This is a genomic window from Winogradskyella alexanderae, assembly GCF_020166335.1.
Lineage (GTDB): Bacteria > Bacteroidota > Bacteroidia > Flavobacteriales > Flavobacteriaceae > Winogradskyella > Winogradskyella alexanderae.
In genome coordinates this window covers 288,357-346,027 of record NZ_JAIUJR010000002.1, presented here as the reverse complement: position 1 = coordinate 346,027, position 57,671 = coordinate 288,357, and the positions used below count along the sequence as shown (strand labels likewise).

The 57,671-nt window shown below is 36.3% G+C and carries 50 protein-coding genes and 1 tRNA gene (1 of these 51 only partly in view); 24 read left to right on the top strand and 27 right to left on the bottom strand.

All coding sequences use genetic code 11. The features are described 5' to 3' along the window. Positions 1-1,638 carry the 5' portion of a tetratricopeptide repeat protein gene (locus LBU54_RS05015; RefSeq protein ID WP_224526705.1) on the bottom strand. It extends 453 nt beyond the left edge of the window, so 1,638 of the gene's 2,091 nt are visible here — the first part of the coding sequence; the start codon lies at positions 1,636-1,638; its stop codon lies off the left edge, out of view. Between the two features lie 150 nt (positions 1,639-1,788). Here LBU54_RS05015 and LBU54_RS05010 point away from each other — a divergent pair, with 150 nt between their 5' ends. From LBU54_RS05010 to priA, 7 genes are all read left to right on the top strand, one after another. Beyond that, the gene (locus tag LBU54_RS05010; protein WP_224526703.1) at positions 1,789-2,220 is read left to right on the top strand and encodes a hypothetical protein; all 432 of its coding nucleotides are present in this window, start codon (positions 1,789-1,791) and stop codon (positions 2,218-2,220) included. A 138-nt stretch (positions 2,221-2,358) separates the two neighbouring features. Next, a complete protein-coding gene (locus tag LBU54_RS05005) occupies positions 2,359-2,778 on the top strand; it encodes a hypothetical protein (protein WP_224526702.1) in 420 nt (139 codons plus the stop codon). Positions 2,779-2,812: 34 nt separating this feature from the next. After that, positions 2,813-3,631: a hypothetical protein gene (locus LBU54_RS05000; RefSeq protein ID WP_224526700.1), complete on the top strand. Its 819-nt coding sequence runs from the start codon at positions 2,813-2,815 to the stop codon at positions 3,629-3,631. Between the two features lie 21 nt (positions 3,632-3,652). Then, entirely contained in the window at positions 3,653-4,690 is a 1,038-nt protein-coding gene (locus tag LBU54_RS04995; RefSeq protein WP_224526698.1) for a right-handed parallel beta-helix repeat-containing protein, read from the top strand. 9 nt (positions 4,691-4,699) lie between these two features. Next, positions 4,700-5,887 (top strand): T9SS type A sorting domain-containing protein, encoded by a 1,188-nt coding sequence (locus LBU54_RS04990; protein WP_224526697.1) that lies wholly within the window; start codon positions 4,700-4,702, stop codon positions 5,885-5,887. 90 nt (positions 5,888-5,977) lie between these two features. Then, complete coding sequence (locus tag LBU54_RS04985) at positions 5,978-6,400, top strand: DUF2147 domain-containing protein (RefSeq protein ID WP_224526696.1); 423 nt, start codon at positions 5,978-5,980, stop codon at positions 6,398-6,400. Continuing rightward, positions 6,400-8,853: a replication restart helicase PriA gene (gene priA / locus LBU54_RS04980; protein WP_224526695.1), complete on the top strand. Its 2,454-nt coding sequence runs from the start codon at positions 6,400-6,402 to the stop codon at positions 8,851-8,853. Before LBU54_RS04985 ends, priA begins: the two co-directional genes overlap by 1 nt. Here the strand turns inward: priA and LBU54_RS04975 are convergent, their stop codons facing one another. Beyond that, complete coding sequence (locus tag LBU54_RS04975) at positions 8,854-9,549, bottom strand: LytR/AlgR family response regulator transcription factor (RefSeq protein WP_076620930.1); 696 nt, start codon at positions 9,547-9,549, stop codon at positions 8,854-8,856. It lies immediately after the preceding gene. Between the two features lie 199 nt (positions 9,550-9,748). Here LBU54_RS04975 and rpsF point away from each other — a divergent pair, with 199 nt between their 5' ends. From rpsF to LBU54_RS04950, 5 genes are all read left to right on the top strand, one after another. Next, on the top strand, positions 9,749-10,087 hold the full coding sequence (gene rpsF, locus LBU54_RS04970) for a 30S ribosomal protein S6 (protein WP_076620932.1): 339 nt from the start codon (positions 9,749-9,751) through the stop codon (positions 10,085-10,087). Continuing rightward, entirely contained in the window at positions 10,088-10,387 is a 300-nt protein-coding gene (gene rpsR / locus LBU54_RS04965) for a 30S ribosomal protein S18 (protein WP_224527063.1), read from the top strand. It begins immediately after the preceding gene. Between the two features lie 12 nt (positions 10,388-10,399). Further along, positions 10,400-10,861 carry a 50S ribosomal protein L9 gene (gene rplI / locus LBU54_RS04960; protein WP_224526693.1) on the top strand — a complete coding sequence of 154 codons (462 nt, stop codon included), beginning with the start codon at positions 10,400-10,402 and terminating at the stop codon, positions 10,859-10,861. 64 nt (positions 10,862-10,925) lie between these two features. Next, positions 10,926-11,786, top strand: a complete 861-nt coding sequence (locus LBU54_RS04955) for a glycerophosphodiester phosphodiesterase family protein (protein ID WP_224526691.1) — start codon at positions 10,926-10,928, stop codon at positions 11,784-11,786. Between the two features lie 10 nt (positions 11,787-11,796). After that, positions 11,797-12,270, top strand: a complete 474-nt coding sequence (locus tag LBU54_RS04950) for a DUF6495 family protein (protein WP_224526688.1) — start codon at positions 11,797-11,799, stop codon at positions 12,268-12,270. Between the two features lie 4 nt (positions 12,271-12,274). Here LBU54_RS04950 and LBU54_RS04945 read toward each other — a convergent pair whose 3' ends face one another. Next, positions 12,275-13,516: an ABC transporter permease gene (locus tag LBU54_RS04945; RefSeq protein WP_224526686.1), complete on the bottom strand. Its 1,242-nt coding sequence runs from the start codon at positions 13,514-13,516 to the stop codon at positions 12,275-12,277. 130 nt (positions 13,517-13,646) lie between these two features. Between LBU54_RS04945 and hisS the strand changes: the two genes are divergently transcribed. Next, entirely contained in the window at positions 13,647-15,017 is a 1,371-nt protein-coding gene (gene hisS / locus LBU54_RS04940) for a histidine--tRNA ligase (RefSeq protein ID WP_224526683.1), read from the top strand. Positions 15,018-15,067: 50 nt separating this feature from the next. Here hisS and LBU54_RS04935 read toward each other — a convergent pair whose 3' ends face one another. The 3 genes from LBU54_RS04935 to LBU54_RS04925 form a co-directional block, all read right to left on the bottom strand. Next, positions 15,068-21,982 (bottom strand): choice-of-anchor D domain-containing protein, encoded by a 6,915-nt coding sequence (locus LBU54_RS04935; RefSeq protein WP_224526681.1) that lies wholly within the window; start codon positions 21,980-21,982, stop codon positions 15,068-15,070. Positions 21,983-22,171: 189 nt separating this feature from the next. After that, positions 22,172-28,054, bottom strand: a complete 5,883-nt coding sequence (locus tag LBU54_RS04930) for a choice-of-anchor D domain-containing protein (RefSeq protein ID WP_224526678.1) — start codon at positions 28,052-28,054, stop codon at positions 22,172-22,174. Between the two features lie 223 nt (positions 28,055-28,277). Beyond that, positions 28,278-28,679 carry a DUF2452 domain-containing protein gene (locus tag LBU54_RS04925; protein ID WP_224526675.1) on the bottom strand — a complete coding sequence of 134 codons (402 nt, stop codon included), beginning with the start codon at positions 28,677-28,679 and terminating at the stop codon, positions 28,278-28,280. 218 nt (positions 28,680-28,897) lie between these two features. Here LBU54_RS04925 and LBU54_RS04920 point away from each other — a divergent pair, with 218 nt between their 5' ends. Continuing rightward, positions 28,898-34,966 carry a PKD domain-containing protein gene (locus LBU54_RS04920; protein ID WP_224526674.1) on the top strand — a complete coding sequence of 2,023 codons (6,069 nt, stop codon included), beginning with the start codon at positions 28,898-28,900 and terminating at the stop codon, positions 34,964-34,966. Positions 34,967-34,973: 7 nt separating this feature from the next. Then, positions 34,974-35,975, top strand: coding sequence for a PorP/SprF family type IX secretion system membrane protein (locus LBU54_RS04915; protein ID WP_224526670.1), 1,002 nt, complete (start codon positions 34,974-34,976; stop codon positions 35,973-35,975). Positions 35,976-36,057: 82 nt separating this feature from the next. Here LBU54_RS04915 and LBU54_RS04910 read toward each other — a convergent pair whose 3' ends face one another. Genes LBU54_RS04910 through sqr form a run of 3 tightly spaced genes read right to left on the bottom strand, consistent with a single transcriptional unit; the run spans position 36,058 to position 38,138 of the window. Next, entirely contained in the window at positions 36,058-36,531 is a 474-nt protein-coding gene (locus LBU54_RS04910) for a DsrE/DsrF/DrsH-like family protein (protein WP_224526668.1), read from the bottom strand. Between the two features lie 32 nt (positions 36,532-36,563). Further along, positions 36,564-36,872, bottom strand: a complete 309-nt coding sequence (locus tag LBU54_RS04905) for a TusE/DsrC/DsvC family sulfur relay protein (protein WP_224526665.1) — start codon at positions 36,870-36,872, stop codon at positions 36,564-36,566. 15 nt (positions 36,873-36,887) lie between these two features. Continuing rightward, complete coding sequence (sqr, locus tag LBU54_RS04900) at positions 36,888-38,138, bottom strand: type III sulfide quinone reductase, selenoprotein subtype (RefSeq protein WP_224526662.1); 1,251 nt, start codon at positions 38,136-38,138, stop codon at positions 36,888-36,890. 332 nt (positions 38,139-38,470) lie between these two features. Here sqr and LBU54_RS04895 point away from each other — a divergent pair, with 332 nt between their 5' ends. From LBU54_RS04895 to LBU54_RS04885, 3 genes are all read left to right on the top strand, one after another. Beyond that, entirely contained in the window at positions 38,471-39,913 is a 1,443-nt protein-coding gene (locus LBU54_RS04895; protein ID WP_224526659.1) for an OmpP1/FadL family transporter, read from the top strand. Positions 39,914-40,049: 136 nt separating this feature from the next. Beyond that, complete coding sequence (locus tag LBU54_RS04890) at positions 40,050-40,334, top strand: DUF2188 domain-containing protein (RefSeq protein ID WP_224526656.1); 285 nt, start codon at positions 40,050-40,052, stop codon at positions 40,332-40,334. Between the two features lie 18 nt (positions 40,335-40,352). Continuing rightward, a complete protein-coding gene (locus tag LBU54_RS04885) occupies positions 40,353-40,790 on the top strand; it encodes a hypothetical protein (protein WP_224526653.1) in 438 nt (145 codons plus the stop codon). 6 nt (positions 40,791-40,796) lie between these two features. Here the strand turns inward: LBU54_RS04885 and LBU54_RS04880 are convergent, their stop codons facing one another. Next, positions 40,797-41,162 (bottom strand): arsenate reductase family protein, encoded by a 366-nt coding sequence (locus LBU54_RS04880; RefSeq protein WP_224526651.1) that lies wholly within the window; start codon positions 41,160-41,162, stop codon positions 40,797-40,799. A gap of 182 nt (positions 41,163-41,344) precedes the next feature. Here LBU54_RS04880 and LBU54_RS04875 point away from each other — a divergent pair, with 182 nt between their 5' ends. Next, complete coding sequence (locus LBU54_RS04875; RefSeq protein ID WP_224526648.1) at positions 41,345-41,974, top strand: hypothetical protein; 630 nt, start codon at positions 41,345-41,347, stop codon at positions 41,972-41,974. 101 nt (positions 41,975-42,075) lie between these two features. Here the strand turns inward: LBU54_RS04875 and LBU54_RS04870 are convergent, their stop codons facing one another. From LBU54_RS04870 to LBU54_RS04845, 6 genes are all read right to left on the bottom strand, one after another. Further along, on the bottom strand, positions 42,076-42,645 hold the full coding sequence (locus LBU54_RS04870) for a 2-oxoacid:acceptor oxidoreductase family protein (protein ID WP_224526645.1): 570 nt from the start codon (positions 42,643-42,645) through the stop codon (positions 42,076-42,078). Between the two features lie 2 nt (positions 42,646-42,647). Beyond that, on the bottom strand, positions 42,648-43,424 hold the full coding sequence (locus LBU54_RS04865) for a thiamine pyrophosphate-dependent enzyme (protein ID WP_224526643.1): 777 nt from the start codon (positions 43,422-43,424) through the stop codon (positions 42,648-42,650). Beyond that, on the bottom strand, positions 43,411-44,502 hold the full coding sequence (locus tag LBU54_RS04860) for a 3-methyl-2-oxobutanoate dehydrogenase subunit VorB (RefSeq protein WP_224526641.1): 1,092 nt from the start codon (positions 44,500-44,502) through the stop codon (positions 43,411-43,413). The genes LBU54_RS04865 and LBU54_RS04860 overlap by 14 nt, the downstream gene beginning before the upstream one ends. Positions 44,503-44,526: 24 nt before the next feature. Then, positions 44,527-44,751: a 4Fe-4S dicluster domain-containing protein gene (locus LBU54_RS04855; RefSeq protein WP_224526637.1), complete on the bottom strand. Its 225-nt coding sequence runs from the start codon at positions 44,749-44,751 to the stop codon at positions 44,527-44,529. A 134-nt stretch (positions 44,752-44,885) separates the two neighbouring features. Beyond that, positions 44,886-45,284 carry a CBS domain-containing protein gene (locus LBU54_RS04850; protein ID WP_224526635.1) on the bottom strand — a complete coding sequence of 133 codons (399 nt, stop codon included), beginning with the start codon at positions 45,282-45,284 and terminating at the stop codon, positions 44,886-44,888. Between the two features lie 298 nt (positions 45,285-45,582). Continuing rightward, positions 45,583-45,656: transfer RNA gene (locus LBU54_RS04845), tRNA-Met, on the bottom strand. Between the two features lie 129 nt (positions 45,657-45,785). Between LBU54_RS04845 and LBU54_RS04840 the strand changes: the two genes are divergently transcribed. Together LBU54_RS04840 and LBU54_RS04835 are read left to right on the top strand one after the other, a co-directional pair. After that, on the top strand, positions 45,786-46,178 hold the full coding sequence (locus LBU54_RS04840) for an START-like domain-containing protein (protein ID WP_224526632.1): 393 nt from the start codon (positions 45,786-45,788) through the stop codon (positions 46,176-46,178). Between the two features lie 65 nt (positions 46,179-46,243). After that, on the top strand, positions 46,244-47,092 hold the full coding sequence (locus LBU54_RS04835; protein WP_224526629.1) for an aminotransferase class IV: 849 nt from the start codon (positions 46,244-46,246) through the stop codon (positions 47,090-47,092). On the opposite strand, the gene LBU54_RS04830 is transcribed toward LBU54_RS04835, so the two are convergent. The 5 genes from LBU54_RS04830 to LBU54_RS04810 all read right to left on the bottom strand — a co-directional run bounded on the left by LBU54_RS04830 (position 47,089) and on the right by LBU54_RS04810 (position 51,630). Beyond that, on the bottom strand, positions 47,089-47,640 hold the full coding sequence (locus tag LBU54_RS04830) for a YqgE/AlgH family protein (protein WP_224526627.1): 552 nt from the start codon (positions 47,638-47,640) through the stop codon (positions 47,089-47,091). The genes LBU54_RS04835 and LBU54_RS04830 overlap by 4 nt on opposite strands. Positions 47,641-47,768: 128 nt before the next feature. Further along, the gene (locus tag LBU54_RS04825; protein WP_224526623.1) at positions 47,769-48,041 is read right to left on the bottom strand and encodes an HU family DNA-binding protein; all 273 of its coding nucleotides are present in this window, start codon (positions 48,039-48,041) and stop codon (positions 47,769-47,771) included. A 195-nt stretch (positions 48,042-48,236) separates the two neighbouring features. Beyond that, entirely contained in the window at positions 48,237-49,196 is a 960-nt protein-coding gene (gene fmt / locus LBU54_RS04820; protein WP_224526621.1) for a methionyl-tRNA formyltransferase, read from the bottom strand. Further along, positions 49,193-51,088, bottom strand: coding sequence for a RecQ family ATP-dependent DNA helicase (locus tag LBU54_RS04815; RefSeq protein ID WP_224526618.1), 1,896 nt, complete (start codon positions 51,086-51,088; stop codon positions 49,193-49,195). Before LBU54_RS04815 ends, fmt begins: the two co-directional genes overlap by 4 nt. A gap of 2 nt (positions 51,089-51,090) precedes the next feature. Next, a complete protein-coding gene (locus LBU54_RS04810; protein WP_224526615.1) occupies positions 51,091-51,630 on the bottom strand; it encodes an AAA family ATPase in 540 nt (179 codons plus the stop codon). A gap of 91 nt (positions 51,631-51,721) precedes the next feature. Between LBU54_RS04810 and LBU54_RS04805 the strand changes: the two genes are divergently transcribed. The 3 genes from LBU54_RS04805 to murA all read left to right on the top strand — a co-directional run bounded on the left by LBU54_RS04805 (position 51,722) and on the right by murA (position 54,069). Beyond that, positions 51,722-52,015 (top strand): DUF493 family protein, encoded by a 294-nt coding sequence (locus LBU54_RS04805; RefSeq protein ID WP_224526612.1) that lies wholly within the window; start codon positions 51,722-51,724, stop codon positions 52,013-52,015. Between the two features lie 90 nt (positions 52,016-52,105). Next, positions 52,106-52,747, top strand: a complete 642-nt coding sequence (locus tag LBU54_RS04800; RefSeq protein WP_224526610.1) for a DUF4290 domain-containing protein — start codon at positions 52,106-52,108, stop codon at positions 52,745-52,747. Between the two features lie 5 nt (positions 52,748-52,752). Further along, positions 52,753-54,069 (top strand): UDP-N-acetylglucosamine 1-carboxyvinyltransferase, encoded by a 1,317-nt coding sequence (murA, locus tag LBU54_RS04795; RefSeq protein ID WP_224526607.1) that lies wholly within the window; start codon positions 52,753-52,755, stop codon positions 54,067-54,069. A gap of 30 nt (positions 54,070-54,099) precedes the next feature. Here murA and LBU54_RS04790 read toward each other — a convergent pair whose 3' ends face one another. The 6 genes from LBU54_RS04790 to LBU54_RS04765 form a co-directional block, all read right to left on the bottom strand. Continuing rightward, positions 54,100-54,462, bottom strand: coding sequence for a nuclear transport factor 2 family protein (locus LBU54_RS04790; protein ID WP_224526605.1), 363 nt, complete (start codon positions 54,460-54,462; stop codon positions 54,100-54,102). A gap of 249 nt (positions 54,463-54,711) precedes the next feature. After that, positions 54,712-56,016, bottom strand: a complete 1,305-nt coding sequence (locus tag LBU54_RS04785) for a cryptochrome/photolyase family protein (protein WP_224526603.1) — start codon at positions 56,014-56,016, stop codon at positions 54,712-54,714. 2 nt (positions 56,017-56,018) lie between these two features. Further along, on the bottom strand, positions 56,019-56,480 hold the full coding sequence (locus LBU54_RS04780; protein WP_224526600.1) for an SRPBCC family protein: 462 nt from the start codon (positions 56,478-56,480) through the stop codon (positions 56,019-56,021). Positions 56,481-56,485: 5 nt separating this feature from the next. Beyond that, complete coding sequence (locus tag LBU54_RS04775; protein WP_224526595.1) at positions 56,486-56,950, bottom strand: TspO/MBR family protein; 465 nt, start codon at positions 56,948-56,950, stop codon at positions 56,486-56,488. Positions 56,951-56,952: 2 nt separating this feature from the next. Then, on the bottom strand, positions 56,953-57,123 hold the full coding sequence (locus LBU54_RS04770) for a Lacal_2735 family protein (protein ID WP_224526592.1): 171 nt from the start codon (positions 57,121-57,123) through the stop codon (positions 56,953-56,955). A 5-nt stretch (positions 57,124-57,128) separates the two neighbouring features. After that, complete coding sequence (locus LBU54_RS04765) at positions 57,129-57,668, bottom strand: glutathione peroxidase (protein WP_224526589.1); 540 nt, start codon at positions 57,666-57,668, stop codon at positions 57,129-57,131. Between the last annotated feature and the right edge of the window lie 3 nt (positions 57,669-57,671).

The following is a 57,671-nucleotide window of genomic DNA, read 5'->3' as shown; positions in this document are numbered from 1 at the left end:
TTCTCTAGATTTTTCTAATGTTTCACGCATTAACTTGGCAAACTTGGTTAAATAGTTGGTTGCATTATCGATATCATTATTTGCAATATAGGCGTTAATAGAATTTAATGAATTAAAAATGAAATGTGGATTCATTTGTGACCTCAGCGCCTTAAGTTCTGTATTTGAAACTGTGAGATTAAATTTGGCTTCTTTTGTTTTGGCTTTCTCTTCTTGTTTTCTTTTAAATAAAATAAAGCCAATAACACCCAATAATAGTATGCTTGATCCGCCAATGATTGATGAATTTGTAATCACTTTTTGCTTTTCGATTTCGGCCTGTTTTAAAGCTTGATTTTTTTCAAATTCAGTCTTTAATTGATATGCTTTCTTTTCAAATTCATATTTGGTCTCAAGCCGTATAAATTCTTCCTTTTTCTCTACAGAAATAAAACTGTCTTTCAATTTGATGGCCTTTTCCTTATCCAAATAGGCTTTTCGGTAATTGTTAAGTTTATAATTTACGTCTGCTAGTTGGTGAAGTACACTCGATAGCCTTTCTAAATTATTTATGTTTTCGGCATAGACTAAACTTTGGTCAAGATTTCGTTTCGCTAAAAGTAAATTGGTTTTTGATGCATTACCATGATTAAATTGTCCCAAATAAATCGAGCCAATATTTTCATAAACTATAGCTAGATTGTTTAGGTTATTTAAGTCTTCCCATAACGCTATAGATCTGCTTAAATAGTTTAAAGCTGTATCATAGTTTTTTAAACTAATATGAGCAATACCGGTATTGGTTAATGCGCTAGCTATTCCATAGTCGTTTTTTAACGATTGCATTATGGCAAGAGACTGGTTATAATAGTCTATCGCAAGATTTGGTTGATCCATATTGTCATAAACATTCCCGATATTACTTAAGGTATTACCCTTGGCATATGCATCATTAATCGTGGTCGTAATCTCAAGACTTTTTTTGTAGTAATCAAGTGCGGTTTCATAATTTTCTATCCTTGAATAGAGCAATCCAATATTACTAAAAACTTCAGCATGACGTGGGGATTTTGAATTACCGGTCATTTCATAAATGGTGGACGCACGCATGAAGGTTTCGATTGCCTCAGGATAACGTGTAAGGTACATTTCGTTAGTGCCAATACTATTTAGAACTATGGCCATAAGTATGCTGTCTTGAGTCTTTTCGAAACTAGCGTATGCCAATTCCTGACAATTTAAAGCTTCCTCGTAATCAGATTTATTAAAGTAACTAAGACCCTTATTATAGGAAATCCGACCAACTTGGTCCCAATTATTTAATTTTGTTTGAATCGCAATGGCTTCGTTAAAGTCCAAAATAGCCAAAGAGTCTTCCTTTAAAGTTTGATGATTAAATGCCTTAAATTTATGTCCATAAGCCAATAAATCGTTTCTTTTTAATTGTTTGGCCAAACCTATAGCCTCTTTTGCATATTCTAGTCCTGTATGAGCATCTATGGTATGATATTCATATGATAATTCACTAATTATTTTGAATCTTTCCTCATCTAATTGTTTTGAATTATTAAGAAGATTTGATAGTGAATCGATTTTAGGGTTTTGTCCATAGCAAAGGAGGTTGAAGATTAAAAAAAGACAGCTTGGGTAGAACTTCATAATGAGATTAGTAGCGATTTTGGTCGGTTAATTTTTAATAAAAATACAATTTCTACACGATTATAAACTGAAAGTGCACAGTTATAAATTGTGCCTAGTATTAATAGGATTAATTCAAGTACTTCGATGTGAATTATTAATCCAATTAATATGAAGACTCATAGTTTTAAATTTCAGATGCTCCCGCTTCTACTCGTTGTTTTTCTCATATTTCCAATTTTAGCTCAAGGTCAAGCAAAACGTATGAAACCACCAAAGCGAATATCAAAAGTAAAAAGTGTAGATTTATTTGTAGGTAAGTCTTTTGACATTTACAACAAAGTATATGTCTATGATAGTCTATCTCAGAAGGGATATGAGATTCCAGTAGATTTAGAGGAAGAGTTAATAGAACGGACAGAACGTGATTTGGATAGCTTATGGCAAATAACACCTGATTTATGGGATGATATTTCTGAAGCTCCTTTTATTAAACAGGCTAAGGCTACAATTAACCTCAAAAAAGCATCAAAGGCACTTAAATACTGCCTTAAAACAGCTAAAGCTTATGTTTTAGGTAATGATAAAGAATCATACGATTAAACGTATTACGTTTTATCGATATTAATTGCAGTTTACAAGATACAAGGTTATAAAATTGTAATTATCTGATAATGAAACCATAGACTCGAAAGAAAATTCATATATTACTAACGCTATTAATTAAAATCCCTCTTTAACATGTCTTTTTTTAAATTTGGACCATTCACTTTGTTTGTCTTTTTTATAATTTTTTTGGCACCAAATATTGGTAATTCCCAGAAGAAAAGACTTAAACCTCCAAAGCGAATATCAAAAGTAACAAGTGTAGATCTGTTCGTTGATAAATCCTTTAACTTGTATAACAAAATCTTTGTTTATGACAGTTTAACCCAAGCCGGAATTGATATTCCGTCGGAGCTTGAAGATGAGTTAACAGAAAGAGCAGAACAAGACCTTGACAGTCTCTGGCAATTGGCACCAGATATTGTTGATGATATCTCGGATGCTTCGTTTATGAAACAGGCAAAAGCTACTCTAAATCTCAATAAGGCAAAAAAAGCCTTAAAGTACTGTGGCTTAATTATAAAGAGCTACTTCATCCCTGAAGAAGAAGATTAACAATCAATACATTCACCAAAGTAAATTTTAACCAATGAAAAATAGCATTGCTTTATTTGTGTTTATAATACTCTGCCCTACTAAGTTTAGTGCTCAAGATTATAACGACCAGTTCAAAAATGATATATGTGACTGCTTAGAAGATAAATTCTACAAATTAAAAAGGGCATCTTCGGCTTATGACAAATGTTTTCAAGAAAAGTTGCCTGTTTATGCCAGCCTCATTGATGCTGAAATTAATGAGGAAAATACCAAAGTTAAATTCAGCAAAGGACAGCTAGCAAGACGAGAACTTAAAAAGAGGTATCAGATAGAATTAATGTACAGTTGTGATTTGTATTACAGAGCTAAAGAAGAAGAGTATAGGAAAAAAATGGCAAAAGGAGTTACAGAGGTGAGTTTTGCAGATTTGAAAAGTCTTAATGAAATGGTGGCTATGTATCCAAAGGCTATTAGTTATATGTTCAGGGCTAAAACCCATTTTTACCTTGGTAATCTTAAGCAGGCAGAAGCAGATATTATTGAAAGCTACAAAATAGACACAGGACGATTGAATTCTTTAGAAGAAAAACAGCGTAAAGTATTGTATGCTCTAATATTACAAGAACAGAGACGTTATGCTGAAGCAGGTAAATTATACGATGAAATTTATGAAACATCTAAGGACATTGAAGCTGCTATATACCGAGCAATGGTTAATAGACTTAATGGTGACGATCCGCCAATAAAAACGTCATCTTTAAACAATAAGAATTCTCAAATGAAAAGTGCAAAAACAAACGGGTCTAATAATAAGTCTAATGATGCCAAAGACTCTGACTTGAGAAAACTATTCAAACTCAAAAAAAATTAATTAATTCTAAAAACAAAAAACATGAAAAAAATTACAACCCTCAGTTTGTTATTCCTATTTACCATACTATTTATCAATGCGCAAACAACAATTACTGTAGACAATACTGTGGGCGCAGATGCGAATTACAGCGATTTACAAGCAGCCATAAACGCCGCATCAGCTGGTGATATAATTTATATACATGCATCTGAAATAAATTATGGTAATATTCAAATAGATAAATCGATTAATCTAATTGGCTATGCCCATAGTGATATAGATAAGAATACATTCATAGATGATATTATTTTTTTAGATAATTCTTCTGATACCCGAGTAACTGGTTTAAATATTGATGATGTGGCTTTTAATAATTCCAGTTTGTTAGATAACATCATTTTTGAAAATAATTATTTTGGAGGTAGTAATTCATCTGGTTCTGGTGTATCTGCAAACAATGGTCTGGTAAATAATTTAATTTTTCGCGGAAATGTAATAGATTTTATTGGAACAACTTCTGCGTCGACAACTGCTAATAATTTTAATAATATTATTGTTTCAAATAACATTGTAACAGGGAACATTAATATAAGGTTGCATGAAACTGCAATTATCGAAAACAACATATTTATCGATTTTGCAGGGGCCTCTAATAGAAGTGTAAGTACAGGTAATTTAGAAGTAGAAGATTCTATTTTTTATATTGCTTCTTCCGGAAATCCTGCGGACTTGAATAATGAAGGGGTAATTTACAATAATTGTTTAACGTATAACTCAATTAGCGGAGTGTTACCTTTAAATGGCTCTAACAATATTAATGATACCGATCCTCTATTTGTAAATGTTTCAAACCCTGTTTTTGATCCATTATTTGATTATAGTCTGCAAGCTGGATCACCTGCCCTTATGATGGGTACTGATAACGATGACATCGGTTTATATAGTACCAATACAAACTTTACCTTTAACAATTTTGGTTTTACAGCAGGTATACCAATTGTTACGATAACGGCAATTACATCTCAAATTGCACCGGGAGGAACTTTAGAGGTCACCATTCAGTCTAACTCTAACTAGGCACTAGTTATGAGATTGATTTTAATTCAACTAGTCTTCTGGCTAGGCATGAGTATTGTCGGTGCACAGAATATTACGACAGCAGAGTATTACTTCAACGATAACGACCTTGGTTTAGGCCTAAATACGTCCTTTGTCATTTCCACAGCAAGTCACACAGAAAGTATTGATATCAGTGGTCTTTCCGACGGATTTCATGACCTTCATATACGAGTTTTTGATATAGATGGTAATCAGGGTGCTGGCGCATGGAGCCACTATGATAGAGCCACTTTTTATATTGGAACCTTTTTAACAGGTCATAACATTACGGATGCACGTTATAGAATAGATAATGGTATAAATAATCCTTTAGGTATAGGCACTCCAAGCATGTCAATTAGTGAATCTTACCAAATTGGCATAGGAAGTTTAGCTCCTGGATTTCATAGTCTGTATATCGAGACACAAGATTCTGATGGTACTTGGAGTCATTACGACAGAATTACGTTTTTCGTTTCAGAGTTTCCCTCAGGTCAAGATATCATCGCTTACAGATATCGTGTAGATGATGGTACTACGATTTCAGGTTTAGAAACACTTAGTCCTGGAGCACCATCAATTACCGAAAGCTTTACCGTACCTGTAACTGGTCTAAGTGAAGGATTTCATAGTTTTTATGTAGAGATGCAAGTAGCCGATGGTGCCTGGTCATTATACGATAGGCACATCTTTTTTATTAGTGAATTAACTAATATGCCATCGGATATTGTCGCAGCTGAATATTTCATAGACGAGGATCCTGGTTTTGGAGCTGGTACACCATTTGATCCAACTGTTATGCCCTTATTAGCAGGAACTCCAAATGATATCACAGAAGGCGATCATTTACTTTGTGTTCGGGTACAAAATGTGGATGGTGTTTGGTCATTGTATAATTGTGCAACCTTTAACGTTGATAGTACACTTGGTGCAGACGAGAGTCTATATAAGTCTATAACTGTTAACCCTAACCCATTTAAAGATACTATTGATTTAGAGATGTCCAGACAGGTAGAATTTGAATTGATTTCAGTATTCGACCTAACTGGGAAAATAGTTTTTAAATCTTCGGACAATTTGAGAAGGTTGGATTTGGGTCATTTAGATTCTGGAACATATATTTTAAGTCTACAGTCTCAAATCGAAAAGGCAACATTTAAAATAATCAAAGAATAAACGAACATTTATTATTTGTAGAACCATCTCTAATTGAGATGGTTTTTTTGTTTAAAAGGCGTTATTTTTGAGATATAAAAAATTAATCAAATGAAATTGAAATTAGCGCTTATTTTTGGTTTAATAACAGTACTAAATATTCAAGCTCAAGACATTTTTGGAAAATGGAAAACCATTGATGATGAAACTGGTGAGGAGAAATCTATAGTAAATATCTACGAAGAGAATGGAAAAGTCTACGGTAAGATCGTCGAAATCCTTAATCCAAGCCGCAAAAATGCCTTGTGCGATAAGTGCGAAGATGAAAATAAAAACAAGCCTATACTTGGGATGAAAATCATTGATGGCTTAGAAAAAGACGATGATGTTTACGAAGGTGGCACGATTTTAAATCCTAGTAATGGTAAGGTTTACAAATGCAGATTAAAACTTGGCGATAAGCCAGATACTTTACAAGTAAGAGGCTATATCGCTTTTTTTTATAAGACACAATATTGGCATAAAGCAGATTAGTGGAGATTTTTTTAGATGTCATACTGCCAATCCCGCTTCAAAAAGCGTTTACTTATCATATAACAGAAGCTGAGGCAGACTTTATTAAAGTAGGTATGCGAATCGCTGTACCTTTTGGAAAAAATAAAATTTACACTGCATTAGCCTATCAGATTCATAACAATCCTCCAGTGGCCTACGAACCGAAGACCATTCATCAAATTTTGGATGAAAAACCCATTATTACCGAATCGCAACTGAAACACTGGGAATGGATTGCCGGTTATTACATGTGTAGTTTGGGGGAAGTGATGAGAGCTTCTCTACCAAATGCACTTATCCTTGAGAGCGAAACAATTATATCAAGAAATGAGGATATAACTCCTAAGGATGCTGAACTAAAGGATGATGAATTTTTGATTATTGAAGCGCTACAGTACCAGACCTCCTTGAAAATTCAAGACGTAATTTCTATTTTAGATAAAAAGCGTGTGCTTCCGGTGATTAAGGAAATGGTAGAAAAGGGGCTAGTGCAGTTACATGAAGAACTTTATGAGAAGTACCAACCTAAATTGGTCCGATATGTAAAGTTAGATGAAGTTTTTAGAACCGAGGAGAAATTACAAGAGTTACTTGAATTGTTGAGTAGAGCACCAAAACAACGCGAGGTCGTACTTTCCTTGTTCACGCTTCAGGCAAGAAGCAACAAACCAATCAAGCTTTCTGAATTAACAAAAACAAGTGGTGCTTCTACAGCAATTGTTAAGGCATTAATCGATAAAACTATTTTAAAAGAATATCACATTCAAATTGATAGAGTTCAATTTGAAGGCGAAGCTGATGGTGCAATAAAGGAACTTAGTGTTGAACAAAATGATGCCTTAAATGCAATAGAAAACCATTTTGAGGAAAAATCCGTTACGCTATTGCATGGTGTAACGTCGTCTGGAAAGACAGAGATATACGTCAACCTTATTCAAAAACAGCTAGAACAAGGTAAACAGGTTTTATACCTTTTACCTGAAATAGCCTTAACCACCCAGTTGGTAGAGCGATTGCAGTATTATTTTGGTGAAAAAATTGCAGTGTTTCACTCCAGATATTCCAGCAATGAACGTGTTGAGGTATGGAATAATCTCTTAAGCCAAAAGACTAAAGCACAAATTGTAGTAGGGGCACGTTCTGCGGTTCTTCTGCCATTTTCTGATCTAGGACTTATTGTTGTAGATGAGGAGCATGAACAGTCTTATAAGCAGTTTGATCCAGCGCCAAGGTATCATGCAAGAGATGCCGCAATAGTTTTGGCTAATTTCCATAAGGCAAAGGTCCTGTTGGGATCAGCTACACCGAGTTTAGAAAGTTATTTCAATGCTTCTAGCGGTAAATATGGCCTGGTTGAATTGACAAAGCGCTATAATAATGTTCTGATGCCAGAAATTGAATTGGTAGATTTGGCAGATAAGCACAAGCGTAAACGTATGAAAGGGCATTTTAGCGATCGACTGATTGAAGAGATGACCATTGCCTTGCATGAAAGCCAGCAAATTATTTTGTTCCAGAACAGAAGAGGATTCTCGCCGATTGTTGAATGCCTAACATGTGGTCATTCACCGCAATGCCCAAATTGTGATGTGAGTTTAACCTTTCACCAGTACCGAAATCAATTACGATGTCATTACTGTGGATTTAATACAATTATGATGACCAATTGTGAAGCTTGTGGCAATGCAACCATAGATACCAAAGGTTTTGGTACTGAGCAAATAGAGGAGGAGGTAAAGGTGTTATTTCCAGAGCATCAGGTGGCGCGTATGGATTTGGATACCACGAGAGGAAAATTCGGTTTTGAAAAACTCATAACCAATTTTGACCAAGGTGAAATTGATGTTTTGGTAGGTACACAAATGCTCACCAAAGGATTGGATTTTAGAAATGTGAAGCTCGTTGGGATAATGAATGCAGACAATTTGCTCAATTTTCCAGATTTTAGAGCTCACGAACGTAGCTATCAACTCATGTCTCAGGTTGCAGGTCGAGCTGGACGCACGGATTTAAGAGGAAAGGTATTGATACAAACCTATAATCCGCATCACAAAATATTGCAGCAAGTATCTACCAATGCTTATAATGAGATGTTTACAGAACAGATGAACGACAGGTACAATTACCATTATCCACCAATATTTAGGTTAATAAAAATAACGTTTAAGCATAAGGATTATAATAAGGTAAATGCTGCATCAGACTGGTTCGCAACGTCGTTGCGACAAGTATTCAAGGCAAACGTTTTGGGGCCCGAATTTCCACCGATTTCGAGGATAAGAAATCTATACAATAAAAATATTCTAATTAAAATTCCTCAAAACCAATCTTTAGCAAAAACAAAAGAAGCTATTATGAAAATACATAATAGCTTCAATGCTGTAAAAGATTTCAGGCCTGTGAGAGTAGTGTTGAATATAGACAACTACTAATTACATGTTATTTAATGCATCTACCAATTGTGTCTTTTTATTTCGACTCAATGGGATCTCATAAGCACCAACTTCAACATTTTTACTGTTAAAGCGATCTATTTTGTCTAAATTCACAATATATGATTTGTGAATCCTTAAGAACTTACCTTCCGGTAATTCTTTTTCAAATGCTTTCATTGTAGATAAAACCACTAGGCTATTTTCTTCAGTTACGACTTTTACATAATCGCCTAATGCTTCAATCCACTTAATATCCTTAATATAAACTTTACGTTTTTTAAGGTTACTCTTCACAAAGATGTGTTCACCGTCAGTTTCGTTAAAGTCTAATTTTAATTTGTGCTGTTCAATAGCTTTTTCAACAGCCGTATTAAATCGTTCTTTAGTAATTGGTTTTTGAAGATAGTCGGTAGCGTCGTAATTAAATGCTTTAAAAGCATATTCGGTTTTACCAGTAACAAAAATAATTTGGGGTTTGTTGTTGAGTACATCCAATAACTCAAAACCGTTTAATACAGGCATCTCTATATCTAGAAAGATAAGATCTACTTTATGAGTATTAAGACCGTTTTTTGTCTCTAACGCACTGCTGTACTCTGCAATAAGATTAAGTGAGGAATGGTTCTCAATTAACTTTACTATTGAGAGGCGCTGAATCGCAGAATCATCAACAACTACACAGTTTAAAGTCATAACATTAATATTTTATTAGGTTAAGATATCGACAATAGTACAATAATTTCGGTTAAAAAACAAATTTTACCGACAAACTGTAATATTTAACAAAATATTTTGTGCAAAATAATACGATATTTTACTTGCAAAAACGTTGCCAAAATAAGAAAATATGTGTATTTTTGCACCCGTTTTAATAACAAACAAATAGAATATTATGAATCATTATGAAACTGTTTTCATCTTAAATCCCGTTTTATCTGAAGATCAGATAAAGGAAACAGTTAAGAAATATGAAGATTTTCTTGTTTCTAAAGGTGCTAAGATGATAGCCAAGGAAGATTGGGGCTTAAAAAAGCTGGCTTATCCAATCCAAAACAAAAAAAGTGGTTTTTATCACTTGTTCGAATACCAGGTAGCTGGTGAAGCGATTGAGCCTTTAGAGTTAGAGTTTAGACGTGATGAGCGTTTTATGCGTTACTTAACTGTAAAATTAGACAAGCATGCAATTGCTTGGGCTGAGAAAAGAAGAGAAAGAAACAAACAAAAAGCGTAAATTATGTCATCGATAGAACAACAAGCAAAAGGAAAAAAAGATGGTGAGATTAGATATCTTACACCATTAAATATAGAGACTACAAAAACTAAGAAGTATTGTCGTTTTAAAAAGTCTGGTATTAAATACATAGACTATAAAGACCCGGATTTCTTATTAAGTTTTGTAAACGAACAAGGTAAGTTATTACCAAGACGTTTAACCGGAACTTCTTTAAAGTATCAAAGAAAAGTATCTGTGGCTGTCAAAAGGGCTAGACATTTAGCTTTAATGCCATATGTTGCCGATTTATTAAAATAAAATATCATAACAATGGAACTTATATTAAAACAAGACGTTGAGAATTTAGGATTTAAAGACGATATTGTAACAGTTAAGAACGGTTATGGTAGAAACTATTTAATTCCGCAAGGGCATGCTGTAATGGCAACACCTTCTGCAAAGAAAGTATTGGCAGAAACGCTAAAACAACGGGCCTACAAAGAAAAATCAATTATTGCTGAAGCTGAGAAAACCGCTGAAGCTTTAAAGGCATTAGATATAAAGATCACTGCCAAGGCAGGAACTGGTGCCACGGCTGGAGATAAATTATTTGGTTCAATAACTAATATCGATTTAGCTGAAGCATTAAGAAAAGAAGGCCACGAAATTGATAAAAAGTTTATTTCTATACAAGGTGGCAACATTAAGCGCCTGGGTCAGTATGATGCAGAAATCAGACTACACAGATCTGTAAATGTAGACTTTACTTTCGAAGTGGTTGCAGAGGCTTAATTTTTGTAATTAAAAATAACAGAAACCGTTTAGTTTACTAAGCGGTTTTTTTATACCCAATATAATGAAAAAGGTTATTTATGTACTCTGTATATCACTGCTTATCGTTTCTTGTAAGAGTAACAAAAGTGAGCCGATAGTAAAGTCTAAGCTCGTCGAGGTTTTTAAAGCATCTAACAAGAATTATCCTAACATTAGTGTTCATAGAGGCGGTAAGGACATTTTTAATTATCCAGAAAATTGTTTAGAAACAATTAAATATATAAACGATAGTATTTCTGCCATTTTTGAGATAGATATAGCTCAGACTAAAGACAATAAATTGGTGTTGATGCATGATAACTCAATAAATAGAACAACTACAGGAAGTGGCTTGGTGCGCAAAATGACCATTAATGAGTTATTAGATCATAATTTGGTAGATGATTTTGGGAATGTAACAAACTTCAAAATTCCGCTATTTAAGGATGTTCTAAAATGGGCTCAAAAAAATAATGTGATTCTTACGGTAGATATAAAGCGAAGCGTAAAGCAAAGTGATGTTATTAAAGCAATTAAAATGGCAAATGCAGAAGACGTTTGCGTTTTAATTACATACGATGTTAACCAGGCCAAGTCTGCCTTTAAGCAAGCCCCAGACTTGTTATTGTCCGTTTCGGCACGTAATCATGAAGAATTTGATAGGCTGTTACAAGCCAATATCCCATTGGAGAATATGATCGCCTTTACAGGCACGCGTTTATCGCCGTCATCATTATATAAGCGCCTTCATGACAATGATATTGTTTGTATGCTTGGTACCTTAGGCAACTTAGATAGACAAGCAAAAGCTCGAGGTGACCAATTATATGCTACATGGAAATCTGCAGGTGTAGACATCATAGCTACAGATAGACCCTTCGAAGTAGCAAATGTAATTAATTAAAAAGTTAGAAATGAAATATACCAGACTTACAAAAGAGCAATTTGAAGAATTGCATCAAGAGTTTATAAATTTCTTGGCAACGCAGTCCATTACGGCTGATGAGTGGGAGGATATTAAAAAAAATAAACCCCAAGCAGCAGAGCAGGAATTAGATGTTTTCAGTGATTTAGTTTGGTATGGTGTGTTAAATAAGGTTGAATATTTAGAACATATTTCACCACAGCAAATACATTTGTTTAAATGCAAGGAAAAAAATATGCATCTCATTGCTTTAAAGCTTAAACATAATAAGGCAGATTTGACTACCAAAGATGGCTTTCAATGGCTAAGGGATAATTTACTCTCAGATGATGTTGAGTTTTATAATGCCCAAAAAGACTATTCAGACGATAAACATCTAGATATTTTCAAGCTCATTCAGCAAGGCGCCAATATTACCAGAGGTGATTTGTTTCAATATTTTGAGAAGTTAATAGGACAATAAGTATTTATTCGTACCGAAGTGATTCTATAGGGTCTAATTTTGCAGCTTTTGTTGCTGGATACAAACCAGAAATAACAGCGACTATAAACGCAATACTTGTTGCCCAAATCATAGCAATCCATGGTGTGGAAAACTCTAATTCAAATCCAGAAGCTACACCCCAGCCTATTAAAATACCCAATAGAATACCTAAAATACCACCAAGTTGACCGATAATTATAGTTTCAATAAAAAACTGGAATGCAATCGTTCTGCTTTTTGCTCCTAAAGCTTTGCGTACTCCAATTTCCCTAGTGCGTTCTGAAACAGATACAAGCATAATATTCATTAAGGCAATTGTAGAGCCAAAAATGGTAATAATACTAATAATCCAAGCTGCGATATAAAGTGCAGCGGTATTCTCTGCTACACGATTAAGAAGATCGTCACTTCGCTCAATGCCAAAATCATTCTTTTCAATTGGATTTAAACCTCTAATATTTCTAAAGGTCAAAATGGCATCGTCCTGTGCGGCCTGAAGCATATCCTGCTTGTCAACTTTGATGCTGAGTCCGTAATTGATTCTGGGATTTGTAAATATGGAGCGCGCTTTCTGTATTGGTATGATTGCCCTTAAATCTTGATTGTTGCCAAATGTGGAGCCCTTTTCTTTAAGAACTCCAATCACTCTAAACTTTGAGCCTCTAATACTAATAACCTTATCAATAGGGTTCTCCTCTGGAAAAAGTGCTTTTTGCAAATCGCTTCCAATAACCGTCACTGCGTTACTATTTTCAATATCGAAAACGTTTAGTGTTCTACCGTTTTCAACTTCAAGACCTGAGTTTTCGATATAGTTTTCGTTTGCACCTAGAATGGTAACCTCAGGATCAGTTTTAATATTATCGTATTTAACTTCGGCACCAATTGTTCCTGTAAAGACTACTGCAACTCGAGTAAAAGGATAATTATAATTCTCTTCAAATTCCTTTACGTTTCTGTAGCTGATTACTGGGTTTATTTTTTGGCGCTCTCTGCTGCTTTGGCGTTGAGCTGTAAACTCATAGCGCTGAATGTTAAACGTATTAGAGCCCATTGAGGAGAAATTACTCGATAATGTATTTTCTAGTGCAGAAACACCGCTTAAAATACCTACAAGTGCCATTATACCTATGGCAATTATTAAAACCGTTAAAATGGTACGTAAAAGTTGGCCTTTGATTGAGCCGAAGGCGATCCTAACATTTTCTCGTGCTAATGAAAACATAAAAATTTTCTACTAGTTGGGTTGTTTAAATTATAAGACTACTTAAACAGCATAAAGTTACTATAAAATCAAAATATCTTAGTTTTGCCTCTAAAAATTATAATATTTTTGTGAAAAATTAATTGAGGAGATGGGGCAAAAACCAAGTATTCCAAAAGGTACAAGAGATTTTAATGCAGAAGAGGTAGCTAAGCGAAATTATATTTTTGATACGATTAAAGCGAAGTTTGAAGTTTTTGGATTTCAACCTATTGAAACACCAAGTTTTGAAAACTCTGAAACCTTAATGGGCAAATATGGTGATGAAGGTGATCGATTGATTTTTAAAATTCTTAATTCAGGAGAATATCTTCGTAAATTGTCAGACGAAGAATTTAGTTCGAGATACGAAAAAATTATTACACCCAAGATATCTGAGAAAGCACTTAAATATGATTTGACGGTTCCCTTTGCCAGATATGTTGTGCAACACCAAAATGAAATAGAATTTCCCTTTAAACGCTATCAGATTCAGCCTGTATGGCGCGCTGATAGACCGCAAAAAGGACGATTTAGAGAATTTTACCAGTGTGATGCCGATGTTATTGGCTCACAATCATTATTTCAAGAAGTTGAGTTCATTCAACTGTATGACGCTGTTTTCAATGCCTTACATTTAAAGGGTGTAACTATAAAAATTAATAATCGTAAAGTGCTTTCTGGTGTCGCTGAGGTCATAGGAGCACAAGACAAACTTATCGATTTTACTGTAGCTTTAGATAAGCTTGATAAAATAGGTGAGGTGCGCGTAAAAGAGGAGATGCTGTCTAAAGGGATTCCCAAAGCTGGTCTTGACAAATTACAACCACTTTTTGAATTGGAAGGCGATTTTGGCTCTCAAATAGAACAATTGAAATTAATTTTGAGCGAATCAAAAGAGGGCTTAAATGGAATTGAGGAGTTAGAGTTTGTAAATAATGCTATAACAAGCCTTGGATTAAAATCGGCCAAGCTTCAATTTGATGTAACATTAGCGCGTGGACTCAATTATTATACTGGTGCCATATTTGAAGTAGCTGCTCCAAAAGGTGTTGATATGGGTTCTATTGGTGGTGGCGGTAGATATGACGATTTAACGGGTATTTTTGGTCTTAAAAATATGAGTGGCGTTGGTATTAGTTTTGGCCTGGACCGTATTTACCTAGTCCTTGAGGAATTAAATCTATTTCCTGAAACAATTACCGATGCAACCAAAGTATTATTTATAAATTTTGGTGAAACAGAAGCTATGGCCTGTCTGAAAGCAGTTTCGAAGCTAAGGGAGGAAGGCATTAAAGCAGAATTATATCCAGATGATGCTAAGATGAAAAAGCAAATGACCTATGCAAATAGGCGCAATATTCCATATGTTGCTCTAGTAGGGGAAGAGGAGCTAAAAACCAATAGCTTCACATTGAAAAACATGGAAACGGGTGATCAGGAAACGATCGATATACAACTGTTAATTAATAGATTAAAATAAAAAGGTTTAGTAGTAAACTAATCGAGTAATTAAAATCCAGAGAATAAGGATTATTTCACAATGAATTTTTTAGAAACCTCACTATTTTCGGTTAAGAGTTTAACAATATAAACACCCGTACTAACCTCGGGTATTGAATATTCATTATAAGATCCTTCTCTTGTTTCGTGCTTGAGGACTTCTCTACCATTAATATCGTAAATACGCAATTCTCTAAATTGTATTAATTCTGGATTTAAGACTACAATCTTTTTTCTGCCCATCGCGTAATAAAGGTTAAAACCTTCTTTAAATGCATCATTGATGGATAGTGTTTGAGGAACCGTGAAGGTAATTTCAAAACGATTTAGATATTCTCCAGCATCTAAAGTGAGCTCAAAGCTAGATGCTCTTAAATCGTGGTAATTACCCGTAGTCTTATCATGTAAATATATTTCAAGATCATTAGGTACATTTTCTAAATCGTCAATAGTTATTTCGTATATCTGTGATGATGAGGTATGTAAACCAATGGGTAGAACTGTAGTATCCTCGATTGCATCGTACCCTTGAATAGTATATTTTCCTTCATTAATCATCCAGTACATATCATCAGTAAGGCTATCATATATTGCGGCATCAAAACCTCTATCTACTTCTGGACTTGCAATACTGTCGATTGTGAGTAGAATTTGTCTGTGAATGGTTCCAGGAGCATTGAAACCAATTCTAAATTTCATTCTGTCATCTTCAAGTTCTGAGTTATCTTGTGAACTGCTAGGGTTAGAATTTTTCATAAAAACTGAACTGGCACTTGTTTCTTTGACAAATACACGTTGGCTATTTCTAAATTCTACATTACCGTCGCTCTCTCCGAGTACAAAGAATCCCTGACTTACTGGGATATATCTTCCAGGTATCTTGGTAGGTGTTCCTCCAGTAGCTACATCCGGATCATTAGTGCCGTAAGATGGAGCTGCTACGCCACCTGCAAGGTTATAAACAGCATAGCCGCCCTGATACTCTTGTAAAATGTGTGATCCACCTCCCCAGTGTTCCCAAAAATAAATTGTACCACTTATTGTAGGATCAGGATCTGAAGAATTTTCATAAGCAAGTATTGCAGCGTTATCAATGATAAATTGACGAGCATCTAGAGCAGATGGATATGGATTACCTAACATATAATTGTTACCTGCATTAATAGGTAAGCTTATGGTTCCATTATTTGGTTTGCCTACAAAAACATAATTCTGATCTGCATTGATTGGGCCTGTTCCAGGACCTTTCATGGTAAATCCTTCACCTGCACTCATAGTTCCAGTACTTCTTACATGTTGCCATGAGGAATAATCATTACTGAGATGATTGTCAAATTTCCAAATCCAATAATCTGCCAAACCAATAGGTGATGAATTGGAGCCGTTATATCCCGAAGTAATCCAATTTATTGGCATTGGATTTTCAGGATTACTACCATCCATTAGTACCGTATTGAGTTGGTAATCATTATTATTTGTATTGCTATTGATTGAACCAACAGGAGAAGACCAATAATTATAGGTAAACGTATCTGCTGTTCCTTGTTGATCACGTTCTAATTTTCCTTTACTTAAGGGATCAAGCATGCTGTTATCGCCTTGAATAAGTTGAGACTCGCCTTCAAGATCTATAAAGCCATCCAGTTTTAAATACCATGACACATTTAACTCAGAGTCATTTGTTACGTGGAATTCAATTGGGTTAGAACTTGAATCATTTTCATCAACAAATAGTCCAAGATGTTTTTGACGGTCATTATATGATATATTGTTATGAGAAATGCGCACAATTGACCAATCATAAGTAATAGCATCACTGCCAAAAACACCATCTTCAATATCATTTAGTGCACTAATTATGTCTGTATCACCACTATTGGTTATAAACGGTAAAGGTGCGGTTTCAAATGTAATTCCTTTGATGTTGTATAAGGTAGCGCCACTACCTTCATCAACTCCAGGTGTTTTTAGATCATCGGTAATATTGCCTTTAAAGTTATTAAGGCTGTAATATTTTACAAGATCAGACCAATAAAGGGTTTCTATATCAAGTGGAATTTCTTTACCACGTATATAACCGTTATTTCCATTTCCTATTTGTTGATAAGTAATTTTTTGAATTTCGTCTGCACTTAGTGCTTTATTAAAAAGTCTTATTTCATCAAGATATCCCTTAAAGTATTGCGAATTTGTAGTTGGGTTTTTTGCCATAGTAAAATTACTGGTATCTGGATTTAGTGTACCTGATTTCTCGCCGGATTGTACATTTTCACCATTGACATAAATATTGTAGGCTTCATTGGATGCACTGTAGCTAACAGAGACATGAGTCCATCTATTGGTTGGTATTTCTGTAGTATACATAACAGAAGTTCCACTTATATCAGCCTGCAGTAGGCCACTATTAAGAATACGTAGGTTAAAGTTATTCTGACCAAATAAAAATTGTTCTCCTGATCCGTCAGTATCTAATCTTATCCAGCCCATTAGGGTAATCTCTCCCCATTCACTAATTATTGGACTATCCTGAATATAATCATTGCGTCCATCAAAATGAATTTGAAGTTTTTTGCTGAGATGTCTTGGTGATCCAAATGTATCATCTGCAGTATCAAATAGATCTAAAATACCATCACCATCAGTGTCGAGGGAATCGTCTATAATACCGTCATTATTGCTGTCAAGTCCGGCATAAAGGGTTTGAGAAATGTTATAAGTTGCATCAGAATCGTTATAAATATCTATATAATCAGGGAGGCCATCACTGTCAGAGTCATTTACGAATAAAGTATATTCCATACCTTGTCCCTCATTACCATACGCAGTGGCTAATGTAGTACCGTTATGAAAGTCGTAGACATCAAGAATACCATCACCAAAAAACTCAGGAATGCCATCCGAGTCTAAATCTTTTTCCCTAACTGCATCGCTATCCTCGCCGTCACCCACTCCATCACCATCTATATCACCATCGCCATTCTCAAAGAACAGGTCAGCAATGTTACCAGCACCAGATTCATCTACATCAAATAGTGTATCATTATCACTGTCAAGATCTAAATAATCGGGAGTACCATCACCATCTGAATCAACAGGATTTAAACTTTCAAAGGCATCGTGCATGCCATTGTTATTGTTGTCAATCCATGAATCTATTACCGCTGATCCGTTGCTTACTGGTGAATAACCCGATTCAACAACATCTGGAATTCCATCATTATCACTATCAAGATCAAAGATATTAGCAACTCCATCACTATCTGTATCGCACAGTGATTGCGTTATCTTTATGTCATCTAGAGCTAAATCATTTCCTAAGCCACCGGTTTCATTGTTGTAGAAGTACACATTAAACTCACTAACGTCAAATGTCAAATCTGCTGAAAAATTATACCAATCACCAGCTAAATTACCGGCAGTAGTTGGAGGTATTTCTCCTGTTGTAATTGAAGCCAAAAGGTTATTCTCAAGATCTCTAAATTCCACTAAGATATCAGGGCGGAGTCTAGAACCTATATCAGGTGCATCTGTTCTATCGAGATTGATTACCCAGAAACTATAGGAGATTGGCACATTAGGTAAAGCACCGGAAATATTTGCTGTATAAAAGATTCCTGAATCATGAGAGGCGTTAAACATTGCCATTCTGCCATTCGTGTCATCTGGTGTATGATCTTCTCCAAGATACCAATGAGTGTCTGCCCAAGATCCGACTTCTCCGTTAGGGGTATCGTTAGTTCCGTTGCCATTACCTGCTCTATAGTAAACCGTATATTCACCATCATTTAGATCAATACCGCCAAGATCAGGGCAACTTGATGTGCCATCTTCGTAACAATACGTTGTAACTGCATTATAAGTTGTGTTTATTGTTGTTCGTTCACCACTACCAAAAGTTTCATTAAGGAACTTATAGTGCGTCTTAACTGCGATATCAGAATTGTTACATTGCATTTCTTCAACAGCATCAGCAATACCATCGTTATCATCATCAATATCTATATTGTCTAGTACGCCGTCACCATCACTATCATAAAAATTCTGAACTCCTGAGGCTTGAATTACAAATTGAAAACTAAATTCATCAGCATCGTTATTTTCAATAGTTATAGTTGAATTTTTTAACCCAATAGAAGACGTGTTAAATGCAACCTCAAAAGTTATGGATTCATCAGGGTTTAATGTTGAAGGAGAAGGGGTTCCTACAATGCTAAAGTCCGTGGTATTTGAAAGGATAATATCCGTAATTTCAAGGTTTACGCTTCCGGTATTCAAAACTGTGAATATTTTGGATTTGGTTTCGTTAAGATTTACAGATCCAAAATCAGTATGATCAGTCAATGATGGCGTAGTATCTCCATTCTCGATTTCATATCCATTTCCTGAGACTGCGATTTCTGCAAGTGCATTAGAAGTAATAATTATAGTGTAATCTTCGACTTCACCATCAAAGTTGGTTTCACAGCTTGAAGGATCGCTCCAATACTTTGCCGATACTCGCATTCGTGTCTCGCCAATCTGCGCTCCTTCAGGAATCGTAATGGCCAATGGTGATAAACTTGTAATGCCATCTGGCACATTGACAGCTGAACCGAGATCATAGCTCTCACCTTCGTCATCAAAATCAAAGTCCTGATTCCAATCTATCCAAGCAAAGGCATGAACTACATAATTACCATCCGTATCTACCTTGACACTTAAGTCATGGGTTGTACCTATTTCAACTGAAGTAGCGTATTCAGAGGTAAAATCTTCATATCCAACATCTTTAGGTGCTCCATCAGAATTATTAATTGTATTGAATGTCACATTAGTAACACTTGTTTGGTAGGCTAAATTTCCAATTGAATTACAATAGGTAGGTACTATACCTGTACCTTGAATGGTAAAATTATACGGATTTTCATCAGAATCGCTGCTGGCAATAGATATTATAGCAGTTCTTAATCCTTCTCCACTCGGATCAAAACTAAGTGTAAAGCTCGTACTCGCTGATGATGCTATTGTGTTTGATGGCATAGCAGTGATGCTGAAATCTGCTGCATGGGCACCTGAAATACTAATGTAAGGCGCTGTACCATTTAGGTTGAGCGCGTTGGAGTTTCCTTGATTTTCTATGGTAAAGATTCTACTTATTGAACCAGAATCAACATAAACTTCACCAAAATCCGTGTGATCAATAATTGTTGGAGTAGTGTCGCCGTCCAAGATATCGAATCCATTACCAGTAATATTAATCTCGGCTTCAGGAGTAGATTCGGTCACAACAATCTCGTAATCTTCAACTTCACCATCAAAATTTGTTTCACATAATGATGGGTCTTCACCAAACTTAACAGCAATGCGCATTCTTGTAGCTCCTAAAACGGCAGTTGTGGGAATAGTTATTGCTAGAGGCGACAGATTAGTAGGTCCGTCATCTACACCGATAGCAGTACCTAGATCATAACGCTCTCCATCATCTTCAAAGTCAAGATCCTGATTCCAGTCGATCCAAGCAAACACATGTACGGAATAGAAACCGTCTGTATCAACATTTACACTTAGATTTCGTGTGGAATTTAGTTGAACGGTTGTTGAGTGGGTCAGTGTAAAATCTTCATAACCATTATCCTTTGGAGACCCATCAGAGTGATTAATGGTATTGAATGTTACATTAGTTATCCCAGTATCATATTGCGTATTGCCAAAAGAATTACAATAATCTGTCGGTGTAGAATTATCATCTGATGTTAGATCAGACAAATCAATAATCTGAATCTCATGAGTCATATTATTTCCACCTCTGTGCGACCAATGAGAAGCTTGTGTTGTTGATTTCAAATCATAATTACGCCAACCTCTACCATATGCCGTTCCGTTTCCACTTGTAATTGACGCACCAACTATTAAAGCTTCTTCAATATTACTGAGGTTAGATGAAGAAATATCAAAATCTGTTTCACCTCCCGAATTAGAGTTTAATTGATAACGTGACACTCTTAAATCTGAATTGGCTAAAACGTGTACAAATTGTCTGTTGGTACCATTAGAGTCATGGTTTACATGAAACCTCCAATCAACACTTTGGTTATCTTCTCCAGGGGAAATTAATGGCCAATTGTCTGAAATGGCCTGGTTAATGCCATTTATTGTATTGTCACCTCTGTGATGGGTGAATATAGCTGCCTCGTCCCATGATTCAAGAGTGATTGGTGAACCTGTACCATCTGATTCATTTGTCAACCTTATAGTACCTGTATCTGTCGATACATTGCTCGAATCTCCATGTAATACTGTCCAATTAGATCCTGTAAATTCCACTACTGTAACAAATACAGTAACATTGTTAGAATTTGTTCCTTTTTCGACTCTTAATGTGGATAAATCTTCTAAATAGGCTAGTGCAGTAGCAGAATCTGCACCTCTGTTTCCGTCGTTTGTGAGTATACCACTAATAAATGGTATGCACCTATTAGCATCAGTAATTCCATTTAAAAGTTGAGTGGCACTATTGTTTGACCCATTTAGTGATACTTGATAACGTCCTCTCACTATAATTTCGTTAGGACCGCCTTCTGGTCCAATATATTCCAAAATAGAACTATGAAAACGCATTTCAGAATTTCTGGATCCATTTTGTCTGTAATAGCTAAGCGTACCAGTATTTGTTAAAACTCGAGCACCAGACAAATCATCTGCATGAAGTGTACCACCGAAACCTGGAACACCTGCATGAGTTTTACGATTGCTATTTGGAATGGCAATTGCTTTTTCAAGCGAGTTAACTGGAGAAAATTCTGTGTTTATACCGCCTGAATTCCCAATGTCATCTTTTACATGTTGTACCTTAAAATCCGAAGATTGACCATGTAATAAAGTACAGAGCAGTAGTGTTGTAAATGACAATACCCATTTAGAGGCATTGAAATTACCTTTCAAAGAAGATGCAATTTTTAAGTTCATGAGTTTGGGGCTCTAGAAAATTAAATCTTTGATTCGAAACAAACATAAAAAAAAATCCATAAAAATCCATAAAGTGCATTAAAATATCGATGAAATACACAATTACTACCAGATCAAAGAAAAAACAAGCAAAAAACCCTGCCAAATAAGACAGGGTTTTTTTAGGTTAAGATTTAAGATTTGGGAAAATTACCTTACTAAAACTTTCTTAGTAAATACCGAACCGCTTACAGTATATAACTTAATAATATAAGTTCCAGTACTTAAATTTTTAACCTCATATTCAGAGTAACCGCTCTCTGAAATATCTTCTATTTGATATACCGATTGTCCTAGGATGTTGAATAACTCTATTGAGCTCACATCTATTAGATTTGGGTTAATCAGTACAATTGATTCATTATCGTTAGAATATAACACATCCAAGGATTGCGTTTCTTCGTCGTCGATGTTCAATAAGTTGGAGTTTGTACCAAACGTTATTTCAAATCTATCTTCATATTCTCCGGCATTAAGGAAAATTGAATAATCACTTGCTCTAAGATCATGGTAAAGTTCTAATACTTTATCATGCAGATAGATATCTATGTCTTCGGGTACATTTTCCAATTTATCAATGGTAAAGGTGTTGGTACCGTCTGTATCCGTTTTTACACCTATTGGATATACCGTCTCTTCTCCGGCTTCACTATTAGCCTGAATCGTATAGGCTTCATTATTTATAATCCAGTACATATCGTCCATTTGCTCTTCGTTAAGAATAGCATCGTATGCCCAATCTACACCTTCAGTTGTATTTTCATCAATTGTTAATAACAGCTGTCTGTGAATGGTGTTTACGGAATTGAATCCAAACCTGAACTTCATTCTGTCGTCTGTGTCTGTATTAATGTTGGCACTCTTGCCACCATTAAAGTTTCTCACAAATACGGACGAGGCTACACCTTCTTTTTGGAATACACGTTGACCGTTGTTAAAGTTTATTGTACCCGTATTTTCACCTACAACAAAGAAACCTTGTCCAACTGGAATATACCTTCCTGGAAGTTTAGTTGGCGTACCTCCTGTACCAACATCAGGGTCATTGGTTCCTAATGAGGCAGCACCTACGGCTCCAGAGAAGTTGTAAGTAGCGTAGCCACCTTGGTATTCTTGCAATACGTGCGATCCGCCACCCCAATGCTCCCAGAAATAAAGGGTTCCACTTAACAATGGTGTTGGGTCTACACCTGGTTCATAATCTAACTCAGGACCATTATCTTGAATAAATTGATGTGCATCAATCGCTGAAGCATATGGATTACCAACGAGATAGTCGTTACCAGCATTAATTGTGAGGTTTATATCACCATTATTAGGTTTGCCAAGATAAACGTAATTCTGTTCTCCCAATATTGGGCCTGTACCTGGTCCTTTCATCGTAAATCCTTCTCCAGCATTTAGCGTACCGGTACTTCTTACGTGTTGCCAAGCCGAATAGGTATCACTCGGTAGGTTGGCATATTTCCAAATCCAATAGTCAGCAATTGTAATTGGGTTTGTTGCGGCCCCATTAAAGGTGCCGTTATCAAAATTAACTGCATTTGTTCCATCGTAGAAAATATCCTGAAGTGCATAGCTGTAATTATTTGTTGCTATGTCCGTATCACCTACAGGAGCTGACCAATAGTTATAAGTAAAGGTATCTGCTGTTCCCTGTTGATCTCGTTCTAATTCACCATTAACTGCCACATCAAGATCACTATCAATTTCTTGTATTAATTGAGACTCGCCTTCCAAATCAATTTTTCCTGTTAGGCTTAAATAATGTGAAATGTTTATCGCATTACCAGTATCTGTGGCGTTATCACCATCAAGCGTAAGCTCGTTAGCATCTACATAAAGCCCCAAGACTGTTCTTACGTCATTATTGCCTGCGGGCAATGTCGTGTTGTCCATGGTAATGTTGTGTGATGTTCTTACAACATTCCAATCTATCGTTGTATTCGCATCAACAATAGAGGCCGTGCCAGGAATATACTGTACATTACCGTTTGTCCAAGTTGCATTGGTATCCCAATCACCGTTTTGTGTTGATTCATAAGGTAGGGGTGCCGTTTGCCTATCAACAGTATCTAAATTTCTCAAAGCACCTTGGTTACCATTACCAGATAAATCATCTGTATTGGTATAGGTATATATAGTCATTGGATAATAACCGGCCAAATCTGTCCACGGAATTGAATTTACCTCGTTTCTAGTGATTGATGTTGGTAGTTCATTGCCCATAACCTGACCAGCATTATCAGAAATCTCTTGGTTCATGATAAAGTGTAATTCGTCAACAGAAAGCGCGGTGTCCCAAACCCTAACTTCATCGATGTTTCCTCTGAAGTATTGTGTTGGTGTGTTTTTACCTGCTGCGGCGATATAGAAATTTTCGTCCGTTGCAACAGGTGGCGTTCTGTTTGCACTATTGTCTTCAACACCATCTATATACAATTTGACCGTAGTTCCGTCATAAATTACGGCCACTTCGTGCCATTCGTCATCCGGAACTGCTGTATTTGAAATTAAACTTTGGTCAGAACCGTTTTTCCATATGATTTCGATTCTGTTGTCATTTAGAATTCTAAGGTCATATCCTTCCGTAAAGGCGGCATCACGCTTTGAAACGATTGATGCTGTACCAGTATCTGCGGCATCTCTTTTTATCCATGCAGAAATGGTAAATTCAGCAGGATTTAAATCTAAACGGTCATCTACGTCAATGTAGTCTACCGCACCATCAAAGAAAACCGAACGCTCTGCAATAATTTGAGGTGCATAACCAAAGGTTACGTATTTAACACCGTCAAAATCGTAGACTGCTTCTAAATTACCGCTACCGTCTGGAGTCATAACTCTATAGTCTGCTGTTGGGTCAAATATTCCTGTATCAGAGATAAACATGTAATAACTTCCTGGAGGTGTAATGTTCCTTATGGCATTTTGTGGAATCCGTACTTTAACTTCCGGAATATCACCGCCAGTTTCTACAAACTTCCATGTGCGTTGCATAGCCGTAAAGGTTACATTTGTAGTTAATGCAGGTGCTATACCAGCACTCATGTTTACTGTAACTGTTGAAGCGGCAAGGTTAAGATCTGTACCATCGTTACCCCACATTAAGAATTCCTTATCACCTAATGTTGTTGCATTAAGGTCTTTGTTTTCTTTATTAGTATTGTAAATGTCAGTTAGTCCGACAGTTAAGACACCTTCAATTGGCCCAGTGCCATCGGTAGCATCATTTACACTACTCGATTGTTTCTGATTCAGTTCAGAAGCATCATCCCGTCCAATACCAGCAATATCGTAGTTGTAAGTTCCACCATCAGAAGATTGGTCCCAAATTACAGTTCCGTCACTATTTACGTAATCTTGAGATGTTCCATTAACACCAAGGGTTATACCATACTTTACGGCCAGATAAGACTGAATTCTGTTCCTTGCTTGGCTAGCATTACTGTCATTCTGTGTAGATGAGTAGGTTATTACTTCAGCAATACGTCCATCAAAACTACCGTTCCAATATTGGCTTCTTCCTAACCAATATTTAGTATTCGTTACCGTTGAAAAATCTGGAGCATCGCTGGTAACATTGCCAAATTGATCACCATTTAGATATAGCTCCATATCATTAACAGTTGCATTGTGCCTAATGTTTATAATTCCTATTTGGTTATAGTTTACGGTATTTAATGTAGAGCCTCTGCCGTAACCAGTAATTGGAGGACCAGCTTGTGATGTCCCTACGCAATATCCAAAATATTCATTTGTAAATCTTTGACTATATGCACCATAGCCAAAACCTGTAACATCTTCCGCCTGTGTATCATTTGCTGTAGGATCTGAACTGGTGAATGTATCCAAAGGAATCATACTAGTTGTAATAGTTGGGTCAGGCATAATTACCACAAACATATCAGCACTATTAAATCCTCCGGTACCTGTCAATTCATCTCTACTACCATCACTAATAATGTAGGTCATATCAGAATTGGCGGTATTGTTGTTGTTTTCAAAATCAATAACAGGATTAAAATTAAAGTTTCTCGTAGTATTGTCTCTGTAAACAGGTTCTAAACCACTTACCATGACTTCTGCATGGTTACCTTTTCCATTATCAAACCAGTCAGTTACTAAACTACCATCAGCATTTTCATCTACCCCGTCAATCATGTCCGCTCTTAACCAAAGATCTAGATCCGTGGTAATTCCACCTGGGCCATTTGTTGGTGTACAATATGTTGTTCCGGTAATTGTAATTTCATCAACGAAAACTTGGTCATCGTCAGCACTGGCATTGCAACGAACTCTAAATCGTGAGATCGCAGAGGCAGGAAAGGTGTAATCCGTACTTTGAAGCGTTACAATTTTACCATAAAAAATGGTACTTGTTGTAGTTTGAAAATCTGCTGTTTTATCGACTACGTTACCACCTTCATAAACTTGAACCGTGGTCCATGTTGCACCATTATCATCGCTGTATTCTATCATAAACTCCTCGGTGTCTTCAACACTACTTGGTGAGAAGAAGAATTTAAAGTCTACTTTGTCGTAATTAGACAAATCAAAAGCAGGGGAGTCAAAAGATGATGCAGAACCAGTTGCATCGGCATGCCTAACCCGAATACTGTGACTACCTTGATAAGACCAAGTTGCGTTGTTTACTCGTGCTGCGTCAACGCCACCAGAAGTCCATCCATCTAAACCAGTTTCAAAATTTGCAGTGTGAATAACCGTATTACCACAAGGCGGTGGCACAAAACCAGTACCTTGAATACTAAAGTTGTATGGATTTTCATCTGGATCGTTATTTGCGATTGAAACGGTTGCCGTACGTAGTCCTAATGCACTAGGATCAAAGGTAATGCTAAACGTAGTACTACTGCCAGCACCAATAATTGAAGCTGGGATAACAGCAATGGTAAAATCTGCGGCATGTGCACCACCAATCGTAACGTAAGGTGAAGCTGCCGTTAAAAGGAGATCTAATGAGGTACCCTGATTTTGAATCGTAAAGATATTTGTATTAGTACCGCCTGCAATATCAACATTTCCAAAATCTGTATTATCTAAAAAAGTTGGGGTAATATCACCGTCTGCAATATCTGTTCCGCTACCTTGTACATTTATTTCCGGCAATGTCGTAGTACCGTTACCTTGTATATCAAAATTATAAGGATTTTCATTACTGTCATCATTGGCTATAGAGACTGTGGCTGTTCTAATTCCAGTTGCACTAGGATTAAAGGTTATTGTAAATGTCGTGCTCCCACTTGCTGCAATGGGTGTTGTAGGGTTAGCAGTCAACGTAAAATCTGCTGCGTGTGCACCTGTAATATTGATATATGGTAAGGGATCTGTTAAGTTTAAGTTTGATGTTCCTGTATTTTGAATTGTAAAAGTATTAGCATTCGTACCAACTGTAACATCAACATTTCCAAAATCGGTATCATCAGTAACCGACGGTGTTATGTCGCCGTCTACAATATTGGTTGCATTTCCTTGCACATTCATTTCTGGTACAGCACCACCCACAATATTAATGGTATAATCTTCCACCTCACCATAACCAAAACTTCCGCATGGTCCAGGTATCGCATTCCAACTCATACTAACCCGCATTCTTGTAGCACCCAAGGTTGCACCAGCTGGTACAGTAAAAGCACCCGATACTGGTGTAGCCGTCGTAGCAGCCTGCGCAAAAACACGTTCTCCTGCTTCGAATGTATTATTTTGGTTGTAATCAATCCAAACAGCATAACCTTCTGCATAGGTTGGCCCTGTCCAGGTAGGTGTTACTGTTATTGTGTATCCAGTTGATAAGCTCAAATTTGTGCTTACAGCCGTAAAATTTGAATATCCAGTACCAGAAGTTCCTACTCCAGAAGAATTATCAATAGTATTTAATTGAACTCTGGAAATATATTCGTCAGCGGTACTATTTCCGTTGGAGGCGCAATATTGGGCATAACCCAATGAAGTTCCTAACATAAATATGGCGAAACTATACAGTCTACGCCTGTAGGTAATAAAAGTTTTCATAAGCGGTTAAATTTAGTTTGGGGCTAAATCTGGCTCAAACTTAGAACAAACATCTATAAAATGCAAAAATAATCGATGAAATGCATGTATATTTTTTAACTACCTGAAAATCAGTGATTAAAAAGTTATATAAAAATGAGTAATAAATGGCCGTGAAATTGGAAAATGCTTAGAACGTGAAGGTTAGGAATTTAAGAATAGTATGAACTATCAATTAATTGACTTACAACTTGTGCCAAATACCGTCAGCATCTAAATAAAAGCTTCCAACATGGTTAAAGTTGCATTCATCAGGAGAAATAATAGATAGAAAAGTGGTTTCGTTCTCCCTTTTATATAAATGATAATTTTCACCGACTACTGGTTCAAAATTAAATGATGCGTTATAAACCAAATTGTTATACTCGTACTCTTGCATCATCTTATCATATGCCGCTTTGAGTTCATTGTATTTGGCTTGGATGTGTCTATTAATCTTGTTTATGTTTCTATTCTTCCAAGCAATAGAATCAGTATTGGTAATAACTGGAGCGGCCAAATCTGTGGCATAGGGCATAAGATGTGCCTCGTAGCGCTCTTTTTCGGTGTTATATACAACCTGATCGGGTTTCTTCTCTTTTTTCATAACCTTAATTACCTTGCAAAGTTAAGGAATACCAGCTCATATGTTAACGCCTTTAATACTTTATTAGGAAGTTTGTCTCCTTTTAACGATAGATTTTTGTCCCTAATGCCATACGTTGAAAAAAAGTTACACTTATCGAAAAAAATAGTTGTGATTGTTTAAATTCATAAGAATTTAATTACATTGAACCGCTTTAAATAATTAGCTATTAAAGTTTTATGCCTAAAATTAAATATAACCTACTTGTTTTTATGTTCATTCTTGTGTTTGGTTGCATCGGTGCATTTAACTTGGCAACCAGCATATTAACAGAGGATCTCTTAACTGAAAAGTGGGCCTCATCAATCTTTAACCTTCCTCCAGATGCGGCTATATCTGGTACAACTACAGTTTGCTTAAATGATGCACCACTACCTGAGGTCACCTTTACAGGTTCGGGAGGTGATGCACCATATACATTTGTTTACACAATAAATGGAGGTGCAAATCAAACTGTTACTACGGCTGGAAATGATGATTCGGTTTCTGTAACTGTCAATACCAATGTTGCTGGAGATTACGTTTATGAATTAGTAACTGTTACCGATAGTAATAATGATACAGAAACTGTCGCTGGAACTGCTACAGTTACGGTTGCAGCGCCACCTACTGTTAGTTTTACTTTTAATGATGGTGGTTGTTCAGCAGATCCTGTAGCATTTACTTCTAACGTTTCAGGTAATGGACCATTTACCTACAATTGGACGTTTGGTGATGGCAGTACTTCATCAGACGAAAACCCTAATCATATTTATGATGCTTTTGGATGCGGATTTTCCAATTTTACTGCAGAATTAACCGTAACTGATGACAATGGGTGTAGCGCAACTTTTTCTTCAGTGGTTAATGTTGAGCAACGTCCAAGCTTGAGTTTTGAAGATTTGGATGCAATTTTTACTGAGCCCTTTGATAATTGTGGTAACAATACGGTTGATCCTTCATATACTATTAATGTTGGAAATACATCCACGTCTACAGCTTGTATAACGGGTTATGATATTGATTGGGGTGACGGTACATCAGAAACAAATGTAACATTTCCAATTTCTCACACTTATGCAGAACTTGGTTCGTTCAACATGGTAATTACAGGCTACGGAGATACAGGATGTAATGCTACGGAGACGATATTAGTTAAAAATTCCAGTAATCCAGTTGGGGCAATAATAAGTCCGGGAAATACTGTGAATTTATGCTTGCCAATAAATGAACTTGATTTTGCTATAGGTTCTTGGGGAACCAATCCACCAGATACAACTTATTTTATAAATTACGGAGACGGAACAACTGCCCAATATACACAAGCGCAACTTATTGCGGCGACGGCAAATTATGACCCGAATAATCCTGCTATTGCAGATCCTTTTCCAATTCCACATGAATATACAGAGTCTAATTGTCCATTACCGTTTTACACCATCACATTAGTAATTGCGACATCTTGCGGACAGACCGTATTAACAGCTGGACCTATAATTATATTAGACCAACCGACTGTAGATTTTGAATTTGAGACACCTGGTTGTGTTAATACTGAAATTCAATTTACCAATACAACAACAGGTGGTTTTGGTCCCAATTGTACTACAATTGCGAATCACTCATGGGATTTTGGAGATGGCACAACCTCTAATTTAGAAAATCCAACACATACCTATACAAATCCAGGCACTTATACCGTTACGCTGATTGAAGAAAACTTCTGTGGCGTTGCCGATCCTGTACAATATGAAATATGTATCGAATCTGAATTGGTTGCTGATTTTTCGTTAGATAGCAATAATGGCTGTATTCCTTTTGATGTGAATGCAACAAATACAACCGATTTAACCGATTCCTGTGGTGGCGAAACATACTTATGGGAAGTAAACTATACCCCAGATTTTTGTGGAACATTCGCATCTTGGAATTACACTAATGGAACGAATGAAAATTCTGAGAATCCTTCGTTTCAGTTCAATAGCGCAGGTATCTATGAACTCACCATGACGGTTAACAATTCTTGTGGTGATTACACGACATCGCAATTAGTTGAAGTAAAACAACCTCCAGCCTCGTCATTAAATGCAATACCAGATTTCTGTGGCACTGCATCTATTAATCCGGTCGCTACAGTACAAACCTGTGCTCCTGCGTCGGAGACCATCATATACAGCTGGTCCTTTCCTGGTGGAACACCAGCTACATCAAACCAGTTAGATCCGGGAACCATTACCTATGTGGCTGTTGGGGACTATACCATTACTTTTGAAGTGAACACAAGTTGTGGTATATCCACAGTGACTGAAACATTCTCCATAAATGAGATTCCCTCAATTACTAATACAGATTTAGCACAGACGATATGTTCTAGCACGCAATCGAGTGAAATTAATCTTACGTCAGATTTACCAGGCACAATTTATACATGGACCTCTAATAACCCTGCTGGATTAACAGGTTATATTCCTTCTGGAAATACGGATACAATCCCAGCTCAAAATCTTGTAAACACAACTGGTGCTGACATTACGTTAATTTATACCGTAACTCCAGAATTAAATGGTTGTTCAGGAGCGCCTGTAAATTTTGAAATAACGGTTGAACCTGCTCCATTAATTTTGGATCAACCTATTTCTGACGAGGTTTGTTTAAATGGTACCACTAGCGATTTAACGGTTACTTTTCAGGGTACTGGTACACCAGTTTACCAATGGTACTCCAACACAGTAGATGATAATAACACGGGTACAGCAATTGCAGGTGAGACAGGAGCCACGTTTTTACCGCCAACGGATACGGTTGGAACCACCTTCTATTATGTAATTATAACATTTTCTACGGGTGGTTGTAACGAAATAATTTCGAATACCGCTTCAATTACAGTAGCAGATGTAGCCCAAGTAACCTCCCAGCCAACACCAACACAGTCTGTTTGTATTGGTGGTACGGCAGATGAACTATCAATAGCCATTTCTGGCGGTATTGGATCGGAGTCCTACCAGTGGTATATAAATACGGTCAATTCGAATACAGGTGGTACGGCAATAGCAGGTGCCACATCACCAAACTATACACCGCCTTTATATACTGCAACGGGTACCTATTACTACTATTTGGAAATTAGTTACACGGCAAATGGTTGTACAGGTGTTGTTAGTGATGTCGCTGAAGTTGTGGTTGTTGATGATCCGGTTATAACTAGCCAACCGTTGATTGATCAAATTGTTTGTGAAAACACGGCTACACAAGACCTAGAAGTTCTGGTTAGCGGTGGATTAGGAAACATTTCCTATCAGTGGTATGTTAATACGGTTAATGCTAACTTAGGAGGAACACTAATTCCTGGAGCAACAAATCCTACATACACACCACCTTCTAATATTGTTGGAACTTTATACTATTATTGTGTTGTTACACAAGACGTGTCCGGTTGTGAAGTTACCAGTGAAACGGGTGAGGTCATGGTTAATCCTGGTGCCCAATTCACGGCACAACCCATATCAGATGAATTATGTTTGGGTGAAACTACCGCTTCTTTAGTGGTAAATTTTACTAATGGAACGGGAACACCCACCTACCAATGGTATGAAAATACAATAGATGACACAACAACTGGAACACCTATCGCAGGCGCAACAACAAATACGTATGATCCACCTGTTAATACAGTAGGAACAACCTATTATTATGCTATACTTACGTTTAATTCGGGAGGATGTTCAGAAATAATTTCTCAGACTGCCGAAATAATCGTTAATGAGACACCTAGCATATTGGATGGAAGCGTATTGATATGTAGTGGTAATACCTTTGAATATATTCCTGATACAACAGGAGGAGCTATTGTACCCGGAAATACAGTGTACACCTGGCCAGAACCAGTTGTGGTTCCTGCTGGAGCAATTACCGGAGCAGTATCACAGCCTACTCCATCTACAACGATAAGTCAATTTTTAGAAAATAATACTACTAATCCTGCAACTGTTACATATACAGTTACGCCTGCATCTGGTGATTGTGTTGGTGCCGCTTTTGAAGTTGTGGTTACTGTTAATCCTTCAATATCTGTAACGTCATCAGTGACAAATAATAACTGTTTCGAGTCGAATAATGCGTCTATAGAAATTGATATTGCAGGAGGTGTGCCTTTTGCCACAGGAGTTCCATATGTAATCACTTGGAATGGACCAAATGGATTTACCAGTTCCGATGAAGATATATTTAATCTCCAAGCGGGTACTTATACGTTGGATATTCAGGATAATGGCGGTTGTCCGTATACAGAAACCTTTACAATTACAGAGCCAGATGAATTGGCATTTAGTCTTGTTGATTTTGATCCTGAAACGATTTCATGTTTTGGAGCAAACGATGGCGAAATAAATATTGATATTGAAGGCGGTACCATGCCATATGACTATACGTGGACTCTCGATGGTGCACCATTTTCAACAGATGAAGATCTTTCAAATTTAGGACCTGGAATCTATGCTGTTTCAGTTACTGATGCTAATAACTGTGGACCAATAGAACTGACATTTGTAATCGTTGAACCAACAGAATTACAAGCCTCTTTAAATACTGTATCGAGTATTATCTGTTTTGGTGAGGATACTGGTGCGATAACCGTAGATATAGCTGGAGGTCGACCAGGATACACCTATTCTTGGATCGGACCAAACGGGTATACAAGTTCAGACCAAAATATCAATACCTTATTCGCAGGTACTTATACATTAACCGTAACAGATACGTCTGATTGTGCGGATACTCTTGATGTTGAGGTCATTCAAAATGATCAACTAGATATTGATGTCACCACAACTGAAATTGAATGCTTTGGTGATAACGATGCATCTATAACAATAAACGATATAACTGGAGGTGTGCCACCGTATACAGTAGAGTGGAGTAACTTTGGGACTGGAAATAGCCAAACCAATCTTTCTGCGGGAGTCTATATCATAACCATTACAGATTCTGAGGATTGTGTGCGTGATTTTGAAATTGAAATAGAAGAGGCACCAATTTTCTTAATTGATCCAGTGGTAACTCAAATGTCATGCTCGGGTGAAAATGATGCCAGAATTGTATTAAATTTTCAAGGTGGTATTGATCCAGTAACTGTAGTTTGGGATGATGACCCTTCAGCGGGCGTAGAGCGAAATAATTTGGCACCAGGAACTTATTCTGTTACAATTACTGATGGCACACCATGTGTTATACAAGAAACGTTTACCATATTCGATATTTTACCCTTGCAGTTATCCGCTGGTGTTACTGATGCATTAGATTGCGACGACACCAATAGTGGTGCTATTAACCTTTTGATTGAAGGTGGAACGCCACCATTTACAATTTCCTGGTCTAATGGTGCGTCTTCGGAAGATTTGGATGCTATTCCACCAGGCACGTATGTGGTCAGTGTTATCGATGCTAATGGCTGTGACATTGAAGGTAGTTGGGAGGTTAATCGGTTTGCCCCATTGGTTTTAGATGTTCAAACCCAAACGGAAGTAGATTGCGAAACCCGATCTATAGCACAATCATTTATGGCTGTGGCCAGTGGTGGCGTGCCACCATTTCAATATACTTGGTCTAGCGGTACAGTTAGTGGTGTTAACAATGAAATGATGACAACCGATGAAAATGGGTTGGTAATGTTAGAAGTAACCGATAGTCAAGGCTGTATGACTAATTTTAGCCTTAGTATTGAAATACCAGTATTAGGTGAACCTGATTTTGATGTGTCATCGTTTGGCTTCTTGAATTTTGGAGTTTATGCCATCCAAGATCCTATAGAATTCACGAATACTGCAACTGGTGACTTTGAAAGTATCCTTTGGGATTTTGGAGATGGTAGTTTTTCGTCGGAAGAGAATCCTATCCATACCTATTTAGAGGTAGGTAGTTATATCGTTACCCAACGCGTTACATATCCTTTTGGTTGTGTTTACGAACGTATTATTACTCTTGTTGTAGAAGAAGGCTACAAATTGGTTATGCCAGATGCATTTACACCAAATGAGGATGGGCTTAATGATTATTTTGGTCCAGTGTTTAGGGGATTGAATACGCTGGAACTGAACATCTTCGATACTTGGGGAAGTTTAATTTATTCGGAGTCTGGTGAAAATCTTCGCGGTTGGGATGGTAAGATTAAAGATGAAGTTGCAGAAAACGGTAATTACTATTACACCTTCACTGCAAAAACATTCTATGGTGACGAAGTTAAAAAACAAGGTGCCTTTGTATTTATCAGATAGATCAAACATGAAGTTTAGATATTTAACCCTCTTGGTATTTGGTTTTGGTATTTGGTCTGTCTCGGCACAAGATCCAATTTTTACACAGTCCAACTATGTTCAAGAAACGATAAATCCAGCATTTTCCGGATTTGAAGATAACGACCGCATTAGTGCTGGTGTGCTGAGTAGAACACAATGGCCAAATCTAAACCTGCGCATTAATACGCAATACGCATACGCAAATAAGTCTTTTGATTATGGTCCAAGTTTAGGATTTGGAATTGGAATAAGTGCCTTGTGGCAACACGAATCTTTTAATAATTACAATTTCTATCAGCTCAATGCAAATTATGCGCATCGCGTAAACCTTAATGGTGGTTGGTTTTTTAGACCCGCAATTGAGGTTGGTTTTGGTTTTAAAGATATTCGGTTTAGAAGCCTGACTTTAGCAGACCAGATTAACATCAATACAGGAGTCATAGCACCTACTTCGGTAGATCCTTTGAGTAACAATATTGAAAATGTATTTTTTGCAGATATTTCGAGTGGTTTTGTTTTTGAGAAAGGTGAGTTTAACGGCAAAACGTATTGGTTTGGATTTACCGCTAAGCATTTAAATACGCCTAACATTTCATTTGTGGATGGCGAAAACTTGCCTTTGGATATTTTCTTTTCAGTACATGGGAATTATAGATTTCCATTTTTGAATGATTATAGTATTATGTTGACAGCCAATTACATGCAGCAAGGTCAATATAACCGTTTGGATGTTGGTTCTTTGTTTCAGGTTAATGAATTTTTAATTGGTGTTACGGCTGCAACAAATCCAGCAAAGAATGATGAGAACAGCCATTTGCTAACCTCTATTAATGCCTTTTTAGGCTTGGAGTATAAAGAGTTTAGGTTTGGTTTATCTTATGATATAAATACTTCTGGCATTGGTCGTACAGATGGTGTTTACGAGGTTTCGGTTACTTATTTATCGCGTTGCAGACGCTGTGATACGGATCGAAGCAGAAAACGCTAAATCAAAATGCGATGATACCTTTAAGAGATCACCGCATTAAGACGTCATGTTCACACTAATCTTAAACTAGTGCTAAAATTTTTTAGATGAAAAGAAGATGGGTACCTTCTTGATCTGCACGACTGTAGAAATCACCAATAGTAATTATGCCATCAAGTTCGTCTATGAAATCTTCTCTCTCAAGATGGAACATGTCTACTGCCAACTTACATCCCCAAAGCTTACAGCCAGAATCGGAAAGAATTTCTAAAAATTCCCCAACAGGAGGCATATCTAGTTTTTCCATTTCTTTTTTCATCATCTTTGTCGCTAATGCTTCAACGCCTGGTAGCCCACCTAGCATGGTAGGGATGTGCATTGCTGGATTTCCTACGGTTGCTACGTGGAGATTTTCTAGTTTTTTCTTCTGAATAGCTTCTAAACCAAAGAATGTGAAGAATATTTCAGACTCGATACCTTCCATACGTGCGCCGTTTGCCATTACAAATGCAGCATAAACATTCTCAATTGTAGCTTTGGATAATATGAAAAGCATTTTTTTAACTTTTGTGCTCATAATTTGTTGTTTTTTTAGGTTAGAGACGCTATTTAAATACAGCTTTTTGGTTTAGGAATACCAGCTATTTTAGTTGAAATTTTTAGTGGTCCTCCAGGAAAAAGATTGTAAAACTCCTTAATGTTAATCACACCACTCTTTTTGATACCTCTTATAGAAAGAGCCTCTTCTTTATGGTGTTTGTCTTGAAGATAATCAATTACTTCCCAATGTTTATCGGTCATAGAAACGTTACATTCGTTAGCAATATAAGTTCCTATTTCTTTATCCCACTGGTTAAAATCGAGAAGGTATCCTTCTTCGTTAACATCGATTTCTCTATTTGCAATTAATTTTTTCATGTTCAGTATTATTTATTAGTTATTTTCTTTTATGTCAAATATTTTTCCTTTGAAACTCATGTTTCTGCCAACAAATGGAATAGGTATGCCTTTTAATAGCATATTCCAATATATCCATCTAAAAGCTAATTTTCCCCAATGATTAAAAACACTTTCTTTTAACAATTTTAATGGGCCAATTTTGGCAAATGGGAATGTTCCGTGTACTGGTTCCTGGTCATAATTGAAATCTATTAAGAGTGCTTTATTGTCACCTGTTTCTATAAAACAGTTGGCATGACCGTCAAATTCTTGTTTTAGCTTGAAGCCTTTTGTGAACAAAATAATATTATCCGTAAGTGTTTCTGCCTGGAAATGGGCAACAGACCCTGCTTTTGAGGCAGGTACATCCGTTGCATCGCCAATCACAAAAATATTCTTGTGTTCCTTAGACTGTAAGGTGTGTTTATGGGTTGGAATAAAATTTAAATCATCGCCTAAACCAGAGCGTTCTATAACTTCATCACCCATATTTGTAGGTACCGTAACCAATAAATCAAAAGGAATTTCACGATCTACATAATCTACAATCACTTTCTTATCATTATCAACCTCCATTATGGCAAAGTCTGTTTCAATCTTAATGTTCTTTTCTTCCAAAAGATAATTTAATGCTTTAGTACAAGTTGGTTTGGTAAAGGCACCATCAAGAGGTGTTACATAGGTTATTTCAACCTTGTCGCGCATACCTTTTTTCTTAAAAAAAGTATCTGCCAAGAATGCAAATTCCAAAGGTGCGACAGGACATTTAATTGGCATTTCCGTAATATGAACCACCATTTTGCCACCTTCCCAAGTACGTAACTTGTCTCTTAGTGCTTTGGCGCCTTCAAAAGTGTAAAAATCAAAAATATCTTTACGCCATAGTGGGCCTAATAAGCCATCTGTTTCGTCGGGAGCTGTTTTAGATCCAGTAGCGACAATTAGGATGTCATAGTCAATACTTTCGTTATTTTCCAACTCAACTTTATTGGTTTCAGGTTTAATTAATTCAATTTTTTTCTGAATATAATTAACACCTTTGGGAATAAACTTCTTACCTGTTTTTTTTACCTGTTCTTCTGTGTAGGTATCAAAGGGTAGAAATAAAAATCCGGGTTGGTAATAATGTGTTTTATATTGATCTACAATTGTAATTTGCCACTCTTTCTTTGGTAGCTTTTTTACTAGGTGGTTGGCCATCATTGTTCCGGCCGTTCCTGCACCTAATATCACCAATTTTTTCATTGTTTTAATTTTTAGAATTTATGTAAATATTCTTTGGTTCCAGATTGTAAAGTTACCGTGATAGGTCAACTTGTAGCATGATATTTGTCATATACTTATGTAACAAATGTTACTTAAGTTTAGCCTTCGAAAACCATTGATTTTATTGGTGTTTACGAAGGATTTAAATTTATATCATGTGCGAATTTCGTTTTATGATATTTGTCATAAGACAACAACTATTTGCCACTTAAATTTGCTATTGGCTAAGTATTAACCAACATTCTATTACGTGATGAATAATCCTATTATATAAAGCCTTTTTAATCGCGGAATGTTTAAAACTATTACTAATGAAAACAACTTGTACTAAATTTATCTTGCTATTATTTTCGATTGGTCTGTATGCCCAGACTGGTCATATCATGCAGGGTGTTGGCTCCGTAAATATGTCAATGGGCGGTGCTGCAACGGCGCAACCATTGGATATTTCAGGTGCCATGCATTGGAATCCCGCGGCAATCTCAGTTTTTGATGATAAAATCTTAAAGTTCGATTTAGGATTGTTCTTCTCATCACCAGAATTGAGCTCTAGCTTACCTGCAGGATTATTATATCCAGAGGGCGCTTTTGGACCAGGTTCACCAGCATCACCTCGCGTTTTTGGGACAACTGAAGATGATAGAGGGATCTCTTATTTACCTGCAATCGGAATGGTATGGGGAAAAGAAGACAGTAAGCACACTTTTGGCGTATCTGCATTTGGCATCAGTGGTTTTGGGGTAACATTTCCTCAAGAAACCAATTTACCTATGGATATGAGTGGCAACCCTAATATGAATTGGAATCCTAATAATTCTAACGCAATAAATTGGCCTCAAGGGCTTAATGGATTTGGACGTATTGAGTCTGATTATTTGTTATTGCAAGTAAGTGGTACTTATGCCTATGAGCTAACCGATAAGATATCTATTGGTATTCAGCCTAACTTTAATTATGCGGCACTGGAGTTAAACCCTAATCCTCTGGCATCACCTGATTTTCCTGCCTCAATGGGAGGGAGTGGAAGAGGTTATCCAAAAGCAGATAGTACACCCGCCATTGGATTTGGTGCTCAAGTAGGTATTTTTTATGATTCAGGGTCTGGCTTAAAACTAGGAGCTTCTTACAAAACCAATCAGACGTTTGGAGAATTTGAATTTGATAATAAGTACTTAGATGGCTCAGATGCACCTGACGTTAATTTTCAGATGGATTATCCCGCGATTATGTCCCTTGGTTTAGGGTATTCTTTTACTAATTTTGACTTTGCCCTGGATTTTAGACGTGTATTTTATGAAAATACAGAAGGTTTTGAAGCCAGTGGTTGGGAAATTGGAAGCAATGGATTCCCAACAGGAGCTGTACAAGGTTTTGGATGGCAAGATATTTCAATCCTCTCTGTGGGATTGCAATATAAAGGCATTAAAAACGTACCACTTAGAGTGGGTTACACCTACAGTTCTAATCCAATAGATGAGGAGCTCGCGTTTTTCTCTACACCGGCAACAGCTATTATAAAGAATGCTTACCAATTTGGATTAAGTTATGAGATTAATGATAATTGGCGACTAGATGCTGTTTACCATTATGGTGATAGTGATGGTGCTACCGAAGGGCAAATATTAGACCCAAGACAAATTACACCAAGTAACCCATTAGGTAAGATTCCTGGTACAACCGTATCTTATGATATGACCACATCAATGGCTATGTTTGGTATTAATTATACATTCAAGCGAAAGACTACAGATTAAGAATTTATCTTAAGATTATTGATTTTTTAATGGTTAATGTTCAAAATCCAGTATGCAAGTACTGGATTTTGTTTTTTGGTTTTAGTCTGCAAAAAGGAACGGAATAATTAACTTTACGGTAATTGAACGTAAACAGATGTCTAGTAATAACAATTTGGTAAATGCGATAAAACAACTGATAGAAGCTATAATAAAAGCCTTAGGGCATAGCCCAAAACGTACTTGGCATCAGCATATAGTACCATTTGAAAACGGTTGGGCCGTAAGAAGAGAGGGCAATAAGCGCATCACCTCCAAACACAGAAAACAAAGCACTGCCATACGAAAGGCTAAAACCTTGGCCAAACGCAAAAAAGCCGATGTCATTATCCATCGTGAAAGTGGTGGCATACGCGAACGTATTAGTTATGCAGAAGATTAGAATAATTAAGTTATAAAAATGAGTATCATCAAAGACATCTACGATGTGGCGAAAGAAGGTGCTAGCCAAGCCTCAAAAATAGGTGCCGTAAAACGTGCCTTACGCACTGAGGCTAAACTAAACCTGCAGTTTTTAATGGATGTAAGCTTGTCTTTAGCTATAGATGATGAACGGCGGGTAGAGATTATTAAAAACCTGGAAACCGTAGAGCTTGCTGCGGCTGTAAGATACGAGTTGCCCTATTTGGCGATATCACGAAAAAAGGTTACCAAAACACTTGCAGAAAATTACAAGATAAAGCGTATTCAGGGCTACGATTTAGAAAAGCTTATAGAAAGCCTTTTTTTGATGATAACCTACCTTAAAAAAGACTTTAAAAACAAGCGCATAGACCTTAATTTAAGGCTCATTAATATTAATAAGTATAATAATTTACTGTTGGAACTATTAAAGTAAATACGCTCAGATTTTAATAATATCCGTTGGTGTTTCTACCAAAATGGCAATATCGCCTCTTAAAGCGATAGGCTGTTTCATAATATCAGGATTGTGCTGTATCATTTTCATCCAGTCTCTGTCTGATAAATCGGCATGCTCAAATTTCTCCTCGTAATTTGGGTGGTCTTGGTTAACCAAGTCCTTAATTTCTAGGCCTAAGCGGTAGGCCAAATTGGCAATCTGTGTACCCGTAAGCGGTGTTTTTGTAATATCAATGGAAGAGACCGGCAAACCTTCTGCAATGGCATAGACCATCGTTTGTTTGGCCCTAACGGATTTAGAGCTGTAGTATAATGTAATTTGTCGTGGTGATGTGGTTATTGCTTTCATGACTATTGATATTAATGGTTAAATCTCAGCTAAATAAAAATAGTAATGGAATAGCAAAACTAAAATGACCTACATCAGTATCCTCACTATTAATATAAGTACTACACTAAACTGCAACACATCGAAAAAATTTGTCGTTAATAGGAATAGGCACTACTTTTAAAATCCCAAAAAGAACTATTATGAAAAACTTAAGCACTTATTTTGTCTGTTTGGCCTTGGTATTCTCATTCTCCTGCCAGACAGAAGCAATAGAAGTAGATGCATTTCAATTAGATGACATTACTAACCAATCTAATGCTGGGCAAGACGATGACGATGATGCACCTGAAGAAGAAGAATCATGTGAGACCCTATTTGCCATTGGAGGTGAGGATAATTCAACATGTTTTTTAGATGATGGATTTAATCGTTGGGGATGGACCATAGGGCCATTATCTGGTGGCGACTATAGTTTTGACTTGTATTCTGGTGCCGGACAATGCGATACCGATAAAGGTACTCATGTGGGTACCATCAGTGTAAACTATGATGAAGGTCTTGGAACTGTTGATGTAAACTTTGACATGTTTGACGGTTTTGTATTAAATGAAACCCACTTATACGTTGGCGAACTGCCGTATCCGACCGATAATAATGGTAACCCAACTGTGGCACCTGGTCAATATCCACATCAAAATGCATTAGACGATGCCTCATCAGACGCTTATTCCTTAACAGATGTTTCTGGTGAGATTTTCATCATTGCCCATGGTGTATCCTGTGAAGATGATGACGATGATAATGACAATGGTGGTGGCGGTGTCTTCTAGGCAAAATGTATTAAGATAAAAGCAAAACTAAAATGATGTGTATCAATTAGTCTCTAAAAGATACACATCATTTGTGTTTCTGATTGATGTATTAAACGTCACTAATGATCAATCAGTGCACTTTCAACTTTATAAGAGATTATATGCTGCATGCCTTTTGTAATGGCTTCCTTGTTTAAAGGAATTAAGTGATGATAGCGTTCCGGTAAAGATTTCTTTAAGCCTGCAATCACATTGTCTAGCTGCACTATGGGTTTCACCTTCAAGAAGCCACCCAATACAATCATATTAAACACCTTCTTATTACCCATTTCTGTAGCCAAGCGATTGCCTTCAATCTGATAGATAGCAATATCGGTTCTGGTTGGGTGATCTATAATACCATTAGGATCATAAATTAAAACACCACCGGGTTTCACCGAGTGTTCAAACTTATCCATGGATTGCTGGTTGAGGATAATGGCTGTATCATAGACTTTTAAATAGGGTGAACTTATACGGTCGTCACTTAGTATAACCGTGACATTGGCCGTACCACCACGCATTTCAGGTCCGTAAGATGGCATCCAGCTCACTTCTTCACCTTGCATCATGCCTGAGTATGCCAGTATTTTTCCCATGGATAATACACCTTGACCACCAAATCCTGCTATAATAATTTCTTCTGTCATGACTATTGTTTTAATTTGCCTTTTACTTTAATATCGCCTAATGGGAAATAGGGGAACATATTTTCTTCCATCCACACATTTGAATCGTTTGGATTCATTTTCCATCCGGAGTTACAATTGGACACAATTTCTATAAAAGAGAGACCTTTCTTTAATCGTGTATTTTCAAAGGCTGTTTTAATAGCCTTCTTCGCTTTCCGTACATGCTTATGCGTATGGACGGCTTGACGTGTTACATAGTATGTTCCCGGCAAATTTGCAATGAGTTCGGTAATTTTTAATGGCATTCCCATGGTCTCGATGTCTCTGCCATATGGGGAGGTTGAGGTAGACATACCAGGTAAAGTAGTCGGTGCCATTTGGCCTCCTGTCATTCCGTAAATACCGTTATTCACAAATATGATTACGATGTTTTCCCCTCTGTTGCACGCATGAATCGTTTCGGCCGTGCCAATTGCTGCCAAATCACCATCACCTTGATAGGTAAACACGTATTTATCAGGCCATGTTCTTGAAATAGCTGTTGCTAGGGCAGGAGCACGTCCATGAGCGGCTTGGGTAATATCTACATTCATAAAATCATACGCCAATACCGAACAACCTACAGGAGCAACTCCAATAGTATCTTCGACAATGCCTAATTCGTCAATGACTTCCATGGCTAGGTTGTGTGCAACGCCATGACCGCAACCTGGACAGTAAGACAAGGTTGTATCAGTCATTAAGCAGGTTTTATTAAATACCTGATTTTCGGGTTTTATGATATCAATTACTTCCATCGCTTATTATTTTTTGTTCTAAGGCTTCCAAAACTTCTTCAGGTGTATGAATGCTTCCCCCAGTTCTACCATAATGTTTAACAGGCACTCTACCCTTAACAGCCAATCTCACATCTTCAACCATTTGTCCGGTGCTTAACTCAACACTCAATATGCCTTTCACCTGATGCGCTAGTACTAGTAATTGTTGTTTTGGGAAAGGGAATAAGGTTATCGGTCTTAACAGGCCAACTTTAATACCTTTTTCTCGTGCTAATTGTACCGCTTTTTGTGCTATTCTGGAACTTGAACCATAGGCAACGAAAAGATATTCGGCATCTTCACATTGTATCATTTCATAACGTAGGTCTTCACGTTCCATCTGTTCATATTTCTTCATTAATCGATGTACTCGTGCTTCCATTTTTTCCGGTATCAAATCCAGTGAGGTGACGATATTTCGTTCTCTTCCTTTTTTACCTGTTGTGGCCCAGCTACCATAGCGTTTGATAATCTCTTCATCTGGCATACGATCTTTCTGGTCCTTTAGCACTACTTTTTCCATCATTTGACCTATTAATCCATCGGATAGAATTAAAACTGGTGCACGGTATTTAAAAGCGATATCAAAGGCATCAGACACAAAATCGGACATTTCCTGTACTGAGGCAGGTGCTAAAACATACAATTTGTAGTCACCGTGACCACCACCTTTCACCGCTTGGAAATAATCGGCTTGTGACGGTTGAATGGTTCCAAGACCTGGTCCTCCTCGCATCACATTTACGATTACGGCTGGTAATTCGGCACCAGCCAAATAAGACACGCCTTCAAGCTTAAGAGAAACGCCTGGACTTGACGATGAGGTCATAGCACGTTTTCCAGTGCTGGCAGCACCATAAACCATATTGATGGCGGCAACCTCACTCTCGGCTTGTAAGACAACCATTCCAGTTCGTTCTTCAGGACGTTCTGTCATTAAATATTCAATAACCTCAGATTGAGGCGTGATAGGATATCCAAAATAAGCATCAGCACCCGCTCTAATGGCGGCTTCAGCTAATGCTTCATTTCCCTTCATTAATCTTAATTCGGACATATATTATGTTTTAATGAAATACATTTAGACTTTTGCACGATACACCGTAATGGCACGATCGGGACAAACTATAGCGCAATTGGTACATCCTGTACATGCGTCAGGATTGCTCATATAGGCATAGTGGTAGCCTTTTCGGTTAACGGTTGTAGACATGCTTATGACGTTTTCTTGACAAACCGGAATACAGACTTCACAACCTTTACAGGTCTCGGTGTCAACAACTATTGCTCCTTTAACTTTTGCCATATTCTTAAATTTAGATACAAAATTGACGTATCAATTGTATAATTAATAAAGTTACGCTAAGTTCATTGAAATAAACATGATATTTGTCATGACTAATAATGTTGTAACAACGGCTTTTTTTGATGTTAGTTCACTTATTCTAATGAATGTTCTGCTACTAATTTGACAAAGTCCAGAGAACTGAGCATACCCTTAATTTCACCGTCTTCCATTGCTACTATGTGATGTACATTGTGTTTCAGCATCATTTTTGCAGCTGCTTTAGCACTTGCATCGACGTGAACCACTAAAACGTTTGAAGCTGTCATGATATCTTCTATTGTGGCATCATTACTCACTTCTTCACTGATATCTGTTGCAGTTATAATACCTTCGATAGTCTTATCGACCTTTAGCTTGTCATTGGCATATGAAATAATTGGAATGGCGTGGATTCCCTTTTCTTTCATCAGTGTTCTAATTTCCAAAACGTTTTCATCTTTCATAGCAGCTGTGACTGGAGCTGACATAAAATCTTTTACTTGTATGCGCATAAGTACTCTTTTTTGGATTAATACTTTTTGACTTAGTTTCAAATTAGAGCTTACTCTTTTTCAGCAATGCATAAAGTTAGGAATACCTTTGCGCAAAAGAAATGACAAAAATCATGCAATGGATTTAATACTTGAGGATTTAGTTTCGGTGAATCTGTGTTAAGAAAGTGTACAATAGTAAAAGCCCTTCAACACTTCGCGTTGCATAGGATTTTTTTTGTGAGCCTGCACTAGCAAACACGTTTGCGATTGGCGCATAAAAAAACCCTGTACATTTAGTACTGGGCTTTTACTGCTGTAGCGAGATCGAGATTTGAACTCGAGACCTCCGGGTTATGAATCCGACGCTCTAACCAACTGAGCTACCTCGCCATTATTGCGGGTGCAAATATAAAAACAAATTCTGCGACAACAAACAGAAGATTCTAAAAAAATAATTTTATAATAAAGTTTTGAATTGTACCATAAATGTATATATTGAGCACATAATACTTACCTTAAATGGACGACAAAGAAAAATTTGAAATGGAGTTTGTAATTCATGCTTCTCCCTCCTTATTATATCAATATATTTCTACGCCTTCAGGACTTTCCGAGTGGTTTGCAGATAATGTTAACTCGCGTGGTGAGTTATTTACATTCATATGGGACGGCTCAGAAGAGCGTGCAAAATTATTGAGTAAAAAAAGTAGCGAACGTATTAAGTTTAGATGGATGGTCGATGAGGAAGATGGTGCATCGTACTACTTTGAAATGCGCATACAAGTAGATGAGATTACTAAAGATGTTTCCTTGATGGTTACGGATTTTGCCGAAGATGATGAGGTAGATGAAGCAAAAATGTTGTGGGAAAATCAAATCTCAAGTCTAAAGCAAGTTTTAGGTTCTGCTTAACACGTAACTGACTATTCTATTATATCTTTGTCTCGATTTTTTTAACATAAATCGGGACTTTTTTTATGGTAAATTTTAATGGAGAACTTGTTTCTCTTTCCGAGTCTAAACTTAGCCCTGAAAATCGTGGTTACAAGTATGGCGATGCACTTTTTGAAACGCTCAAAGTCGTAAATAGTAAGATCTTCTTTTGGGAAGACCACTATTTTAGGTTAATGGCTTCCATGCGAATAATGCGAATGGATATTCCAATGAATTTTACCATGGAATTTCTAGAGGACGAAATCCTTAAAACCGTTGAGGCCAATAATTTAAGCAATGCAGTTGCGCGCGTGCGACTTAATGTAGATAGAGGAGAAGGTGGAAAGTATTTGCCAAAAAAGGATGCCAATATCAATTATTATATAGTTGCGGAAGTGCATCCTAATCCTTTCTACACTATTGACGATAGTTTTTATGAAGTTGATCTGTATAAGGATTACTATGTTGCACCAGGGCTGTTGTCTGGTTTAAAGTCAAATAATAAAGCCATACAGGTTATGGGAAGTATTTATGCCAAAGAAAATGGTTTTCATAATTGTTTGATTTTTAATACCAATAAGAGCATAATCGAAGCCTTAAATGGTAATCTCTTTTTGGTTAAAGGCGATCGTATTAAAACACCACCACTTGAAGATGGCTGTTTAAAAGGCATTATGCGTCAACAAGTTTTGGATGTATTGCGCAAGGATGTTAATCTTATTGTAGAGGAAGCGTCTATTTCACCATTTGAACTTCAAAAGGCAGATGAAATGTTTATCACCAATGTAATTGTTGGTATTCAACCTATTTCTAAATACCGCAAAAAAGAATACGGTGCAGACTTTGCCAAGTTGGTCATCACTAAAATAAACGCAAAACTCAGATTACTTTAATTATAACTCGGATTTTCTGGTGCATTAGACCAGATACTATACTCGCCGCCGAGTTCTAACATCTTTTCACGCCAAAAGGAATTACAGCTTTTGGCAATAATCTCATTGTCATAAATGTTTTCGGAGACTAGCCAGGCGTTAGATTCTAGCTCGTTATCTAGTTGTTGCTCTGCCCAACCACTATATCCTAAAAAGAATCGAATATCATTCTTAGAGATTTTATTTGAATTAATAAGATCTAAAACCACATTGAAATCACCGCCCCAAAAAATACCATTTGAAATCTCAACGCTGTTTGGTATAAGTTCTGGTGATTTGTGTATAAAATATAGATTGTCCTGTTCTACAGGGCCACCATTGTAAACTGTGAATTCAGATTCCGTACCGTCAACCAAATCTTTTAAATTATACTCTAATGGCTTATTTAAAATGAAGCCAACCGAACCCAGAGCATTGTGATCTGCTAATAGAATCACTGCACGGTTAAAGGATAAGTCGCCAATTATAGATGGTTCTGCAATGAGTAAATTGCCTTTTTCCGGTTTCATTGGTTTGGTTATTAATACATTATCTAATCTAGAGTATTTTTGTGAATTATACAACTTTGGTACTATAAACTTAGGTCAACAAAAAAAGCCTGCTATTTCAGCAGGCTTTTTCCTAAAAGAAAAATATCTTAGTTTACAGCGCTATTTAAGTCAGAACCTGCCTTAAATTTTACTACATTTTTTGCTTTTATCTTGATTGTTTTACCAGTTTGTGGGTTTCTTCCGTCTCTTGCAGCTCTTCTAGATACTGACCAAGAACCAAAACCAACTAAAGAAACTCTGTTACCTTTTTGTAATGCGCCCTCAATGTCAATTAATAAAGAGTCTAATGCCTTTTTAGCAGCAGCTTTAGTGATACCAGCATTCTCTGCCATACCATTGATTAAATCTGTTTTGTTCATAAAATTTTAATTTTAAATTGTTAAAAATTCGGTTTTAAAAATACTTTTTAAAAATCCGTACACAAATTTATGAGGAATATTAAGCTACACAAGTAATAGCAAGGGAAAACGGCGTTTTTGTTAATAAGTTGAGCCTTTTGTTAATAAAGCCACGCGTTTTGTCGGATTTTTTACTAAGCCAATGGCAATAAGGGCTTAACGAAGTTTTGCATTTTCTGAAAACCGAAACCCATTAAGTAACGATTTTACATCCATTTTTCGTTTTCCTGGCAACTGTATTTCTTTAATTAAAATATAACCACCACTACAGGCAACTTTTAGTTTATTCTCGCCTACAACAATAGTTCCTCCACTTAAATTGTGCTTTCTTTCTAACTTTTCAACATCATATAGTTTTATTGCCATAGGTTCAGAATCATCATTGTCTAAATAACACCAAGCTGCAGGGAAAGGGTTTAATCCTCTAATTTTATTATAAATGTGTAACAGGGATGCATTCCAATTAATCTTGCAATTCTCTTTATTTAGCTTGTAAGCCGTTTTGAGTTGTTTAGATTTAGGTTGAATGGAGGTCGTAACTTCATTTTGCTCAATCTGTTTAACAGTTTTAATAACCAGTTTACTTCCTAATATCATGAGCTCGTCATGTAATTCGCCAACTGTGGTGTTTGACTCAATAGATATTTTTTCAGATAAGATAATCGCTCCAGTATCAATTTTTTCATCTATAAAAAAGGTTGTAACACCTGTTTCGGTTTCACCATTAATTATAGCCCAATGGATTGGTGCAGCACCTCTATATTGTGGTAATAGTGAAGCGTGTAAATTAAAGGTCCCAAATTCGGGCATTTTCCAAACAACTTCTGGTAGCATTCTGAAGGCTACAACAATTTGTAAATTGGCATTTAGTGCTTTTAGTTCTTCTACAAAGTTTTCTGCTTTTAGGTTAGTTGGCTGTAACACATTTAAATTATGTTCTATCGCAAACTCTTTTACTGCTGAGGCTCTCAGCTTTCGTCCTCTGCCAGCAGGTTTGTCAGGAGCTGTTATAACACCTACGATATTATAATTATGATCTAACAGGGCCTTAAGCGTTGCTACTGCAAAATCTGGGGTTCCCATGAATACGATTCTCAAGTTGCGCTTGGTTGTCATATTTTTTTATATGTGTTTGTTTCTGTAATTCCTATTTTTTTTAGTTCTATAAGTTCCGTTAAACTTTGAAATAATTGTGTTTCAGTACAATCGATTCGATTTAATAATTGTCGAGATGTTAAGTCGTCTTTATTCAAAGCGTCCAAAATTTGTTCTGAAATGTTGTCCTTAGAAACTAAACCTTTTTCGGTTTCATTTGCTCTGCATACGGAACAGTTGCCACAATTTACCTCTATTTTTTCCCCGAAATATGAAAGAAGTTGCTTGTTTTTGCACGTTTTATCATTATTTATATAATCAATAACTGCCTGTATCTGCTGGTGTTTCAACGTATGTTGAAGTGCAATAGTTTTCGAAATGGGATTAATGGTCACATCGTCTTCGCGTGGTTTCAAAAATATAACTTCAGAATCGGTATTCGCAATTTGTAAGCTAATAATAGAATCTTTCTCTAAAATTTGAAGTTGTTTTAAAACTTCCTTTTCGTCTAAATCGGACTTTTTGATTACTAAATTAAGATTCACTTTGGTTTCGTAATCAAAGATTCCGCCATAAGTGCGCAAGAGTACTTTGACCAAAGTATTGAGCTTTAAGTTCTTATCCAAATAGTGAAAGAGCTGATCGCTTTTAATTAAGAACTGAATTTTTGTTCTAAAATTAAACTGCTGCGCTAGTGTTATAATACCATTTCGGTCCAATGCTATTAATACATTATAAGTAATACTAGAATTGAGACTATATGTGCTGCAAAACGTTTTAAAATCGAATTGATGTTGCGTGTTTTTACCTTCACCATAAGATATTTGAAAATAATTACAGAGTTTATTGTATACCAACTTAATATAATCAATTGAAGGTAGGGTACTTAAGAACTGGTTTTTTAAACGATCTTCGTCAATATGTTGCTTTAAAATATAGGCGTACGCATCATTTCCGTCACGACCAGCTCGACCTGCTTCTTGGTAATAACTCTCTAAGCTTTCTGGTAAATTGAAGTGTATTACGGTTTTTACATTGGCCTTGTCAATTCCCATACCAAATGCTGTAGTAGCAACCATGATTTTTTTACGATTATTGGTCCATTGCTCTAGTCGCTCTTGTTTTTCTTTGTTTGTAATGCCACCATGATAAAAAGTAGAGGAGAATCCTTTAGCAGTTAAAAAATTATGGATTTCAGTTGTTGCTCTTCTGTTTCTCACATAGATTATGGCCGAGCCATCGTGCTTTTTCAATAGATTTTGCAAGTGGTAGAGCTTGTCATCTGTGTGTATAACTTGATAAGCAATGTTTTGTCGGTTAAATGATCCCTGGAATATTTTTGGTGAAACAAAATCGAGATTTTTAATGATATCACTTACAATGTCGTATTTAGCAGTTGCTGTAAGCGCAATGCAATTAACATGAGGGTGAATATCCCTTAAAACCGAAATATTCTTGTAAGCTGGCCTAAAATCATTTCCCCATTGGCTTATGCAGTGTGCTTCATCAACAGCAATAAGATTAACTTTCATACGCTGTATGCGCTCTTGTACCAATGGTTGCTGTAGTCGTTCTGGTGATAGATAAAGAAATTTATAGTTGCCATAAATGCAGTTGTCCAATAGGGTATCCAAATCTTTATACGAAAGGCCAGATGTTAGAGCAATTGCTTTTATGCCTTTTTGCTTTAAGGCATTGACCTGATCTTTCATTAAGGCAATTAATGGTGATACCACAATACAGGTGCCATCTTTTATTAAGGCTGGTATTTGAAAACAAATTGATTTTCCTCCACCTGTTGGTAGTAGGGCAAAGGTGTCTTCATTGTCAATGACAGCGTTTATGATATCTTCTTGTAGAGGCTTAAAAGAAGTATAATTCCAGTAACGCTCTAAAACTTCAATTGAATGCATTGCTACAAATTTAAGACCTCAAGAACAAAATCCGAACGTTTTTCTATAGATTCAAAAGGAACATCAATTAAATGGTAACCAAATCGCTTATAAGTCTTTAATAGATGGTGATGAATGTCTATTGCTTGTTCAAAATTTTCGTAGCGTTCACTATCTGAAGTAAAAATTTCTTGCCAAGGCGCTAGTACAAAAATGTAGTCGTAAATATGATTTTGGCAGGTTTGCACAAAATGATGCGGATAAGTATCACCTATAAAATCCATATAAGCCAATACGTCAGGTAGTCCTCTATCTAAAAAAACAACATTTTTGGTTTCGTTTGTAGCATCTAAGAACTGTTGTTTTCTGCCATCAAGTAGTTTTTTGCTAAATAATAGTGGATTAGCTAAGAACAATTGTTCTATACCATCTTTTCTAGCTTGAAGTGTGACTTGTCTTGAGATTTCATCATAGCACAGAAATCCTCTTGTTTTTAGGTGTTTAATAATTGAGGATTTACCTGTACCTGGCCCACCTGTAATTACAATTTTCTTTGGCGTCAAATTGGCAATATTTTTGCAGTAAAAATCGTGATAAAAAATAAGACAGAAAAATGCAAAGTTAAGCGTATCTTTGCAGTCGTAAATTTGTGATATGAACGAGTCTAGAAATTCGGAAGAATTTTATAAAAAACTTAAAGTACAGCTCCAAGATACGGCCATGTGGCCAACAACCTATTTATATAAGTTTATTGTAATTTCTGAAACTGAAAAAATCAATAACCTCAAAGAGCTTTTTAATCATTTAGGCGCTGTAATAAATACTAGGACTTCTAAAAATGGTAAATACACAAGTATTTCCGTAAATGTTAGAATGAAGAATCCTGATAGTGTAATTGCAAAATACAAAGAGGTTGCAACAAAAATTGAAGGTGTAATTTCCCTTTAAAATCCTTTTAAGCTTCATTATTTTTTGTACTTTGCAACAAAACCTAAAGACTACGGGTTTTGCTTATGTTTACTACACATTATTATTATTTTGATTGACGATTTAGAATACAACACAGAACGCGAGCATTTAATTATTCCGGAATACGGGCGTCATCTTCAAAAGATGATTAACTATGCTAAAACACGCGAAACAAAAGAAGAGCGAAATAAACTTGCTAAGGCCATAATATCTGTAATGGGCAATTTGCAGCCACACTTAAGGGATGTGCCGGATTTTCAGCATAAATTATGGGATCAGCTATTTATAATGTCCGACTTTGAGTTGGATGCAGATTCCCCATTTCCAAAACCTTCAAAAGAGGAGCTTTCCTCAAGCCCTGATCCTCTAAGATACCCTCAAAATCATCCTAAGTATCGTTTCTATGGAAACAACATTAAAACTATGATAGATGTTGCCAGAACTTGGGACGATGGTGAAATGAAGGATGCTTTAATTTACACAATCGCTAACCATATGAAAAAATGTTACCTAAATTGGAATAAGGATAGTGTGGAGGATTCAGTAATATTTGACCATCTTTATGAATTATCGGAGGGAAAAATTAATCTTAAAAACAGCGAGGAAGATCTATCTGATTCTGCGAGCTTAATGCGTGCAAAGTCTAAATACGGTAGTAAAGGTGGTAAAAAATCCAAAAAGAAATATTCTAGCAGTAGAAAACGTTACTAAGACGTATGAGTACATTCAAAATAGAAGGTGGCCACCAACTAAAGGGTTCTATAAAGCCACAAGGTGCAAAAAATGAAGCGCTTCAGGTATTGTGTGCAGTTCTATTAACTCCGGAAACAATTACTATTAATAATATACCTGATATTGTTGATGTCAATAAACTCATAAAATTACTCAGTAACCTTGGTGTTGAGGTTAATAAACTAGATGGCAACACATATACGTTTAAGGCAGAACATATCAATTTAGACTATTTGGAGTCTGATGATTTTAAGGTAGAAGGACGTGGGTTACGAGGTTCTATAATGATTGTAGGGCCATTATTAGCACGTTTTGGTAAAGGTTACATACCAAAGCCAGGTGGAGATAAAATTGGTCGTAGACGCCTGGACACCCATTTTGAAGGATTTATTAATCTAGGTGCTAGCTTCAGATATAACAGAGAAGATCATTTTTATGGTGTTGAGGCAGAAAAGCTCAAAGGAACTTTTATGCTTCTAGATGAGGCCTCCGTTACAGGTACGGCAAATATTGTCATGGCAGCTGTTTTAGCCGAAGGGGAAACAACGATATATAATGCTGCTTGTGAACCTTATTTGCAACAGCTCTGTAGAATGTTAAACCGAATGGGTGCCAAAATCAGTGGTATTGGTTCCAATATGTTGGTTATTGAAGGTGTCAAAAGTCTTGGCGGTACAACACACACCATGCTTCCTGATATGATTGAAATTGGAAGTTGGATCGGTTTAGCGGCAATGACAAAAAGTGAACTTACCATTAAGGATGTAAGCTGGAAAGATTTAGGACAAATACCTAATGTTTTTCGAAAACTGGGAATAACAGTGGAGCAGCAAGGCGATGACATACATATTCCTGCGCATAAGAATGGATATCAAATTCAGAACTACATTGATGGGTCCATCCTAACTATAGCAGACGCACCTTGGCCAGGCTTTACGCCAGATCTTTTAAGTATAGTTTTGGTAATAGCTACTCAAGCTCGAGGTGAAGTGCTGGTGCATCAAAAAATGTTTGAAAGTCGTTTGTTCTTTGTTGATAAATTGATTGATATGGGAGCAAAAATAATTCTTTGTGATCCGCACAGAGCCACTGTCATTGGTCATGATTTTAAATCTACATTGAAGGCAACTACAATGACTTCGCCAGATATTAGAGCAGGTATTTCCTTGCTAATTGCAGCGCTTTCTGCAAAAGGAACTTCAATCATTCATAATATCGAGCAGATTGATCGTGGTTATGAGAATATAGATGATCGACTACGAGCTATTGGTGCTAAAATTGAAAGATTGCCAGGTAATTAATTATTGTTTTATAAACGATCTGAATATGTATTACATCATGTAAAAGAATTGTTCACTAACAATTTTTCCATTTTTTACTTCCCAGATACCAATTTCTTCCATTTGTTGTCTTCCTCTGTCCTTAAACGTAATATCAAATTCCAACTTAGATGTGAAGTGACGACCAGCAACAATAGGCTCTGTAAAACTGCTACTATGCAATTCCTTGACGTTATCAAACCATTCTTTGTTTTTATTCCATACGCTTTGCTTACCCGTAGTGACTGAAAAACGAGGCATGCCAGGCATCTCTGTACTCGATATATTTTTGTCATAAAGTTCCTCTATACACTCTAGGTTTTTACCTTCGGTGCACAGTCGGTGCCATTTGCTGGCGACATCCCAAGTATTCATATTGACTTATTTTTATAAAGCCTTCTAAAGGTAACTAAAAATAGGCCTATTTGTTTTAAGAAAAGATTATGTTCAGAATAAAAAAATAAAAAAAGCCCCGAGGCACATCAGAGCTTTTAGAATTGTTTTTGAAATGGTTATTTTCAGGTCAAGACGTTAACGTCTTAAAGTAACAACGGTAAATATTTTAATTTATTATGTAAGTTATTATTAAAAAGTGAATATTTTAAATAATTATTTATAATTGTGTTAATTTAATGCTGTTTTATAAGTTTCTAAACAGCGTTCTCTCGCCATTTTGTGATCTACTATTTTTTCTGGATAGGTAAGCTCTTGATAGTCAGGAACCCATTTTTTAATGTATTTCATGTCTTTGTCAAACTTTTTAATCTGAGAGGTTGGATTAAAAATTCTGAAGTAAGGCGCCGCATCTACACCAGAACCGGCAACCCATTGCCAATTACCTACATTACTTGCCATTTCATAATCGTGTAGTTTTTCTGCAAAATATGCTTCTCCCCATCGCCAGTCAATTAATAAATGTTTGCAAAGAAAACTGCCAACGAGCATTCTTACGCGATTGTGCATAAATCCCGTTTCATTTAATTGTCGCATACCTGCATCTACTAAAGGATAACCTGTTTTTCCTTCGCACCACAACTTAAACTCCTCTTCATTGTTTCGCCATTCAATTCTGTCATATTTAGATTTAAACGCTTTATTCTTGGTATGCGGAAAATGCCATAAAATTTGCATAAAAAATTCACGCCAGATGAGTTCCTGCCAAAAAGTTTCATTTTTTTCATTGATGGCTTTTTTCATCATTTTTCTAATGCTAACCGTGCCAAACCTTAAATGTGGCCCTAGGCGCGATGTTGCTTCCTTTGCTGGGAAGTTGCGTGTTTCTTCATACTGTTGTATTAAAGTTGGTGTAACATCGTATGGTGCAATTTCTTGCTCCGATTTTTCAAAACCAATGTCTGAAAGTGACAGATTTGATAGATTACTGTTTTTGACTAAATTATTGAGATAGTCATTGGTGTAAAATATTTTAAAATCAAGAGTCTTGAATTTTTCCTTCCAGGTACGCATGTAAGGTGTATATACGACATAGGGATTACCATCTTTTTTTACAACCTCGTCTTTTTCAAAAATAACCTGATCTTTAAAGGTTTTAAATTCAATATTTTTTGCTTCTAGGAATGTTTTTATATCCTTATCTCTATTGGTTGCATAGGGTTCATAATCATGATTTGTATAGACACTAACAACATCATGTTCATCAACAAGTTTGTTGAAAATATCAATTGGTTTGCCATGATACATAGCGATACTGCTTTGATGCTCATTTTGAAGCGTTTCACGCATTTCTTGAAGTGTATCATGAATAAATGTAATACGTGGGTCGTTTTTAGGCAACTTGTTCAGTATCTCAGAATCAAAAATAAAAATAGGCATAACTTTGTTTTCGCCTCGTAATGCCTTGTATAAGCCTGCATTATCGTCTAACCTTAAATCTCGTCTAAACCAAAAAATAGTTAATGGTGTCTGCATAATTAAAATTTTCCGAATAGTTGTTCTAATTGTTCTTTCCTGAAATTGAAAATAGATTCGAGCTTGGGTTTAACCAGTATTGGATGAACTAATCTACCGAGAATACCGAGAGGTACTTTATAATCTATAATATCTTCCATCTCAACTCCACCTTCAATCTCGTGTACAAAATGTTTGTGATGCCAAAATGCATAAGGTCCATAAAGCTGAAGGTCCACGAAATATTTTTTTTCCTGATACTGCGTGATTTCACTTACCCATTTGGTTTTAAATCCAGGCAATGGTGTAACGCTATATTGTAAAACCTGTCCAGCATACATAGGTCGGTCTGCACCAGAAATAATTTTCATGTTCATTTCTGTTGGTGTTAGTTTTGAAAGATTGGCAGGATTACAAAGGAATTTCCAAGCTTCATCTAGCGTTATAGGTAATTTCTGCGTTTTATGTAATGTGTAGATTTTCATTTTAATTAATTGTTAACCACTACATATGTGTTCAAAGATATAGCCACACATAACCATGAGATATATGGCAGGAGTAGATATTTGGCATTTTTTAGCCTATCGCTCCTAAAGGTAATAAAGAAATAGGTTATGACTAGGGTTAAAAGAATAAGTCCCAATAAGGCTATCCCTGTTAAGTGCTTGTTGAAAAAAAGCCAATTCCAACTAACATTCAATACTACTTGAAGTGTGTAGATTGACCACAAAAATTTAGAAGCTCGAATTATAAATAATTCGGCCAAATACCATGAAAAACAAAGCATTATTAAAGTCCAGGAAGCACCAAATACCCATCCAGGGGGTGTCCAAGGTGCTCTTCTAAGTGTATTGTACCATTCACCTGTTGGACCTTCGCCCATAATAAGATTGCCAATAGCTAGGCCACCGAAATTAATTAGCAGAAATACTATGAACAAATAGATTTTTTTCAAATCTATTCATTCTTTAAGGATTCAATCCTGTCTAATATTTCTTGGGCTTCCGAATATTTTTTATCACTCTCTGATCGGTTTGTTGTGGAGAGTCTGTGCCAATCTGCCATAAGTTTTTCATACTTCTTTTGAAGTTTCTCTACTTCAGACGTCTTTTTAAAAATTCCAAACATGCTATTTAGTTTAAGTACTTGGTAATTCTATTATTGAATGGTTTTGTAATTGAATAGAAGTAATCTAAAAACTCACCATTTTCATCTATAAGGTATTTTTGGAAATTCCATTTTACTGAAGAATTCTGTTTCCCGTTGAGATATTTTTTTGTTAACCATTGGTATAATGGATGCTGGTCTGGACCTTTGACATCAATTTTTTCGGTAATTAAAAAAGATACACCAAAGTTCACCTCACAGAATTCCTGTATTTCTTCTGCATCGCCAGGTTCCTGACTTCCAAATTGATTACAAGGAACACCGATAACAACAAGTTCATTTTTGAAGGTGTCGCTCAATTTTTGAAGTTCTGTGTACTGAGGTGTAAAACCACATTTTGATGCTACATTGACAAATAAAATCTTTTTTCCTTTGAACTCTGAAAGATCTATAGCCTTTCCATTCAAAGCATTTATTTCAATATTATATAATGGTACTGAAGGTTTTGAAACAACGTCGTTATCTACAGTTTTGAGTGTGCCAACAAAGGCTTTTATTGGGTTCATTTA

Coding starts and splice junctions, on each gene's coding strand:
- LBU54_RS05010 (WP_224526703.1), top strand. CDS start 1,789: ATGAAGACTCATAGTTTTAAATTTCAGATGCTCCCGCTTCTACTCGTT.
- LBU54_RS05005 (WP_224526702.1), top strand. CDS start 2,359: ATGTCTTTTTTTAAATTTGGACCATTCACTTTGTTTGTCTTTTTTATA.
- LBU54_RS05000 (WP_224526700.1), top strand. CDS start 2,813: ATGAAAAATAGCATTGCTTTATTTGTGTTTATAATACTCTGCCCTACT.
- LBU54_RS04995 (WP_224526698.1), top strand. CDS start 3,653: ATGAAAAAAATTACAACCCTCAGTTTGTTATTCCTATTTACCATACTA.
- LBU54_RS04990 (WP_224526697.1), top strand. CDS start 4,700: ATGAGATTGATTTTAATTCAACTAGTCTTCTGGCTAGGCATGAGTATT.
- LBU54_RS04985 (WP_224526696.1), top strand. CDS start 5,978: ATGAAATTGAAATTAGCGCTTATTTTTGGTTTAATAACAGTACTAAAT.
- LBU54_RS04975 (WP_076620930.1), bottom strand. CDS start 9,549: ATGACTTTAAACTGTGTAGTTGTTGATGATTCTGCGATTCAGCGCCTC.
- rpsF (WP_076620932.1), top strand. CDS start 9,749: ATGAATCATTATGAAACTGTTTTCATCTTAAATCCCGTTTTATCTGAA.
- rplI (WP_224526693.1), top strand. CDS start 10,400: ATGGAACTTATATTAAAACAAGACGTTGAGAATTTAGGATTTAAAGAC.
- LBU54_RS04955 (WP_224526691.1), top strand. CDS start 10,926: ATGAAAAAGGTTATTTATGTACTCTGTATATCACTGCTTATCGTTTCT.
- LBU54_RS04950 (WP_224526688.1), top strand. CDS start 11,797: ATGAAATATACCAGACTTACAAAAGAGCAATTTGAAGAATTGCATCAA.
- LBU54_RS04945 (WP_224526686.1), bottom strand. CDS start 13,516: ATGTTTTCATTAGCACGAGAAAATGTTAGGATCGCCTTCGGCTCAATC.
- hisS (WP_224526683.1), top strand. CDS start 13,647: ATGGGGCAAAAACCAAGTATTCCAAAAGGTACAAGAGATTTTAATGCA.
- LBU54_RS04935 (WP_224526681.1), bottom strand. CDS start 21,982: ATGAACTTAAAAATTGCATCTTCTTTGAAAGGTAATTTCAATGCCTCT.
- LBU54_RS04930 (WP_224526678.1), bottom strand. CDS start 28,054: ATGAAAACTTTTATTACCTACAGGCGTAGACTGTATAGTTTCGCCATA.
- LBU54_RS04925 (WP_224526675.1), bottom strand. CDS start 28,679: ATGAAAAAAGAGAAGAAACCCGATCAGGTTGTATATAACACCGAAAAA.
- LBU54_RS04920 (WP_224526674.1), top strand. CDS start 28,898: ATGCCTAAAATTAAATATAACCTACTTGTTTTTATGTTCATTCTTGTG.
- LBU54_RS04915 (WP_224526670.1), top strand. CDS start 34,974: ATGAAGTTTAGATATTTAACCCTCTTGGTATTTGGTTTTGGTATTTGG.
- LBU54_RS04910 (WP_224526668.1), bottom strand. CDS start 36,531: ATGAGCACAAAAGTTAAAAAAATGCTTTTCATATTATCCAAAGCTACA.
- LBU54_RS04905 (WP_224526665.1), bottom strand. CDS start 36,872: ATGAAAAAATTAATTGCAAATAGAGAAATCGATGTTAACGAAGAAGGA.
- sqr (WP_224526662.1), bottom strand. CDS start 38,138: ATGAAAAAATTGGTGATATTAGGTGCAGGAACGGCCGGAACAATGATG.
- LBU54_RS04895 (WP_224526659.1), top strand. CDS start 38,471: ATGAAAACAACTTGTACTAAATTTATCTTGCTATTATTTTCGATTGGT.
- LBU54_RS04890 (WP_224526656.1), top strand. CDS start 40,050: ATGTCTAGTAATAACAATTTGGTAAATGCGATAAAACAACTGATAGAA.
- LBU54_RS04885 (WP_224526653.1), top strand. CDS start 40,353: ATGAGTATCATCAAAGACATCTACGATGTGGCGAAAGAAGGTGCTAGC.
- LBU54_RS04880 (WP_224526651.1), bottom strand. CDS start 41,162: ATGAAAGCAATAACCACATCACCACGACAAATTACATTATACTACAGC.
- LBU54_RS04875 (WP_224526648.1), top strand. CDS start 41,345: ATGAAAAACTTAAGCACTTATTTTGTCTGTTTGGCCTTGGTATTCTCA.
- LBU54_RS04870 (WP_224526645.1), bottom strand. CDS start 42,645: ATGACAGAAGAAATTATTATAGCAGGATTTGGTGGTCAAGGTGTATTA.
- LBU54_RS04865 (WP_224526643.1), bottom strand. CDS start 43,424: ATGGAAGTAATTGATATCATAAAACCCGAAAATCAGGTATTTAATAAA.
- LBU54_RS04860 (WP_224526641.1), bottom strand. CDS start 44,502: ATGTCCGAATTAAGATTAATGAAGGGAAATGAAGCATTAGCTGAAGCC.
- LBU54_RS04855 (WP_224526637.1), bottom strand. CDS start 44,751: ATGGCAAAAGTTAAAGGAGCAATAGTTGTTGACACCGAGACCTGTAAA.
- LBU54_RS04850 (WP_224526635.1), bottom strand. CDS start 45,284: ATGCGCATACAAGTAAAAGATTTTATGTCAGCTCCAGTCACAGCTGCT.
- LBU54_RS04840 (WP_224526632.1), top strand. CDS start 45,786: ATGGACGACAAAGAAAAATTTGAAATGGAGTTTGTAATTCATGCTTCT.
- LBU54_RS04835 (WP_224526629.1), top strand. CDS start 46,244: ATGGTAAATTTTAATGGAGAACTTGTTTCTCTTTCCGAGTCTAAACTT.
- LBU54_RS04830 (WP_224526627.1), bottom strand. CDS start 47,640: ATGAAACCGGAAAAAGGCAATTTACTCATTGCAGAACCATCTATAATT.
- LBU54_RS04825 (WP_224526623.1), bottom strand. CDS start 48,041: ATGAACAAAACAGATTTAATCAATGGTATGGCAGAGAATGCTGGTATC.
- fmt (WP_224526621.1), bottom strand. CDS start 49,196: ATGACAACCAAGCGCAACTTGAGAATCGTATTCATGGGAACCCCAGAT.
- LBU54_RS04815 (WP_224526618.1), bottom strand. CDS start 51,088: ATGCATTCAATTGAAGTTTTAGAGCGTTACTGGAATTATACTTCTTTT.
- LBU54_RS04805 (WP_224526612.1), top strand. CDS start 51,722: ATGAACGAGTCTAGAAATTCGGAAGAATTTTATAAAAAACTTAAAGTA.
- murA (WP_224526607.1), top strand. CDS start 52,753: ATGAGTACATTCAAAATAGAAGGTGGCCACCAACTAAAGGGTTCTATA.
- LBU54_RS04790 (WP_224526605.1), bottom strand. CDS start 54,462: ATGAATACTTGGGATGTCGCCAGCAAATGGCACCGACTGTGCACCGAA.
- LBU54_RS04785 (WP_224526603.1), bottom strand. CDS start 56,016: ATGCAGACACCATTAACTATTTTTTGGTTTAGACGAGATTTAAGGTTA.
- LBU54_RS04780 (WP_224526600.1), bottom strand. CDS start 56,480: ATGAAAATCTACACATTACATAAAACGCAGAAATTACCTATAACGCTA.
- LBU54_RS04770 (WP_224526592.1), bottom strand. CDS start 57,123: ATGTTTGGAATTTTTAAAAAGACGTCTGAAGTAGAGAAACTTCAAAAG.
- LBU54_RS04765 (WP_224526589.1), bottom strand. CDS start 57,668: ATGAACCCAATAAAAGCCTTTGTTGGCACACTCAAAACTGTAGATAAC.